The organism is Brevibacillus sp. FW301-21C12A (genome assembly GCF_058788915.1).
This window is the reverse complement of the sequence record NZ_JBYTBG010000025.1, coordinates 1-56866: the sequence shown is the minus strand read 5'-3', so window position 1 is coordinate 56866 and position 56866 is coordinate 1. Positions and strand designations below refer to the sequence as shown.

Annotated in this window: 55 protein-coding genes and 3 tRNA genes; 50 read left to right on the top strand and 8 right to left on the bottom strand. The window is 55.4% G+C overall.

The window, feature by feature from the left end; all coding sequences use genetic code 11:
• The first annotated feature begins 272 nt into the window (after window positions 1-272).
• The 6 genes from AC3WQH_RS15960 (at window position 273) to AC3WQH_RS15935 (ending at window position 6817) form a co-directional block, all read left to right on the top strand.
• On the top strand, window positions 273-728 hold the full coding sequence (locus AC3WQH_RS15960) for a hypothetical protein (protein ID WP_290426010.1): 456 nt from the start codon (window positions 273-275) through the stop codon (window positions 726-728).
• Between the two features lie 162 nt (window positions 729-890).
• Window positions 891-1958: a sulfate ABC transporter substrate-binding protein gene (locus AC3WQH_RS15955; protein WP_005833526.1), complete on the top strand. Its 1068-nt coding sequence runs from the start codon at window positions 891-893 to the stop codon at window positions 1956-1958.
• Between the two features lie 40 nt (window positions 1959-1998).
• Window positions 1999-2835: a sulfate ABC transporter permease subunit CysT gene (gene cysT, locus AC3WQH_RS15950; protein ID WP_122953443.1), complete on the top strand. Its 837-nt coding sequence runs from the start codon at window positions 1999-2001 to the stop codon at window positions 2833-2835.
• Window positions 2836-2847: 12 nt separating this feature from the next.
• Entirely contained in the window at window positions 2848-3714 is an 867-nt protein-coding gene (cysW, locus tag AC3WQH_RS15945; protein ID WP_290426009.1) for a sulfate ABC transporter permease subunit CysW, read from the top strand.
• Complete coding sequence (locus AC3WQH_RS15940; protein WP_026557116.1) at window positions 3711-4826, top strand: sulfate/molybdate ABC transporter ATP-binding protein; 1116 nt, start codon at window positions 3711-3713, stop codon at window positions 4824-4826. Before cysW ends, AC3WQH_RS15940 begins: the two co-directional genes overlap by 4 nt.
• A gap of 377 nt (window positions 4827-5203) precedes the next feature.
• Window positions 5204-6817, top strand: a complete 1614-nt coding sequence (locus AC3WQH_RS15935; RefSeq protein ID WP_005833515.1) for an ABC-F family ATP-binding cassette domain-containing protein — start codon at window positions 5204-5206, stop codon at window positions 6815-6817.
• A gap of 102 nt (window positions 6818-6919) precedes the next feature.
• On the opposite strand, the gene AC3WQH_RS15930 is transcribed toward AC3WQH_RS15935, so the two are convergent.
• Both AC3WQH_RS15930 and AC3WQH_RS15925 read right to left on the bottom strand, forming a co-directional pair.
• Window positions 6920-7111 carry a hypothetical protein gene (locus AC3WQH_RS15930; RefSeq protein ID WP_005833513.1) on the bottom strand — a complete coding sequence of 64 codons (192 nt, stop codon included), beginning with the start codon at window positions 7109-7111 and terminating at the stop codon, window positions 6920-6922.
• A complete protein-coding gene (locus AC3WQH_RS15925) occupies window positions 7104-8783 on the bottom strand; it encodes a PucR family transcriptional regulator (protein ID WP_492332146.1) in 1680 nt (559 codons plus the stop codon). The genes AC3WQH_RS15930 and AC3WQH_RS15925 overlap by 8 nt, the downstream gene beginning before the upstream one ends.
• Before the next feature lie 165 nt (window positions 8784-8948).
• On the opposite strand from AC3WQH_RS15925, the gene AC3WQH_RS15920 reads away from it, so the two are divergent.
• From AC3WQH_RS15920 to AC3WQH_RS15840, 17 genes are all read left to right on the top strand, one after another.
• Entirely contained in the window at window positions 8949-9152 is a 204-nt protein-coding gene (locus AC3WQH_RS15920; RefSeq protein WP_005833510.1) for a DUF3311 domain-containing protein, read from the top strand.
• Window positions 9149-10642 (top strand): sodium:solute symporter family protein, encoded by a 1494-nt coding sequence (locus AC3WQH_RS15915; RefSeq protein ID WP_005833509.1) that lies wholly within the window; start codon window positions 9149-9151, stop codon window positions 10640-10642. The genes AC3WQH_RS15920 and AC3WQH_RS15915 overlap by 4 nt, the downstream gene beginning before the upstream one ends.
• Before the next feature lie 39 nt (window positions 10643-10681).
• The gene (locus AC3WQH_RS15910) at window positions 10682-12304 is read left to right on the top strand and encodes an amidohydrolase (RefSeq protein ID WP_005833508.1); all 1623 of its coding nucleotides are present in this window, start codon (window positions 10682-10684) and stop codon (window positions 12302-12304) included.
• On the top strand, window positions 12301-13569 hold the full coding sequence (locus AC3WQH_RS15905) for a M20 family metallo-hydrolase (protein ID WP_005833507.1): 1269 nt from the start codon (window positions 12301-12303) through the stop codon (window positions 13567-13569). Before AC3WQH_RS15910 ends, AC3WQH_RS15905 begins: the two co-directional genes overlap by 4 nt.
• A 278-nt stretch (window positions 13570-13847) precedes the next feature.
• The gene (locus AC3WQH_RS15900; protein ID WP_005833506.1) at window positions 13848-14705 is read left to right on the top strand and encodes a carbon-nitrogen hydrolase family protein; all 858 of its coding nucleotides are present in this window, start codon (window positions 13848-13850) and stop codon (window positions 14703-14705) included.
• A gap of 27 nt (window positions 14706-14732) precedes the next feature.
• Window positions 14733-15401, top strand: coding sequence for a GNAT family N-acetyltransferase (locus AC3WQH_RS15895; protein ID WP_005833505.1), 669 nt, complete (start codon window positions 14733-14735; stop codon window positions 15399-15401).
• 48 nt (window positions 15402-15449) lie between these two features.
• Complete coding sequence (locus AC3WQH_RS15890; RefSeq protein ID WP_492332145.1) at window positions 15450-16121, top strand: GNAT family N-acetyltransferase; 672 nt, start codon at window positions 15450-15452, stop codon at window positions 16119-16121.
• A 103-nt stretch (window positions 16122-16224) separates the two neighbouring features.
• Window positions 16225-16470: a hypothetical protein gene (locus tag AC3WQH_RS15885; RefSeq protein ID WP_007779625.1), complete on the top strand. Its 246-nt coding sequence runs from the start codon at window positions 16225-16227 to the stop codon at window positions 16468-16470.
• The gene (locus AC3WQH_RS15880; protein WP_005833500.1) at window positions 16467-17768 is read left to right on the top strand and encodes a sigma-54 interaction domain-containing protein; all 1302 of its coding nucleotides are present in this window, start codon (window positions 16467-16469) and stop codon (window positions 17766-17768) included. Before AC3WQH_RS15885 ends, AC3WQH_RS15880 begins: the two co-directional genes overlap by 4 nt.
• Window positions 17769-17919: 151 nt before the next feature.
• Window positions 17920-18789, top strand: coding sequence for an energy-coupling factor transporter ATPase (locus AC3WQH_RS15875; protein ID WP_221842792.1), 870 nt, complete (start codon window positions 17920-17922; stop codon window positions 18787-18789).
• A complete protein-coding gene (locus AC3WQH_RS15870) occupies window positions 18786-19646 on the top strand; it encodes an energy-coupling factor transporter ATPase (RefSeq protein ID WP_007779611.1) in 861 nt (286 codons plus the stop codon). The genes AC3WQH_RS15875 and AC3WQH_RS15870 overlap by 4 nt, the downstream gene beginning before the upstream one ends.
• Before the next feature lie 12 nt (window positions 19647-19658).
• Entirely contained in the window at window positions 19659-20495 is an 837-nt protein-coding gene (locus tag AC3WQH_RS15865; RefSeq protein ID WP_005833498.1) for an energy-coupling factor transporter transmembrane component T family protein, read from the top strand.
• A gap of 61 nt (window positions 20496-20556) precedes the next feature.
• On the top strand, window positions 20557-21114 hold the full coding sequence (locus tag AC3WQH_RS15860; protein ID WP_005833497.1) for an ECF transporter S component: 558 nt from the start codon (window positions 20557-20559) through the stop codon (window positions 21112-21114).
• A 3-nt stretch (window positions 21115-21117) separates the two neighbouring features.
• Complete coding sequence (locus AC3WQH_RS15855; RefSeq protein ID WP_005833495.1) at window positions 21118-22077, top strand: P1 family peptidase; 960 nt, start codon at window positions 21118-21120, stop codon at window positions 22075-22077.
• Window positions 22078-22129: 52 nt separating this feature from the next.
• A complete protein-coding gene (locus AC3WQH_RS15850; protein WP_005833494.1) occupies window positions 22130-23347 on the top strand; it encodes a M20 family metallopeptidase in 1218 nt (405 codons plus the stop codon).
• A gap of 273 nt (window positions 23348-23620) precedes the next feature.
• Window positions 23621-25402: a M3 family oligoendopeptidase gene (locus AC3WQH_RS15845; RefSeq protein WP_007779599.1), complete on the top strand. Its 1782-nt coding sequence runs from the start codon at window positions 23621-23623 to the stop codon at window positions 25400-25402.
• Window positions 25403-25510: 108 nt separating this feature from the next.
• On the top strand, window positions 25511-25753 hold the full coding sequence (locus AC3WQH_RS15840; protein ID WP_005833491.1) for a hypothetical protein: 243 nt from the start codon (window positions 25511-25513) through the stop codon (window positions 25751-25753).
• Between the two features lie 65 nt (window positions 25754-25818).
• Here AC3WQH_RS15840 and AC3WQH_RS15835 read toward each other — a convergent pair whose 3' ends face one another.
• Window positions 25819-26727 (bottom strand): C40 family peptidase, encoded by a 909-nt coding sequence (locus tag AC3WQH_RS15835; RefSeq protein ID WP_283859192.1) that lies wholly within the window; start codon window positions 26725-26727, stop codon window positions 25819-25821.
• A gap of 187 nt (window positions 26728-26914) precedes the next feature.
• On the opposite strand from AC3WQH_RS15835, the gene AC3WQH_RS15830 reads away from it, so the two are divergent.
• The 7 genes from AC3WQH_RS15830 (at window position 26915) to ppsA (ending at window position 31846) form a co-directional block, all read left to right on the top strand.
• A tRNA-Asp gene (locus tag AC3WQH_RS15830) sits at window positions 26915-26991 on the top strand.
• A gap of 33 nt (window positions 26992-27024) precedes the next feature.
• Window positions 27025-27100: transfer RNA gene (locus AC3WQH_RS15825), tRNA-Thr, on the top strand.
• 11 nt (window positions 27101-27111) lie between these two features.
• Window positions 27112-27198: transfer RNA gene (locus AC3WQH_RS15820), tRNA-Leu, on the top strand.
• Window positions 27199-27369: 171 nt separating this feature from the next.
• On the top strand, window positions 27370-27651 hold the full coding sequence (locus tag AC3WQH_RS15815; protein ID WP_492332144.1) for a helix-turn-helix domain-containing protein: 282 nt from the start codon (window positions 27370-27372) through the stop codon (window positions 27649-27651).
• On the top strand, window positions 27612-28403 hold the full coding sequence (locus AC3WQH_RS15810) for an ABC transporter substrate-binding protein (protein ID WP_492332143.1): 792 nt from the start codon (window positions 27612-27614) through the stop codon (window positions 28401-28403). Before AC3WQH_RS15815 ends, AC3WQH_RS15810 begins: the two co-directional genes overlap by 40 nt.
• A 25-nt stretch (window positions 28404-28428) precedes the next feature.
• Window positions 28429-28848, top strand: coding sequence for an ABC transporter substrate-binding protein (locus AC3WQH_RS15805; RefSeq protein ID WP_026557121.1), 420 nt, complete (start codon window positions 28429-28431; stop codon window positions 28846-28848).
• A gap of 385 nt (window positions 28849-29233) precedes the next feature.
• Window positions 29234-31846, top strand: a complete 2613-nt coding sequence (gene ppsA / locus AC3WQH_RS15800; RefSeq protein WP_026557122.1) for a phosphoenolpyruvate synthase — start codon at window positions 29234-29236, stop codon at window positions 31844-31846.
• Between the two features lie 75 nt (window positions 31847-31921).
• Here the strand turns inward: ppsA and AC3WQH_RS15795 are convergent, their stop codons facing one another.
• A complete protein-coding gene (locus AC3WQH_RS15795) occupies window positions 31922-32320 on the bottom strand; it encodes a hypothetical protein (RefSeq protein ID WP_141333628.1) in 399 nt (132 codons plus the stop codon).
• An 84-nt stretch (window positions 32321-32404) separates the two neighbouring features.
• On the opposite strand from AC3WQH_RS15795, the gene AC3WQH_RS15790 reads away from it, so the two are divergent.
• From AC3WQH_RS15790 to AC3WQH_RS15755, 8 genes are all read left to right on the top strand, one after another.
• The gene (locus tag AC3WQH_RS15790) at window positions 32405-33022 is read left to right on the top strand and encodes a VanW family protein (RefSeq protein ID WP_327953199.1); all 618 of its coding nucleotides are present in this window, start codon (window positions 32405-32407) and stop codon (window positions 33020-33022) included.
• Window positions 33023-33171: 149 nt separating this feature from the next.
• Window positions 33172-33705, top strand: coding sequence for a hypothetical protein (locus tag AC3WQH_RS15785; protein ID WP_310669951.1), 534 nt, complete (start codon window positions 33172-33174; stop codon window positions 33703-33705).
• Between the two features lie 72 nt (window positions 33706-33777).
• A complete protein-coding gene (locus AC3WQH_RS15780) occupies window positions 33778-34404 on the top strand; it encodes a fumarylacetoacetate hydrolase family protein (protein WP_005833478.1) in 627 nt (208 codons plus the stop codon).
• Window positions 34405-34687: 283 nt separating this feature from the next.
• Window positions 34688-35593, top strand: coding sequence for a C40 family peptidase (locus AC3WQH_RS15775; protein WP_492332142.1), 906 nt, complete (start codon window positions 34688-34690; stop codon window positions 35591-35593).
• A 242-nt stretch (window positions 35594-35835) separates the two neighbouring features.
• Window positions 35836-37416 (top strand): acetate--CoA ligase, encoded by a 1581-nt coding sequence (locus AC3WQH_RS15770; protein WP_283859198.1) that lies wholly within the window; start codon window positions 35836-35838, stop codon window positions 37414-37416.
• 110 nt (window positions 37417-37526) lie between these two features.
• Entirely contained in the window at window positions 37527-38372 is an 846-nt protein-coding gene (locus AC3WQH_RS15765; RefSeq protein ID WP_492332141.1) for a transglycosylase domain-containing protein, read from the top strand.
• Between the two features lie 385 nt (window positions 38373-38757).
• Window positions 38758-39000, top strand: a complete 243-nt coding sequence (locus AC3WQH_RS15760) for a YuzF family protein (protein WP_005833474.1) — start codon at window positions 38758-38760, stop codon at window positions 38998-39000.
• A gap of 68 nt (window positions 39001-39068) precedes the next feature.
• Window positions 39069-39962, top strand: coding sequence for a manganese catalase family protein (locus AC3WQH_RS15755; protein ID WP_005833473.1), 894 nt, complete (start codon window positions 39069-39071; stop codon window positions 39960-39962).
• 95 nt (window positions 39963-40057) lie between these two features.
• Here the strand turns inward: AC3WQH_RS15755 and xerS are convergent, their stop codons facing one another.
• Entirely contained in the window at window positions 40058-41170 is a 1113-nt protein-coding gene (gene xerS, locus AC3WQH_RS15750) for a tyrosine recombinase XerS (protein WP_025847607.1), read from the bottom strand.
• Between the two features lie 175 nt (window positions 41171-41345).
• Between xerS and AC3WQH_RS15745 the strand changes: the two genes are divergently transcribed.
• The 5 genes from AC3WQH_RS15745 (at window position 41346) to AC3WQH_RS15725 (ending at window position 46877) form a co-directional block, all read left to right on the top strand.
• Window positions 41346-41723, top strand: coding sequence for a (2Fe-2S) ferredoxin domain-containing protein (locus AC3WQH_RS15745; protein ID WP_122953434.1), 378 nt, complete (start codon window positions 41346-41348; stop codon window positions 41721-41723).
• A 1187-nt stretch (window positions 41724-42910) separates the two neighbouring features.
• Window positions 42911-44122: a glycine C-acetyltransferase gene (locus AC3WQH_RS15740; RefSeq protein ID WP_007783508.1), complete on the top strand. Its 1212-nt coding sequence runs from the start codon at window positions 42911-42913 to the stop codon at window positions 44120-44122.
• Window positions 44119-45081: an L-threonine 3-dehydrogenase gene (locus AC3WQH_RS15735; protein WP_309478726.1), complete on the top strand. Its 963-nt coding sequence runs from the start codon at window positions 44119-44121 to the stop codon at window positions 45079-45081. The genes AC3WQH_RS15740 and AC3WQH_RS15735 overlap by 4 nt, the downstream gene beginning before the upstream one ends.
• 474 nt (window positions 45082-45555) lie before the next feature.
• Complete coding sequence (locus AC3WQH_RS15730) at window positions 45556-46365, top strand: TrmB family transcriptional regulator (RefSeq protein WP_007783515.1); 810 nt, start codon at window positions 45556-45558, stop codon at window positions 46363-46365.
• A 38-nt stretch (window positions 46366-46403) separates the two neighbouring features.
• A complete protein-coding gene (locus AC3WQH_RS15725) occupies window positions 46404-46877 on the top strand; it encodes a GNAT family N-acetyltransferase (RefSeq protein WP_005836525.1) in 474 nt (157 codons plus the stop codon).
• Window positions 46878-47059: 182 nt separating this feature from the next.
• Here AC3WQH_RS15725 and AC3WQH_RS15720 read toward each other — a convergent pair whose 3' ends face one another.
• Window positions 47060-48664 carry an S-layer homology domain-containing protein gene (locus AC3WQH_RS15720; RefSeq protein WP_007783518.1) on the bottom strand — a complete coding sequence of 535 codons (1605 nt, stop codon included), beginning with the start codon at window positions 48662-48664 and terminating at the stop codon, window positions 47060-47062.
• Between the two features lie 343 nt (window positions 48665-49007).
• Between AC3WQH_RS15720 and AC3WQH_RS15715 the strand changes: the two genes are divergently transcribed.
• The gene (locus tag AC3WQH_RS15715; RefSeq protein WP_340673844.1) at window positions 49008-49985 is read left to right on the top strand and encodes a YpdA family putative bacillithiol disulfide reductase; all 978 of its coding nucleotides are present in this window, start codon (window positions 49008-49010) and stop codon (window positions 49983-49985) included.
• Between the two features lie 13 nt (window positions 49986-49998).
• Here the strand turns inward: AC3WQH_RS15715 and AC3WQH_RS15710 are convergent, their stop codons facing one another.
• On the bottom strand, window positions 49999-50337 hold the full coding sequence (locus AC3WQH_RS15710; protein ID WP_005836518.1) for a histidine triad nucleotide-binding protein: 339 nt from the start codon (window positions 50335-50337) through the stop codon (window positions 49999-50001).
• A 109-nt stretch (window positions 50338-50446) separates the two neighbouring features.
• Between AC3WQH_RS15710 and AC3WQH_RS15705 the strand changes: the two genes are divergently transcribed.
• Window positions 50447-50809, top strand: a complete 363-nt coding sequence (locus tag AC3WQH_RS15705; RefSeq protein WP_309478737.1) for a DUF3139 domain-containing protein — start codon at window positions 50447-50449, stop codon at window positions 50807-50809.
• 489 nt (window positions 50810-51298) lie between these two features.
• On the opposite strand, the gene AC3WQH_RS15700 is transcribed toward AC3WQH_RS15705, so the two are convergent.
• Window positions 51299-52585 (bottom strand): acyl-CoA thioesterase/bile acid-CoA:amino acid N-acyltransferase family protein, encoded by a 1287-nt coding sequence (locus AC3WQH_RS15700; protein ID WP_007783523.1) that lies wholly within the window; start codon window positions 52583-52585, stop codon window positions 51299-51301.
• A gap of 156 nt (window positions 52586-52741) precedes the next feature.
• Here AC3WQH_RS15700 and AC3WQH_RS15695 point away from each other — a divergent pair, with 156 nt between their 5' ends.
• The 5 genes from AC3WQH_RS15695 (at window position 52742) to AC3WQH_RS15675 (ending at window position 56709) form a co-directional block, all read left to right on the top strand.
• Entirely contained in the window at window positions 52742-53182 is a 441-nt protein-coding gene (locus AC3WQH_RS15695; protein WP_005836512.1) for an Rrf2 family transcriptional regulator, read from the top strand.
• A 331-nt stretch (window positions 53183-53513) separates the two neighbouring features.
• Entirely contained in the window at window positions 53514-53903 is a 390-nt protein-coding gene (locus AC3WQH_RS15690) for a response regulator (RefSeq protein ID WP_005836508.1), read from the top strand.
• 306 nt (window positions 53904-54209) lie between these two features.
• Complete coding sequence (locus AC3WQH_RS15685) at window positions 54210-55571, top strand: ethanolamine ammonia-lyase subunit EutB (RefSeq protein ID WP_007783529.1); 1362 nt, start codon at window positions 54210-54212, stop codon at window positions 55569-55571.
• A gap of 21 nt (window positions 55572-55592) precedes the next feature.
• The gene (gene eutC, locus AC3WQH_RS15680; RefSeq protein WP_025847621.1) at window positions 55593-56426 is read left to right on the top strand and encodes an ethanolamine ammonia-lyase subunit EutC; all 834 of its coding nucleotides are present in this window, start codon (window positions 55593-55595) and stop codon (window positions 56424-56426) included.
• Window positions 56427-56502: 76 nt separating this feature from the next.
• Window positions 56503-56709, top strand: a complete 207-nt coding sequence (locus AC3WQH_RS15675; RefSeq protein WP_005835356.1) for a hypothetical protein — start codon at window positions 56503-56505, stop codon at window positions 56707-56709.
• The last annotated feature ends 157 nt before the right edge of the window (window positions 56710-56866 follow it).

The window sequence follows — 56866 nt, the reverse complement described above, 5'->3', positions numbered from 1 at the left end:
TTTCAAGCCAGACAAGAATGGGTCGACTCCTTATACGGTTTTGAAAAAAATGAACGTGGGGGTTTGTTTATGAATAAATATTCGTGGACATTGCTCGGCGTCGTCATCGTGGCCGGAATTTCGTTGGCTACGTGGCGAATGCCATGAACCAAGGCGACAAGGAAGCGCTGGCTGCCTACAAAAAGATGGAACAGGCCCGTAACAAAGACAGCAAATTTTTCAGCAAATGAAAAAGCAACGTAAGCTTGTCCGGCTTTTCCATTCCGGGAGCTGTGCTGCCGGAAGCGGAGGAAATACGCTCCTATGACGGCCGTTCTATGCAGGATTGGCTATCTCCTACGGATGAGAAGCTCTCGTTCATCATGGAAGGTGGGGAGGCCAAAGGAATCGTCATCGCGACCGATACAGAGCCGATCCTGGCTGGCGGCGAGAAAAGTGGCCCGGAACTGTTTGCGCTTTACGAAAAAATCAAGGAAACGGGCCGCTACTTTTTTAGAGCTCCCGGCGCACACACCGCTCGAAGCGCAAGAGGTCGTGCAACAGATTCAAGCGGCAGCAGACGACAGAACCGGGGAGTAAAGTTTATGAATAAATCAAATCCGCATTCATGGGGGACAGCGCCGGTTGCTGTCTTTTTTGTTTTGGACCAAAAATGCTCTGGGAAGCGGCGCGATACGTTTGCGCAAGGGAAAAACTCAATGGAGCGGTCGCCGCAACTGATGCGATAAAGATCATCTGCACGGCTGCCCGCGCTCACCTCGCCCGCCCATGGGGCATAAAGTGGATGGGAATATGATTGACAGCGATAAAAAGGCGGGTATAATCGTAAATAACTAAGTATTCCGAGTAAAATAGTATAGATTAAAAAACAGGGAGTGAAGGTTACCAGTATGAACACCACAAAGGGCAAGATCCATTCCAGCCTGCAACGCATCGGCATCGTCGCTTTGGCTATCGCTTTGGGCGGATGCTCCGCTGCGTCGACAGGAACGGGAACAAGCGGGACAGAGGCCGGGGGCAGCGCCCAGACTGTAGAGCTGCTCAATGTCTCCTACGACCCGACGAGAGAATTTTACCAGGAGGTTAACGAGGAATTTGCCCAGGAGTGGAAGGCAAAAACCGGACAATCGGTCACGATCAAGCAGTCTCACGGTGGGTCCGGCAAGCAGTCCCGCTCCGTCATCGACGGTCTGGAGGCGGATGTCGTCACATTGGCGCTCGCCTACGACATCGACGCCATTGCCGAGCGCGAGCTGATCCCGGCCGACTGGCAAAAGAAGCTTCCGGACAACAGCTCGCCGTACACCTCGACCATCGTTTTTCTGGTGCGCAAAGGTAATCCCAAGCAGATCAAGGATTGGGACGATCTGGTCAAACCGGGCATCTCGGTCATCACGCCGAATCCGAAAACGTCCGGGGGAGCCAGATGGAACTACCTCGCTGCCTGGGGCTATGCGCTCAAGAAAAACGGGGGCGACGAGGCGAAAGCCCAGGAGTTCGTGGCAGCGCTGTTCAAAAATGTCCCGGTGCTCGATTCGGGCGCGCGCGGATCGACGACTACTTTTGTCGAGCGCGGCATTGGCGACGTGCTGATCGCCTGGGAAAACGAAGCGTATCTCGCGGTGAACGAGCTGGGCAAAGACAAATTCGAGATCGTCAATCCGTCTATCAGCATTTTGGCGGAGCCGCCTGTCACCGTCGTCGACAAGTACGCGGAAAAGCACAAGACTAAGGAAGTCGCCGAAGCGTACCTGCAATTCCTCTACACGAAAAAAGGCCAGGAAATCGCGGCGAAGCACTACTATCGTCCGCGCTCCGAAGAGGTGCTCAAGGCACATACACCTGCGTTTCCTGAAATCGAAATGTTCACAATAGACGAACTGTTCGGCGGTTGGACGAAGGCGCAGCAAATCCATTTCTCCGACCAGGGCGTCTTCGATCAGCTTTACAAACCGTAATCGCCCATAAACATATCTTGCCATCAGAGGAGTTAGCTCCATGAGAAAACTATTTTCGCGCAGGGGGTTTTTGCCGGGCTTCGGGATTACGATGGGCTACACCATTGTTTACTTGAGCCTCTTGGTGCTGATCCCCCTGTCCGTCCTGTTTTTAAAAGCTTCCACCTTGAGCTGGGAGCAGTTCGTAGGCACGATTCTCGATACGCGCGTGCTCGCCTCGATACGCGTCAGCATTCTCACTTCCTTTTTTGCCGCCTGTGTCAATGCGGTATTCGGCGTGCTGGTCGCTTGGGTGTTGACCCGCTACCAGTTTGCCGGAAAACGTATTATTGACGGCATTGTCGATCTTCCGTTTGCCTTGCCGACAGCGGTAGGCGGGATTGCGCTCACCTCGATCTACGCCGAAAACGGGTGGATCGGGCAGTATTTGGCGGAGTGGGGGATCAAAGTGGCGTACACGCCGATCGGCATTTGGGTGGCGTTGACGTTTATCGGTCTTCCGTTTGTCGTGCGGACGGTGCAGCCTGTTTTGCAGGACTGGGATTTGCAGATGGAGGAAGCAGCCGCGACGCTGGGGGCGACACGCTTTCGCACGTTTACCCGCGTCATCTTGCCCCATTTGCTCCCGGCGATCATCACCGGCTTTGCCCTCGCTTTTGCCCGAGCGCTCGGCGAGTACGGTTCTGTCGTCTTTATTTCCGGCAATATGCCGCTCAAGACAGAAATTGTGCCGCTGCTCATCATGACAAAGCTGGAGCAGTTCGACTACGCGGGCGCGACGGCGATCGCGACGGTCATGCTCGTCGCCTCGTTTGTCATGTTGCTGATAATTAACTACATGCAATGGAGGATTAACAAATTCGATGCGGCACGATAGAGGGTGTGACCAATGAAGCATGTAACAGAGCCAGCCTACGTGCGCTGGAGCTTGATCGCAGTTGCTTTTCTGTTTCTCGGCCTGTTTCTCATCCTGCCGCTGATTGCCGTGTTCACCGAGGCGTTCAAGCAAGGGGCAGACGTGTTTTTCGCCGCCATTTCGGACCCGGAAACGCTGTCGGCGGTCAAACTGACGCTATTGGTCGCCGCGATCAGCGTGCCGTTGAACGTCACGTTTGGCATCGCTGCCGCGTGGGCGATCGCGAAGTTTTCGTTTCGCGGCAAAAATGTGCTGCTGACCCTGATTGACTTGCCGTTTGCGGTGTCGCCTGTCATCTCCGGGCTGATTTTCGTTCTTCTGTTCGGCAGCCAGGGAATTGCAGCGCCGTGGCTGGCTGCGCTTGACCTGAAAATCATCTTCGCCGTGCCGGGCATCGTGCTGGCGACGACTTTTGTGACGTTTCCGTTTGTCGCCCGCGAGCTGATTCCCGTGATGGAGGCGCAGGGCAAGGACGAAGAGGAAGCGGCCGTGTCGCTCGGGGCGAGCGGCTGGAAAACGTTTTGGCGCGTCACGATGCCGAATGTGAAGTGGGGCATTTTGTACGGCGTCATTCTCTGCAATGCCCGGGCGATGGGCGAATTTGGCGCTGTCTCGGTCGTTTCCGGCCATATTCGCGGCATGACCAACACGCTGCCTTTGCACGTGGAGATTTTGTACAACGAATACCAGTTCGCTGCGGCTTTCGCGGTCGCGACGCTTCTCGCTGTGTTGGCACTGGTTACGCTCGTTTTGAAAAGCGTGATTGAGTGGAAAACGGAGCGACAGTCCGAGGGGGAAGAGGAACATCACTTTGACGTGTCAGGAGAGAGGGCAGGATGAGCATTGAGGTTGTCAACATTACGAAGACATACAAAAACTTTACCGCGCTGCAAAATGTCAATTTGCACATACCCGAGGGCGAGCTGGTTGCGCTCTTGGGCCCGTCCGGCTCCGGCAAGACGACCTTGCTCCGGCTGATCGCCGGACTGGAGCAGTCGCAGCAGGGGCGCATCCTGTTCAACGGCGAGGACAATACGGACCGGGACGTGCGCGAGCGCCAGGTGGGCTTTGTGTTCCAGCATTACGCCCTGTTTCGGCACATGAACATTTTCGACAACCTCGCTTTCGGTCTTACTGTCCGTCCCCGCAAAACAAGGCCGAGCAAAAGAGAGATTCACGAAAAAGTGCATTCCCTGCTCCGGCTGGTTCAATTGGAGGGGCTTGCCCATCGCTATCCTTCGCAGTTGTCCGGGGGACAGCGGCAGCGTGTCGCGCTGGCCAGAGCGCTTGCGGTGGAGCCGAAATTTTTGCTGCTGGATGAGCCGTTTGGCGCATTGGACACGAAAGTCAGGCAGGAGCTGCGGCGCTGGCTGCGCCATTTGCACGGAAAGCTCGGCTTGACGATTTTGTTTGTGACGCACGACCAGGAAGAGGCGATGGAGCTGGCAGACCGCGTCGTCGTCATGAACGAAGGCAGAGTGGAGCAGGTAGGCTCCCCCGAAGAAATTTACCACAAGCCCGCCAATCCGTTTGTCTACAGCTTCCTCGGCCGCGTCAATCTGTTCCACGGGCGGATTCAAAACGGGCGGATCAAGCTGGGGGAAGCGGAGTTCGAGGCGGAGCACGATGTCGGCGAGGGGCCAGCCGTCGGCTACATGCGTCCGCATGACGTGGAAGTGTCGCTGCATCCGCCAAAATCGTCCGCAGCGACAGCCGTTCAGGCGCAAACCGAGCGGATTACCTTGCTCGGGCCGATCGTCCGTCTGGAATTGAAGCGGCTGGATACGAAGGAAGTGTTTGAAGCGGAAATGAGCCGGCAGCGGTTTTTGGAACTGAACGTCGTCGAAGGCGGAACCGTGTACGTGACGCTGCACAACGTGTCCATTTTTGTGGACAACGCGCCAGCGATCAAGCCAACGCGGGCGTACGTCCCGCAGCAAGTGAGCATTTGAGCGGTAGTTGCGCGACAAAACGAATGCGAAACCGGCTTGCCCAAACAGGCAGGCCGGTTTTCGCTGGGAAGGGCACGGTTATTCGCCGCGTTGCTTGGAGCGCGTCTCTTCTTTGCCCACTGTTGTCGAAGAACGCGTCTGGGAAGGATTTTCTTTTTTGCCCATCTCGTTTTTGACTCCGTTGTGCTTGGACATCGTCACGACCTCTTTCTTCGTTAGGATGGACGTACAGTGGTAGCTTTCCCGCTTCCGCCGCAATCCATGTGGGGGAGTCCGTTTTGGCCGCGCTTCGCGGCATCTGCTTTTCTTTTGCAATATGAGGCTATCTCTGGTAAGATAAGTGTTTGAACGATTCAAAAAAGGCAGGTATTGCGACGATGATAAGCACTCAGAACGTGACGCTGCGCTACGGCAAACGCGCACTGTTTGAAGATGTATCCATTAAGTTTACCCCTGGTAACTGTTACGGCCTCATCGGTGCGAACGGTGCGGGGAAATCTACGTTTCTCAAGATCCTCTCCGGAGAGATCGAACCGACGAGCGGACACGTTTCGGTGACACCAGGCGAGCGTATCGCTGTGTTGAAGCAGAACCACTTCGAGTTTGACGAGTACGATGTACTGAAAACAGTCATTATGGGTCACAAGCGCCTGTACGAGATTATGGAAGAAAAAACGGCGCTCTACATGAAAGAAGACTTCTCCGAAGAGGACGGCAACCGCGCCTCTCAACTGGAAGGCGAGTTTGAAGAGCTGAACGGCTGGATGGCGGAAGCGGATGCGGCGAGCCTTTTGATCGGTCTGGGCATCCCGACCGACCTGCACGACAAGCTGATGAAAGACCTGTCCGGTACGGAAAAAGTACGGGTACTGCTCGCGCAAGCGCTGTTTGGCAACCCGCACATCCTGCTTTTGGATGAGCCGACAAACCACTTGGATATCGAGTCGATTCGCTGGCTGGAAAACTTCCTGGCCGATTATGAAAACACCGTCATCGTCGTTTCCCATGACCGTCACTTCCTGAACAAAGTGTGTACGCACATTGCGGATATCGACTTCGGCAAAATTCAAATGTACGTAGGGAACTACGACTTCTGGTACGAATCCAGCCAGCTCGCGCTGAAGATGGTTCGTGAGCAGAACAAGAAAAAAGAAGAAAAGATGAAGGAGCTCCAGGAGTTCATCGCGCGCTTCTCCGCGAATGCTTCCAAGTCGAAGCAAGCGACCTCGCGCAAAAAGCTGTTGGAGAAAATTACGCTGGAAGACATCCGTCCGTCCAGCCGCAAATATCCGTTCATCAACTTCAAGCCGGAGCGCGAGGCGGGCAAAAACTTGCTGGCGATCGAAGGCTTGAGCAAGACCGTAGAGGGCGAAAAGCTGTTTGAAAACCTCCATCTGGTCATCAACAAAGGCGACAAGGTAGCGTTTGTCGGACCAAACGAGCTGGCGAAAACGACCTTCTTCCAAATTTTGATGGGCGAAGTACAGCCGGACAGCGGCTCTTTTGAATGGGGCGTCACCACTTCCCGCGCGTACTTCCCGAAAGACAACGCAGAGTACTTCGACACCGATTTGAGCCTCGTGGATTGGCTGCGTCAATACTCCAAGGAGCAGGACGAGACGTTTATTCGCGGATTCCTCGGCCGCATGCTGTTCTCCGGCGACGAAGCGCTGAAAAAAGCGAACGTGCTGTCCGGGGGCGAAAAAGTTCGCTGCATGCTGTCCAAAATGATGCTGGCTGGCGCCAACGTGCTGATTATGGACGAACCGACGAACCACTTGGATCTGGAATCGATCACAGCGTTGAACAACGGCTTGATCGACTTTGAAGGAACACTGCTGTTCGTCTCCCACGACCATCAGTTCGTGCAAACCATCGCCAACCGGATCATCGAGTTCACTCCTAAGGGCGTTATCGACAAGATGATGACCTACGACGAGTACCTCGACAGCGAAGAGATCAAGCGCCTGCGCGAAGAGCACTACGCGTAAAAGCGACGGTTTCTTACGTTCACAGGAAAACGCAAAACCCGTGTCCTATGCACCATTCGTTGTGCCGGACACGGGTTTTTTGGCGTGCGAAAAAGCAGACTGTTACGGGGCGGGCGGCTCGTCCTCCAACAACTCCACTTTGCTCAAAAACGACTCTTTGCTCGAAAAGATAACGCGTTCCTTGCGCGGAGCCGTAAAAAAGACGACGATGTACTGGTCGTCGATGTATTCGACGATTCCGCGTTTTTTCGGGCGTTCTCTCGTTTTCACAGGCTTGTTCAACCACTCATCCATGCAAATTCCCCCTACGTCTCTCTTTTGCCATTATACCAGCTTCCGCTTGCGGATACCCGATCGATTGCACTGTCATGGCGATGCGCAGCAGCAGTTGGTCATGGCCGTTTTCCGGGTTCAGCCCGGACAGCTCGCGGATGAGCGCCAGCCGGTACTTGATCGTATTTTTGTGGACGAACAACTGCGCGGCTGCTTCGGCATGATTGCCGTCCGCCTGCAAAAAGACTTGGAGCGTCTGCAAGAGCTGGCCGTTTTTCTCCCGGTCGTACTCCCTGATCCGGCCCAAGTATTCTCTAGCCAAAGAGGATGCTTCCGTGCCGGGCTGCTCCGCAAACAGGATGCGCTCCAGCCCGAGGTCGTGGAAGTCGACGACGACGGTGTTGGCCGCGGCGGATGCGGAACTGCCGCGAAGCGCCGTCCGAAAGCTGATTTGCGCCTCGCGGTAGCTCTGGACGATGCCTGCTCGTCCAGAATGAAAGCGGCCCAGCCCGACGAACACAGGCTGCTGCCAGGCAAACGAGCGCACGGCTTCGAGCACTTGCCGCATGCTGCCTACAGCCTCTGCGGTTTCTGCTGCGGTCGGTACGAGCAAAACGACGCGATTGTGCTGATCGAGCCCGAAGAGGATCGCCAGGTCGAGAGAAGACAGGAGAGGGCGGAGAGCTTCCAGCAAACTGTGATTTTCGGTCCAGTTTTCGATGCCTGTGCGCTCGTGCGGGGACACTCCCATGACGACGACGGTATAGTGGTCCGCGAGCTTCCAGCCGACCTCATCCGCTTTTCGCGTAAGCACGTCTTGCGCATGAATCTCGCCGCCGAGAAGAAGCTGCAAAAAATCGTTGCGGAAGCGCTGATACGTCTCGGCGACAGAGCGCATGCGCTCCATTTCCAGCGACAGCAAGGCCGCGCTTTGCTCGATGGCGACCTTTTCCCACGCGTGCAGCTCCCGGTCCATTTGCCCCACAACAATCGCGCCCTGCACCTTCTGCTCGTGCAGCAGCCAGCGGATGGGATAGCCATTGGCGCTTTTGGCGAGCGGGTGTATGCCCAGATGGCGGGAGGCGGTTTGTCCAAACTTTTGGCCGATCTCCGAGTCGGCGGGGAATGCTTCGGGCGGCGACTCCCACTTCCATTTGCAGCCAGGCACTTGAATGGAGACGGGGGCTTGCAACAGGTCGTGCAGCAGTTCAGCCAGCTTGGAAACCGGATCTCCGGCGGTCAGGTGGCGATGAAACCGCTCGTAAATGGCGTGTGTGCGGTTGAGTTCGATGCGCTGTTTGTCGTTGATGTATTGCACGACGGGCACGATGACATCTGACCATGCTTTTTCCATCGGAAAAGACAGGATCGGCATTTGCCTGTTTTGCGCGTAGGCGAGGACGGCAGGGGGCAGGCTCTCGATGTAGCGGCCGAGCTTGATCGCAAGTCCCGGCGTTCCCGTCTCGACCAGTTCGTCGATCAGTCGGGTCAGCCCTTCCTCGCACGAATCTTTTTGCGTCAAAAACGGGAAGCCTGTCGTCAGCACAAATTCGCCGGGCCGCAGCCAGCGGTGCCCGTCGGGAGAGTCAAACGAAGTAACCCCGAGCAGCTCTCTGTCGAGAAACTCTTCCCCCGCCAGCACGGCGTTTTTTGCAAAGCCCCCAACCTGTATCAGTTCACGGACTGTTATCACGCTACTTCCCCCCCGGTGTTCCATTTATTATCAGCACAAACAAAAGCTTGCTCTGTTTTCTGGTCATTTGCACAAAGGAGAAAATTGAATTTTTCGATAATAATAGAGTACATGTCCAAAGCGCGCGCAGGCAATGGGACAAATCGAGTAAACAGGGGGATTTGCATGAAAGCAAGAGATTGGCTTGGGGTCGTGCCGTTTGTCGGCATGCTTGGCGGGATACCTTTTGTCAACCGGGTGGAGCCGTATGTGCTTGGGATGCCATTTGTCCTGTTCTGGATTGTGTTGTGGGTGGTGCTGATCTCTGTCGTCATGGCGATTTTGAACAAAATCGATCCGGCGACAAAAGAGGAGGAGAGCTCATCATGAACAGCGCCCTCTTGATTATTTTTGCCTTTCTGCTGCTGGCGTTCTACTCCGGGATTCGCGCGCGCCAAGGAAAAGACATGAACATGGAGCAATGGACGGTTGGCGGCAGAGGCTTTGGCTCTATCTTTATTTTCCTGTTGGTGGCGGGGGAAATTTATACGACCTTTACGTTCCTTGGCGGAAGCGGCTGGGCCTACTCCAAAGGAGCGCCTTCCTACTACGTCCTGTCCTACATCTCGCTTGCCTACGTCATTTCCTACTGGCTACTGCCTCCGATCTGGCGCTATGCCAAAGAACACAGACTCGTCTCCCAATCCGATTTTTTTGTGAGCAAATACAACAGCCCGATCCTGGGCATTCTCGTGGCCGCCGTTGGCGTCGTCGCGATCATCCCGTACCTCGTGCTGCAATTTAAAGGGCTTGGCATTATCGTCTCGGAAGCTTCTTACGGGACGATCTCGCCAGCAGCCGCTGTTTGGCTCGGCGTGATCGCGGTCACTATCTACGTGATGCTGTCCGGCATTCACGGCTCGGCCTGGACGGCAGCGATCAAGGACATCATGATCTTTTTCGTCGTCGTCTTTCTCGGGATTTACTTGCCGTACCACTACTACGGCGGCATTCAGCCGATGTTCGAAGCGGTGCAGGCGGCGAATCCGGGCTTTCTGACCTTTCCGGAAGAAGGGCTCAGCATTTCCTGGTACATTTCCACCGTACTCATTACGGTTTTCGGCTTTTATATGTGGCCGCATACGTTCGGCTCGGTCTTTTCGGCCAAGAATGAAAATGTTTTCCGCAAAAATACGATCATGCTGCCGCTCTACACCTTGATGCTCTTGTTTGTGTTTTTCGTCGGCTTTACCGCGATCCTGCAAGTTCCCGGCTTGCAAGGGGCAGACGGGGATTTGTCTTTGCTACGGCTGTCGCTTACAACGTTTGACCCGTGGATCGTCGGCATCATCGGGGCGGCGGGGCTGCTGACGGCGCTCGTGCCCGGCTCCATGCTGCTGATGACAGGGGCGACGCTTTTGGCGAAAAACGTGTACAAGGTGATGGCGCCTGCCACGACGGATGCCCAGATCGCGAAGACGGCAAAACTGCTCGTGCCAGTTATCTCTCTGGTTTCTCTCTACTTTACGCTCGGCGGCGGCGACACGCTCGTAACCTTGCTGTTGATGGGCTACAGCCTGGTGACCCAGTTGTTCCCGGCGCTGTTGTTCAGCTTGCCGAAGCAGCCCTGGGTGAACAAATACGGGGCGTTCGCCGGCATTCTCGCAGGGGTGGCGACGGTGGCTTATGTCACGGTGGCGAACGTGACGCTGGCGACAATGTTCCCGCATTGGCCGTCCGCGATTAAAGATTTGAACATCGGGGTAGTGGCGCTGCTCGTCAACATCGTCGTCATGTTTGCCGTGACAGCGGTAACGAGAAGCATGGCTGTCGGTGAGCATCAGGCGGCGAAAGCAGAAGGGACGCCTACGCTGGAATAGCGCGCAAGGCAACGTGAAAAAACGAATGGGGGAAGCAACATGGCAGATACCGTTTTTCTCAATGGACATGTGGTGACCGTGGATGCGCAGGACCGGATCGCAGAAGCGGTCGCGATCAAAGGCAACCGGATTGTCGCTGTCGGCACAACCGAACAGATCAAAAAGCTGATCGAGCCAGAGACAAACATCATCGACCTGGAAGGCAAAAGCCTTTTGCCCGGCTTTATCGACGCGCACTTGCACATCACGATCTACGGCACGAACAAGCTCGGCGTGGACTGCAAGGCGCGCGGCATCCGCTCGATCGAGGAACTGCTCGCGGCGCTCAGGGAGCGGGCGGAAACAACGCCGGAGGGCGAATGGGTGAGAGCGTGCGGGTTCGACGAAAACTTGATGATCGAGCAGCGCTATCCGACCCGTGCCGAACTGGATGCGGTGTCGGGCAAGCATCCGATCTTCGTCATGCGGACGTGCGCCCACCACAGTGTCGCAAACAGCCGGGCATTGGAGCGCGCCGGCTACGACAAACAGACGCCGGACCCGCAGGGCGGCCGGATCGACCGCGACGGGCAGGGCGAATTGACAGGCTTTTTGGTCGAGACGGCCCACATGAAAATGTTTGAGCTGGCCGCTTTTTCCGAAGCGGAGTACAAAGAGGGGCTGCGCCTCGCCTCCGAAGATTTTGTGGCGGCTGGCATCACCAGCGTTCACGACGCAGGCGGGTACGGGCCGGACAACTATCGGGCGATGCAAAAGGCGGTGCAGGCAGGCGACGTCAAGGTGCGCATTTACGCGATCATTTGCGCCCTGAATCAGTCGGAGGACTTCGTGCGGCGGATGATCGACGCGGGAATGGTCACGGGAACGGGCGACGAGCGCTTTCGCATCGGCCCGGCGAAGGTGTTTACCGATGGAGCGAGCATTGCGCCGACGATGGCGATGCGCGAGCCGTTTGACAGCCGTCCCGGCGATTGCGGAATTCTCTACTATGAACAGGACGAGTTGAATACGATTTTGGGAGAGGCACATGCCAAAGGCTTTCAGATTACCGCGCATGCCCAGGGGGATCGCGCAATCGACATGCTCTTGACCTGCTTTGAAACCGCGCTGGCCGCGCATCCGCGTAAGAACCACCGCCACCGGATCGAGCATGCGGGCGTCTCGTCGCCGGACTTGCTTGCGCGAATGGCCCGACTGGGCGTTGTGCCGATCCCGAACCCGGCGTTCATTTACGATCACGGCGATTCGTACGTCAAAAACATCGGGGAACGGGTCGGGCACATGTTTCCCGCGCGCGGGCAGGCTGATCTTGGCATCATCGCGGCAGGGGCATCGGACTGCCCGGTGACCGATTTCAACCCGCTGATCGGCATTCACGCCGCGGTCAACCGACGGAGCAAAACAGGCCAGCCAGTCGGGACCAACCAGCGCGTCACCGTCATGGAAGCGATCCGCATGTTCACCTGGAACGGCGCGTACGCCAGCTTCGAGGAGGGGATCAAGGGCAGCATTGAGCCGGGCAAGCTGGCCGATCTCGTGGTGCTGAACGGCAACATTTTGTCCCACCCGCACGAGCGCATCAAAGAACTGAAGGTCGAACAGACGATGATTGACGGCAAGATCGTTTACCAAAGTCAGGATGAGGAGGTTTTGAAGGCATGAACGTAAAAGCGAGAGTGCTTACGATCAACGAAGAGCGGCTGCGAAAGCGGATCGAAGCTTTGGCCCAGATCGGGAAAATCGGCGAGACGGGTGTATGTCGGCTGGCCCTGTCCCCGGAGGATCGCGCTGGCGTGGAGCTGGTGCGCTCCTGGATGGAGGAAGCGGGGCTGTCTGCCCGGCTGGACCACTTCGGCAACCTGATCGGGCGACTGGCTGGCCAAAACCCGGCTGCGCCCGTCCTGATGATCGGCTCGCACATTGATTCCCAGCCGTACGGCGGCAGGTATGACGGCGTAATCGGCGTATTGGGCGGTCTGGAGGTCGCCCAGACGCTGCGCGAGCAAGGCATCGTCCCCAAGCAGCCGATTGAGGTAGTGGCGTTTTGCGACGAGGAAGGCTGCCGTTTTCAAAAAGGCTTGTTCGGCTCAAAAGGAATCCTCGGGCAGCTCGACCCGCAAGACCTGGAGCGCACCGACAAAAGCGGCGTGACGCGCAGGGAGGCGCTCGCAGCGTTCGGCTGCGACCCCGAGCGCCTGGCCGAATCGGTCTATCCCGCAGGCAGCATCGGCGCGTATCTGGAGCTGCACATCGAGCAAGGGCCAGTTCTCGACGATGCCAACGAGCCGATCGGCATCGTGTCGGCGATCTCGGGCCCGCTGTGGTGGACGGTCGAGCTGACGGGCTTTGCCGGACATGCCGGATCGGTGCCGATGCCGATGCGCAAAGACGCGCTGGTCGGAGCGGCCAAAGTCATTCTCGCGGTAAACGAGCTGGCCCGGCTAGACCCGGAGGCGCCGACGGTAGGCACGGTAGGCCACCTGGAGGTGTTCCCGGATTCCCGCAACATCATCCCTGAGCGGGTGCGCTTTTCCGTCGATTTGCGCGACATTGATCTCGTGCGGCGGGACGAGCGGGAAAAAGCGCTGCGCGAGGCGATTGCCCGTGCGGCGGCAGAGGGCGGCTTGCAGTACACGATTACGGAGGACACGAACAGCGACCCGCGCTATTGCGCGGACTGGATCAAGGCGATCATGCACGAGGAGAGCCGTGCGCTGGGCATTTCCGCCCGCGAACTGATGAGCGGCCCGTTCCACGATGCGCTGGCTCTTTCGTACGTGTGCGACTACGGCATGATTTTTGTCCGCTGCAAGGACGGGATCAGCCATAATCCGCAGGAATTTTCCACCTATGAAGACATCGCGCTCGGGACGGAGCTGCTGTACAAGACGGCCTTGCGCATGAGCGGCACGAACAGCGGCATGTAAAAAGCTTCTGCCGGTACTCGCGCGCAACTCCCGGCGGGACGGTGTTTCGCTGCATGAAGGCGGTCAGTCGCCCGGTCACGAAGTACATTGCTGCACCCCCGTTTTTTTGGCGAGAGCATTTCCGCGTTTGTTGACCGAAAAAGAGTCGCCTGTCCGAAGGGGCAGGTGACTCTTCTGTTGCCTTTGGCCAAGTTTGCTGTGCGGCATATTGCAAGAGAGACTTTCTCGATCATTTTTGATATATTTTAGGCATATGGAAAAAAGGAAGGAAGAATGCCATGAAAATGCGCGTCTCAGCAGTGCAGTACCATCTGCATACGATACATAGCTTTGAAGATTTTGCAAATCAGGTTGAGCACTACGTCCGAAACGCCCAGGAGTACGACGCCGAGTTTTTGCTGTTTCCTGAATTGTTTACTACCCAACTCATGTCCATCGGCGACGAACACGGAAATGCTTTGCCGATCACGGCACTGCCGTCGTTCACCGAGCGGTATGTGCAGTTGTTTTCTTCCCTCGCGGCCAAGTACGACATGCACCTCATCGGCGGCACGCACATTATCGAGGAAAACGGCAAGCTGTACAACACCGCCTTTTTGTTCTACCCCGACGGACGGGTAGGCCAGCAAAAGAAAATCCACATCACGCCATGGGAAGTCAAAGGCTGGAACATGGGCGCGGGCGACTCGCTGCAAATTTTCGAAACCGACAAAGGCAAGGTCGCGCTGATTATTTGCTACGATATCGAGTTCCCCGAATGGGTGCGCATCGCCAAGGCGCGCGGAGCGGACGTCATTTTCTGTCCGTCCTGCACCGACGACCGCCACGCTTTCCACCGCGTGCGCTACACGAGCCATGCGCGCACGATCGAAAACCAGGTGTACGTCGTTCTGACAGGGACGGTAGGCTCGCTGCCGACCGTCGACTTTATGCGTGCCAACTTCGGGCAGGCCGCGATTTTGACGCCGAACGATGTGCCGTTCCCGCCTCGCGGAGTGCTCGCCGAGGGCGAAATCAACCAGGACATGCTCGTGACCGCCGATCTCGACCTGTCGCTTTTGTACGAGGTGCGGGAAAAAGGCTCGGTCACCACCTGGCGCGACCGTCGCACAGACCTGTATCCCGATTGGAGCTAGCATACCGCGAACGGACGGAGGATGGATATGTACCGCAAAGAGCTGTATGTGTTTGAAGGGGACAAGCCGCGCAAGGCCGTCATCCGCAACTACAACCGCTCCGACTTTTTCGAGCTGATCCAGATTCAGGCGGAAAGCTTCCCGCCGCCGTTTCCATCCGAACTGTGGTGGAACCAGGAGCAGCTCACCAACCACATTACGCTGTTTCCCGAGGGCGCGATTTGCGTGGAGGTGGACGGCGTGCTGGCAGGCTCGATGACCGGGCTGCTCGTGCCGTTCGATCCAGCGCACCCGGAGCACCAGTGGGCGGATGTGACCGACAACGGCTACATCCGCAACCACGATCCGGACGGGGACACGCTGTACATCGTCGACATTTGTATCCGGCCGAGTCACCGCAAGCTCGGACTCGGACAGCTCATGATGCAGGCGATGTACGAGCTGGTCGTGCAAAAAGGCTTGAAGCGGCTCTTGGGCGGCGGCAGAATGCCTGGCTACGGCCGCTACGCTGGCGAGTGGACGCCAGAGCAATACGTCGAGCGCGTGGTCGCCGGAGAGGTCAAAGACCCGGTCATCACGTTTCTCATGCGCTGTGGCCGTGTGCCCGTGCAAATTGTGCCGAACTATTTGGAGGACGAAGAGTCCCGCAACTACGCCGTGCTGATGGAGTGGAAAAACCCGTTTCTGGCACGCTAGGCGACAGACGATACACCGATTTTCTCACGCTCAGGAGGATGGATCCCGATGGAATTTGTACGCATTCAACATATTGACAACCCGCTGTTTGCGAAAATGCACCGTTTGATGCAGGAAGTTTTCCCGCCAGAAGAGGTTTTGGACTACGACCTGTGGAAAGAGCCGCTCGAAGACCCGGGCATTCGCGTGTTTGTCGCGGTGCATGAAGGAGAAGTAGTCGGAGCCACCGAATACCGTTACTATCCCGACCTGAACGTCGCGATGACCGACTTTACGATTATCGGGCGGGAAGGGCTTGGCGTAGGCCGTTTTCTGGCGAGAGAGCGGCAAAAAGACCTGCTCGCGCTTGCAAAGGAAAGCGGCAAGGAGCTGTACGGCATGTTTGCCGAAATTTACGATCCGTACCGCGTGGAGGAGCACAGCTTTGGCGGCATCAAGCCGATGGACCCGTTCGTGCGCCGCGAAGTTCTCTCCCACCTGGGCTACAAGCGCACGAATATCGCCTATGTGCACCCATCCTGGCAAAACGATGGCGAGGCCGTATCGGGACTGGACCTTGGCTTCATGCCGACGAATGAAGAGCAGACGAGCCTGGAGGCAGAGCTGATCGTCACTTTCCTCAAACGCTATTACGCCGTGCTGCCGCAAAAGCCGCAAGCGTGGCTGGACATGGTGGCAGAGCTTGAGAGCAAGGAAAGCGTAGAGCTTCTCCCGATCTAAACGAATCAGACAGCACGAACCGACACTCCTGTGGAGCTACTCATCCTGGCTTCACGGGAGTTTTTCTTCTCCCATCCGATAAGGCCAGACAGGAGTGACAAGAGTGAACGTGCAAAATCTCGCATCGATTCTTCTTTACATGGCCGTCCTGTTCCATCTGCTCGGCATGAGCGGCTGGGTCCAGGCGAAGCTGTCCCAGCCGATTCAGCTCGCGACGCTCGGACTCATGCTTGCGGCTTTGTTTGCGCTGCGCAAAAAGAAGCGCAAGACGAGACGCCGGGCGAGAAAGCCGCCAGCCGAAGTGGCTGTCATGCTGGACCGGGCGGAGGAAGGGGAGGCAGGAAAATGATCGGCGACATTCACATTCAGGCGATCCTCGACGCCTCGCATGACGGCATTATCGCGGTCGACCACGACTATACGATCATCTGGGTCAACCAGAATGCGACGGAAATACTCGGCTTGCCGCCAAACGTCGTCGGGGAGAAAATTACCCGCTACATCCCCAACTCGGACATGCTGCGCATTTTGGCAACCGGAAAAAAAGAAATCGGCGACATCGCCACCGTCCTGAATCGGCAAATCATCATCAACCGCCTGCCGATTGTGGTGGAAGGAGAGGTCGTCGGGGCCGTCTCGACGTTCAAGGAAATTACGGACATTCAAAAGATGGAGCTGCGCATCCGCAAGCAAAGCATGGAAAGCGGGCTGGAAGCCAAGTTTCGGCTGGAGGATATCGTCGGCCAGTCCAAAGCGATGCGCGAGGCGAAGGAATGGGCAGAAACTTTTGCCAGAACGGATGCCACCGTGCTGATCCAGGGCGAGACCGGGACGGGCAAGGAGCTGTTTGCGCAGGGCATTCATTTGAGCAGCCAGCGGGCGACAGGTCCGTTTATCGCGGTCAATTGCGCCGCGCTCCCCGGAAACCTGCTGGAAAGCGAGCTGTTCGGATACGAGGAAGGGGCGTTTACAGGCGCGCGAAAAGGCGGGAAGCCCGGCCTGTTCGAGCTGGCGCACGGCGGAACGCTGTTTCTCGACGAGATCGGGGAAATGTCGATCACGATTCAGGCGCTGCTGCTGCGCGTCCTCCAGGAGAAAAAGGTGCGCCGGATCAGCGGCGAGCGGATCGTCCCGGTCGATGTGCGGATTATCGCGGCGACCAACCGCAATCTGGAACAACTGATGGCGGAAAAGCTGTTTCGCTCGGACCTGTACTACCGGCTGAACGTGTTGACGCTGGAGCTGCCGCCGTTGCGCGAGCGCACGGAAGACATCCCGCTGTTGATGGAGGCGATCATGGAGGAAATCGCGCAGCGCGGCGACAGGCGACTACAGGGAGTGGACGAGTCTGTGTACCGGTTTCTTGCGCAATACGACTGGCCGGGCAATGTCCGCGAACTGCGCAATGTGGTCGAACGCATGGTGCTGCTGTGCAAAAGCGACCGTCTCGGACTGGAGGACACGTTGTTTTTGGCGAAAAAGCTCGCCCAGCGCAACGCCTTCCGGCAGCAGGAGCAAGACGAAGCAGAGGTAATCAGGAAGGTTTTGGAAATGACAAAAGGAAACAAGGGCGAGGCAGCGAAGTTGTTGGGGATGGATCGCACGACTCTGTGGAGAAAAATGAAGAAATATGGCGAAGTAGACTGATGTTGCAACAGCAACGAAAATGATGCGGATTGCAACAGAAGATTCATCTTTGAAGTCTGAAATTTACAGAAAATTAAAAACATAATGACTTGGCACGGGAGTTGCTTGCATATGGCTATAAGACGCACACCCGTGGAAAGGGAGGGAACACATGTCTACACAACCGATCATCCGTGTCGAAAACGTTTCGTTTGCCTATCAGGTGAGCCAGGATCAGCAGATTCCGGTGCTGCAAAACGTCTCCCTTGAAGTGTATCCCGGCGAGTATGTCGCCATTATCGGGCACAATGGGTCCGGCAAATCGACGTTGTCCAAACACCTCAACGGCATTTTGACGCCAAAGGAAGGCAACGTCTTCGTCAACGGCATCAATACGAAGGAAAAAGAGCGGATTCACGAAGTGCGAAGCCGCGTGGGAATGGTCTTTCAGCATCCGGATAACCAGATTGTCGCCACCATCGTCGAGGACGACGTGGCCTTTGGGCTGGAAAACATCGGGACGAGTGTGGAGGAAATGCGGGAACGGGTCGATTTTGCGCTGGAGGCAGTCGGAATGAGCGCCTATCGCCATCGGCCGCCGCACCATCTGTCGGGCGGGCAAAAGCAGCGGATCGCGATTGCCGGCATTCTCGCCATGAAGCCGCAATGCCTCGTTCTCGATGAAGCGACGAGCATGCTGGACAGCTACGGCAGGCAGGACATTCTCGCCGTCGTCCGCAAGCTGCACCGCGAAGGAATGACGATCGTGACCGTCACGCACCACATGTCAGAGGTGACGGAGGCGGATCGGGTCATCGTGATGGAGGGCGGCAAAATCGTGCTGGAAGGTACGCCGCGGGAAGTGTTCGCGCATCAGGACAGGCTGCGCGAGCTTCACCTCGACGTGCCGGACGCAAGCCGAATAGCCGCGCTCGTCCATGCCGAGCTGCCCGCTTTTTCCCCGGACCTGATCCACAATGCAGAAGTGGTGGCAGAGGTCGACCGTTTGTACGTCAGACAGGCGGAGGCGAGCGGCTCATGACGCAACCGATTGTCGATGTGCAAAAGCTGTCGCATGTGTACATGCAAGGAACGCCGCTCGCGCACGCGGCGTTGCAGGAAGTCAGCCTGCAGGCGAACGCGGGCGAATGCCTGGCGATTATCGGGCATACGGGTTCGGGCAAGTCGACCTTGATCCAGCATTTCAACGGGCTGATCCGCCCGCAGTCAGGGACGGTCATCGTGAACGGCATAGACGTATCCCAGCCGAAAATAGACATCCGGGCGCTGCGCAGGCAAGTAGGGCTGGTGTTCCAAAACCCCGAGGACCAGTTGTTCGAAAAGCTGGTCGGAGACGATGTCGCCTACGGCCCGTTCAAGATGGGACTGCCGCTGGAAGAGGTGAAAAACCGGGTGAAATGGGCGATGGACCTCGTCGGCCTGGACTTTCAGGAGATGAAGGATCGTCCCACCTACGCCCTGAGCGGCGGGCAAAAGCGCAAGGTCGCGCTCGCTGGCGTCCTGTCGCTGCAGCCGAAGGTGCTGGTGCTCGACGAGCCGACAGCCGGACTGGACCCGCGCTCCCGGCTGGAGCTGCTGGAGCGGATCAAACGGCTGAATCGCGAAGAAGGGCTTACCGTCATCTTCGTCTCGCACAACATGGAGGAAGTCGCGCAGCTCGCTGACCGCGTGTACGTCATGGCTAACGGGCAAGCCGTTTGCGAAGGGACTCCGCGGCACATTTTCGGCAATCAGGAGCTGTTGCGCGAACACCATATCGGCACGCCGGAATCGGTCGATATATTGTACCGCTTGCGCGAACGCGGCTACCCGATTGATCCGAAAGCCTACTTGCCGGAAGAGACTGCGTATGAAATCTTGAAGCTGATCCAGCGCTAGGGAGGGGAGCACATGTCAGCGGAATTTGAATTGACGCGCAATATTACCATCGGACAGTATTTGCCGACTGCTTCTGTCGTGCATCGGCTGGACCCGCGGTTCAAGCTCGGCGCTTTTGCCATCATGATCGTCGCGATCGCCATCTGCAATACATATGTGGGCAACCTGTTTGCGCTGGCGATCTGCCTGTGGCTGTTCCACGTATCGAAAATCCCGCTGCACTACGGCATCTCCGGGATCAAGCCGGCCGTTCCGTTCATCATTATTTTGGCGATCATGCAGCTTTTGTTTTACGGCGAGATCGCAAACGGCGGCACGATCTACTTCCAGTACGGCTTCATCACCATATCGAGCGAGAGCATCCGGCTCGTCATCGTCTCCGCCATGCGCTTTGTCGAGGTGATTTTTCTCTCCAGCGTGCTGACGCTCTCCACCTCGACGACGGAACTGACGCACGGGATGGAGCGGCTGCTCGGTCCGTTGGAAAAAGTCAAGTTTCCGGTCCATGCGTTTGCGCTCATCATCACCATCGCCATTCGCTTCGTCCCGACGTTTGCGATGGAGATGGAAAAAATGATGAAGGCACAGGCGTCCCGCGGCGCCGACTTCGGCACAGGCGAGTGGTGGCGGATCGTGCAGCGGACGAAAGACATGTTTCCGATCATCATCCCGTTGTTCAACGTGGCGCTGTCCAGAGCCGAAGACCTGATTTTGGCGATGGAAGCGAGATGCTATACGCCAGGTGCGGCCCGGACGCGCTATACCCAGTACAAGGCGAAAGGCGGCGATTATGCCGCACTGCTGGCAAGCGTGGTCATTTCCGCAATCATGTTGGGAATACCGTGGTAGTAGGCGGGAGTTCTCCCTTCTGGGGATTCCATATATCGCTTGGCAAAAAGGAGGAGTAGGCATGGAAAAAGGATTGACCGTACGCAAGATCGTCATTGCAGGGGTGCTCGGAGCGATCGCGATTTTGCTCGGGGTCACGCGGCTCGGCTACATCCCCGTTCCGACGGCGGCTGGCAACGCCACCATCATGCACATCCCGGCCATCATCGGCGGCATCATGGAGGGCTGGGGCGTCGGTATGATTATTGGTCTCATTTTTGGAGTATCTTCCTTCCTGAACGCCACTGTGCCGCTGTTCAAAGATCCGCTGGTCGCGATCCTGCCGCGCCTGTTTATCGGGGTGACGGCGTACTTGACCTACGTCGGCCTGCGAAACGTCAACCAGTACCTGGCGATTGGCGCAGCCGGCTTTATCGGGGCGCTGACCAACACGATTCTCGTTCTCGGGATGGCGGTCATTCGCGGGTACATGCCGTTTGGCGTCGCGGCGACGGTTGCCGTGACAAACGGCCTGCCGGAAGCGGTCGTCTCGGTCATCGTGACGTTGGCGGTAGTCGCGGCGTGGAAAAAGCTGGGAAGCTCCGGGAGACAAAAATCGAAAATTTCAGGAGACTTGTAAGCCATGACAGGAACCATTGTCGATGTGCCCGGCATTCGCGTCGGGCATGCGCAAAATGAAGCAGCGCTGACGGGTTGCAGTGTCGTGTTGCTGGAAAAGCCGTCTGTGTGCGGCGTGGATGTCCGGGGTTCTGCCCCGGGCACCCGTGAGACGGATTTGCTGGACCCGCTCAATCTGGTCAGCGTCGTCCACGCCATCTGCCTGTCCGGTGGCAGTGCCTACGGCCTGGACGCGGCCTCAGGCGTGATGCAGTATTTGGAGGAAAAGGGCATCGGGCTGGACGTAGGCTACGGCGTCGTCCCGATTGTCCCGGCCGCCGTCCTGTTCGATTTGGCAGTCGGCGATTACCGGGTGCGGCCGGACCGGCAGATGGGCTATCAGGCGGCGCTGGCAGCAAGCTCGGAGACTGTCGCCCAAGGGAATGTCGGCGCGGGTACGGGCGCTTCCGTCGGCAAGCTGAACGGGTTTGCCCATGCGATGAAAAGCGGCCTCGGCAGCGCGTCGCTGACTTTGCCGAGCGGACTGGTCATCGGCGCACTGGTCGCGGTCAATGCGGTCGGTCATGTCGTGGAGCCGAAGACAGGGGTCATTCTCGCCGGGCCGCGCGATGAGCGGGGGGAGATTCGAGACAGCATGGACATGATGCTCCAGCATGCTTTTTCGCCGATTCCTCCGGGCACGAACACGACGATTGCCGTCGTCGCCAGCAATGCGAAGCTGACCAAGGCCCAGGCGCAAAAGGTTGCGCAAATGGCGCACGACGGGCTTGCCCGCACCATTCGCCCGATTCATACGATGTACGATGGCGACACGATTTTTGCCGTCGCCACCGATGAAGTAGGGGCGGCGGTCGATCTCGTCGGGGCGCTGTCGGCGGATGTGCTTGCCGAGGCCGTGATTCAGGCTGTCAAGGCGGCAAAGGAAGCGGGCGGCCTTCCGGCGTGGAGCAGTTACGACAGTTGACGCTTCGGCAGCTTTCTTTTCCACACATAGGAACGGATGGGAGGACGGGCAGATGAGTCAAGTAATATCCTTTGTTGACGAGCAAGAGGTTGTGCGTTTGACGCAGGAGCTGGTGCGGATTCCGAGTGTGTTTCGTCCGGAGCAGGCGGGGGCGAACGAGGAGCGGGTCGCCTTGTTTGTGGCCGACTATTTGCGCAAGATGGGGCTGCAAGTTTTTTATGAGGAAGTCGTGCCCGGCAGGCCCAACGTCATCGCTTTTTACGACTCCGGGAGACCGGGGAAAACGCTGCTGTTCGAAGCGCATACCGATGTCGTGACCGAAGGCGACCGGGATGCCTGGAGCTACGATCCGTTCGGAGCAGCCATTTCCGGCGGCCGCATCTACGGACGTGGCTCTTGCGACACAAAAGGAAACCTCGCTGCCGCCATTTGCGCGGTCAAGGCCATCCAGCGCTCCAAGGAGGCGTTCGCCGGAAAAATTTTGCTGTGCATCCCGTGCGACGAGGAAGGCATGATGATCGGGATCAAAGACTTTATCCGCAAAGGCTGGGCGCAAGGGGTTGACGCCGCGATCATCTGCGAGCCGGAGGAAAACCAGCTTTGCGTCACGCAAAAAGGAGCGATGCGGGCGATCTTGCGCACGTACGGCAAAATGGCGCACGGAGCGATGCCGCTGACCGGAATCAATCCGAACACGCGGATGGCCCGGGCGATCGTCGCCCTCGAGGAGCTGGAGCGGAGGGAAATGGCGCGGCTTGGCGAACACCCGATGCTTGGCTGGCCGAGCATCACGCCGACGATTGTGCAGGCGCCTGTCAAGGGCGATGCCCAGATCAACGTCGTGCCGGACCAGTGCATGACGACGCTCGATATTCGAACCGTCCCGGGTCAGGACCACGAGCAGTTGCACGGCGAAATGCAGGCGATCCTCGAAGCGCTGGCCCGCGAGGACGACAAGTTCAGGGCGACGCTGGAAGTGATCGAGGAGCGGCCGTGGACGTTGACCGGAATGGAGGAGGAAGTCGTGACTTCGGTAGCCAGCGCGTATCGGGAAATTACGAAAAGAGAGCCTGTCTACAACGGCGTGCCCGGCGCGACAGACGGCACCTTTTTGCACAAGGCCGGCATTCCGATCTTGACGACGGGGGCGGGCGATCGCCACATTCCCCATCATGCCGACGAGTACGTGGACATTGACCAGTTGGTCGAATCGACGCAACTGTTTGCCTTGTCTGCCCTGACGTTTTTGACGCAGCCTGTCCGGGCGTGACGGAAAAGACGGACTTTGCCCAAGCGCGCGGCAAAGTCTTTTTTCGCGTGCAGGCACTTAAAGAAGCACGGGAGCAAGCCTGTCTGCCTCGGCTCTTGGCTTGGCAAAACTTGCAGTCACGGCGCAAAGACTGTAACTTTTCCCCTGCAAGTCGCGTCTTACCATTTTGTGAGAGCATTGTTTTTATAAAAACTTGCTTAATCTATCCAAATTTTTTTACAATAGAGTCTGTTACATAGAATACATAGGCAAGATGAGAGGGAGGCCGGACCCATGAATATGCGCTGGAACTTGGACGTTTTGTACACGTCGTTCGACTCGCCAAAGTGCAAGCAAGACTGGGAAAAACTATGCCGGGAGATGGACGAGGTAAAAAGCTGGGCAGCCTCAAGCCTGCAAACGACCGATGACGCCGTCCAGAAAATGGAGGCGTACATTACCCGGATGACTTCGATTTTGCAGACCCAATACCGCCTGTACGCGTTTGGCGAGCTGACGGCAAGCGTGGACGCGAAAAACGAAAAAGCGCTGCAATTCATCGAAAAAGTGCAGGAGCAGTCCGTCGAGCTGGTAGAGCCGGGCGTGCTGTTCCAAAAATGGCTCGGCCAACTGGACAATTTGAGCGAGCTGATTAGCCAGTCCGAGCTGCTGGAAACGCATCGCTTCATGCTGACCGAATTGTCCGAGAAGAGCAAGTACATGCTCAGCGAAAAAGAAGAAATCATTTTGGCGAAAATGAAAAACACAGGCTCCAACGCCTGGACGAAGCTGCAGGAAATGCTGACCTCGACGCTCTTGGTAGACATCACCATCGACGGAGAGGCCAAACAGCTTCCGCTGCCTGTCGTGCGCAACATGGCGCATGAAAAAGACGCCGAGCTGCGCAAGGCGGCTTACGAGGCAGAGCTTGCCGCTTACAAAAAGATCGAGGAATCGTCAGCGGCGAGCTTGAACGGGATCAAGGGAGAAGTCATCACCGTAGCCAAGCTTCGCGGCTATGAGTCGCCGCTGGAAAAAACATTGCTCGACTCGCGCATGGACAAGGCGACGTTGGACGCGATGCTTGCCGCGATGAAGGAAAGCTTGCCGGCCTTTACGAAGTACTTCCGGGCAAAAGCAAAGCTGCTCGGACACGAAAACGGCTTGCCGTTCTACGACCTGTTTGCTCCGGTGGGCGAAGCCGACATGCGCTTTACGTATCAGGAAGCGCGCGACTTTATTGTCAAGCACTTTGGTAGCTTTAGCGAAAAGCTGGCGAATTATGCCGCCCGCGCTTTTGACAACCAGTGGATTGACGCCGAGACTCGCGAAGGCAAGCGCGGCGGAGCGTTTTGCTACAACCTGCACATGGTCGGGGAGAGCCGGATCATGGCGAACTACACAGGCAGCTACAACGACGTCAGCACGTTGGCACACGAGCTGGGACACGGCTACCATGGCGAATGTCTCGTGCAGGAAGCGTTCTACAACAGCGATTACCCGATGCCGATCGCGGAAACCGCGTCGATTTTGTGTGAGACGATCATTGCCAAGGCCGCTTTGGCCCAGGCGACCCCAGAGGAAGCCTTTTCCATTCTGGAAAACGACATCTCCGGCGCAAGCCAGGTCATTGTCGATATTTACAGCCGCTACCTGTTTGAAACGGCCGTCTTTGCCCGCCGCGCAGAAGGCTCCCTGTCTGTCAACGAGCTGAAGGAACTGATGCTGCAAGCGCAAAAGGACGCCTACGGAGAGGGGCTTGACCATGCTGTGCTGCACCCGTACATGTGGGTGTGCAAGCCGCATTACTACAGTGCCGATTTCAACTTCTACAACTTCCCGTACGCCTTTGGCTTGCTGTTCGCAAAAGGCTTGTACGCCGAGTACGTGAAGCGCGGCGAAGCGTTTGTCCAGCAGTATGACGAGCTTTTGTCTGTCACAGGCAAAATGAGCATTGCCGATGTGGCCGCGATCATGGACGTCGACGTGCGCTCGGTTGACTTCTGGCGCAACTCGCTTGCGCTGATTGCCAAAGATATTGATACGTTTGTGGAGCTGGCCGCTGCGCGTGCGTAAAGCCCACAGCCCACAGGAAAAAACGTCCGATCGTCATGTCGGGCGTTTTTTTGCGCATAGCAACGAACCGACCGGGAGAAAGTAAGAAAAAACAAATGAGGTGATTACGTGGTAAACGGATTGCAGTTACTCGACCTACTACGGGAAACAGAGAACAAAATGCTGCATCTACATAGAGCCATAGACAGAGTCAGCAGCGAACCTGATTTCAAAGAGTCGGTCAGCGTTCTCACCGTAGTTGTGCGCGATTACCAGCTTCAGCTCGACAAGATGAAGCAGGCTTTGGGCAAAATCGAAATTGGGGCCAACCAGACACCTCCCCAGGCCGGACACAACACGGAAATTCATTGATCCGAACTCACAGGAAAACAGCCCACAACCTGGTGACAGGTGTGGGCCGTTTTTTCGGGGGATTGCTACTGGAATTCGGCGTAGCGCTTGACGCCGTAGAACGGATACAGCTTGTGCATGTACTCCACCTTGCCGTAGCGAACGTCTTCGCCGTTTGCATGGACGATGGTGCCATTACCCAAGTAGATCGCTACGTGGGACACGCGTCCTTTTCCGAGCGAATCGTAAAACAGCAGGTCGCCCGGCTGCGCTTGCTCGAGCGGAATGGATACGCCCCCGCGGAATTGATCCTCGGATGTACGCGGAAGTGTAACCCCGAGGCGGCTAAATACGTATGAAGTAAAGCCGCTGCAATCAAATCCGTCCGGTGTGGTTCCTCCGAGCACATACGGAGTTTTGAGCAGTGGTTCAAAGATCGATTCGAGACGGTGCAGGCTTGCGGAATCGACATCGCCTGCGAACGCAACGTCAGGGGTGAGCTTTGGACTCAAGTAAGCGGAGAAGACGTAGGCTTCATCATCTTCGAACTCGATTTTGGTCCACTCGCTGCCAGTCTCGACGACTTCAACCACGTCACCGAACTTCAGCTTGCCTAAAATTCTCGCATCCGTCGACGCTTTTTTGCGCACATTCAGCACGTCTACCGTCACGCGCGCTTTTTCGCCAGCCGTCAGTTCTTCCGGCTCGTTGTTGGCGGAGTCAATCGAGGCGGCTACGACATCGAGAGGGACGTCGGCTGCACCGCCTGTCGACAGGCTGCCTTCAGGCAAGGACAAAGTCTGGCCAATCGACAGTTGATCGCTTTTCAGTTGGTTCACTTGCATGAGCTGGCTGACCGTAGTCTGGTGCTCACGGGCAATTTTGCTCAACGTGTCCCCTGCTGATACTACATACACTCCAGAGGCGGCGTGAGCAGCAGTAGGCAGCAGAGTGAAGAGGGCGAGGGAGGTGAGTAGCTTCGAAGTAAGTTTCATATCATCGTCTCCACCAATCTACTATTTTCTGCATATCTAGATAAAATTCTAGCGGATTTTCAATGGTAAATCTATGAAAAAATGATGTAGAAAAAAAGATTTCAAAAACTATTGCAAAGTTGGTAGAAGACATGCTATATTACAGAAGTGCCCACGAGAGTGAGCAAAAGTTGGAAATAAACCACATGGAGCTGTGGTGAAGTTGGAGTTCACGCCGGTCTGTCACACCGGAGGTCGCGGGTTCGAGTCCCGTCAGCTCCGCCATTCTTCGATACACGAATGGCGAATATTATCTATGCCGGTGTAGCTCAATTGGTAGAGCACCTGACTTGTAATCAGGGGGTTGTGGGTTCGATTCCTATCGCCGGCACCACGTTTTCATTTGCGGTCGTGGCGGAATTGGCAGACGCGCTAGATTCAGGTTCTAGTGGTGGCAACACCGTGGAGGTTCAAGTCCTCTCGACCGCACCATACCAGTAAACGACAGGCTTTTGGGCTGCTTTTCCGGCAGAACAAAAGCCTTTTTGCTATTCATGATCTGGATTAGGCTGACACTGCTGGCAGCGGCAGGCTTGTCCCGCTTCCAGCTACACGCAAGCGAGCGGCTGCGACTCCGGCCGCCCCGCCGCCTGGGAGACGGGCGTGAGCTTCGTCGAATACCTGGGCCGGGTCCGAATCCGCAAAGGCCAGGAGCTGCTCCAGTTGTCGGACAAAGATTTGCATCTGATTGCGCAGGAAACCGGGTTTGCCAACGATTATTATTTCAGCCGAAAGTTTAAGCAGATTGTGGGCGTTCCGCTGACGGTGTACAGAAAGCAGCCGAAACGAATCGCCGTCCTGATGCCGCACGCCACAGCATGCCTGCTGGCCTGGGGATCGTCCCGGTGTTTGCCGTCGTCGGCTTGTGGATGGAGCCGTGGCTGACTGCTCATTACCGGGAGCGGCTCGACTGCTCAGGTTTCAGGCAAGGGGAGTGGTACAGCGACAAAACCGTCCAGTGGCTCGCGGCGAATCCGCCCGACCTCATCATGGTGTATCGGGAAGAGTACACCGAGAGCTTGTGGGAGATCGCCCCGGTGTTCACGATTCCCGAGGAATGCAGCGATTGGCGGGAGGAACTGCTCGTGCTCGCGGCAGCCGTGGGGCGTCGCGAACAGGCAGAACGCTGGCTCCTGCTGTTTGACGAAAGAGCTTTGGCGGTAAAAAACAAGCTGGCCGTCCAGCGTGCCCGAGGCGAGACGTTTTTGATCGTGAAAATCGTCTCGGGCAAATGCTACGTTTACAGCAACATGACGAGCATGGGCGGGTGTCTGATATACGATGTGCTGGGCTTGCAGCCGCCGACTGCCGTGCAGCGGAACATGATCGAAAAAGGGCTGCTGAACATACACGTCCCGCTGGACGATCTGCCCGATTACTCCGCCGATCACATTTTTTTGTTCCTCTATCATTCGCATTGGCCCCCCGCCGAGTGCGAGGTATTGGAGTCGAGCGTGTGGCGCGGTCTGCCGGCAGTAAAAAACGGCCGCGTGTACGAGCCGGACCCGAATGTTTTTTACGGGTACGATCCTTTGGCGATGGAGAAGCAATTGGACTGGCTGGAGGAAAATGGTCCAGTCACATTTCGGCTGAATTTTCGTCATTTGTCTGCATGGACAAACTTTCTGCCCTCTTGATACGCTTGATTCGATAATAATTCTCATGAATGCGACCGCGACACTTGTTCATCCGAACGGAAAAGAGCTTGCCGTGCTCGGCGACAACTTCGGGCGGGGCGGGGAAGCGATCTACCATGCGATCGGCTTCAAGGCCAATGAGCGGGTGCAGCGTGAAGTGATCGACAGCGGCGCACAGTACCAGGCGATTTCGCTTGAGCTGCTCCAAGAATACGCCGACGCAGACATCGTGTTTCTCTGCTCATGGGACCAAACGACCGAGGAAGAGCTGAAGGCGGTTGTCGATAGCGGAGTGTGGAGGCAGCTTCCGGCTGTCCGGGAGAATCGCGTCATCGTCCTCGATTACAAAACCTTTTTCTACTTTGACCCGATATCCGTCCTCGGCCAGATCGAGGCGTTGGCCGACGTGATCGAGCGGCACAACGGGGCGAAACAGAAGCAGTGAGGTCCGAGGTTTCTGGCACGATGGGGGGGCGGGCCAGTCCTAGAAATTTCTTTGACATGTCTAGTCTTTATGATACAATAGCAAAGGCGATTGAGATTTGAACAGTCGTGATTGTTCCAACATTCGCATTCTCTAACAGATTGCCTGGACGCGTTCCAGGTTTTTTTATATGCTTTTCAGCTTGGAGCGGCATGAATGAAAAGAACCTGGCAAAACTGCCCAGGTTCTTTTTGATTGCGCCTAAAAAGACACGATGATATAATCAGAGCACACGAGTGTACTCAATTTTATGGTTAGTGGTATCTCATTTTACACTTTAATTGTATCACCCGCACAAACACCTGTCAAATGCTTTTTCACAATGGAATGGTTAGGGGAGATCGGAATGAGTGCTTTGGTCCTCGGTTTTCAGGAAATGGAAAAAACAGCGCGGTTGCTCGTTGGCGGCAAAGGGATCAATCTGGGGGAGCTATCGAAAATCCCCGGCATACAAGTCCCGGAAGGATTTTGTGTGACCACAGCGGGCTATCAAAAAGCCATCGAACAAAACGAGACGTATCATGCTTTGCTGGATCGACTGGCGAGGCTGAGCGCAGAAGACCGGGAGCCAATTGGTGAAATCAGCAGGCAGCTTCGGCAAATTATCAGGGAAGCCGAAATTCCCGCCGATGTGGTCGAAGCCGTGACGCACTATCTCTCCCGCTTTGGAGCGGAACACGCTTATGCCGTGCGCTCGAGTGCGACTGCGGAAGATTTGCCGCACGCTTCTTTTGCTGGTCAACAGGACACCTATTTGAACATCATCGGCATAGAAGCCATTTTGCAGCATATGAGCCAATGCTGGGCGTCGCTGTTTACGGATCGCGCGGTCATTTACCGGATGCAAAACGGATTTGACCACCGCCATGTTTCTTTATCCGTCATCGTACAAAGGATGGTTTTCCCTCACGCTTCCGGGATTTTGTTTACCGCCGACCCGATTACAGCCAACCGGAAGCTGCTGTCTATCGACGCCAGTTTTGGACTTGGCGAAGCACTCGTCTCTGGCCTCGTATCCGCCGATTGTTATCGAGTAAAGGACGGGGACATCGTCGACAAAAGGATCGCAACCAAAACGTTGGCGATTTACGGACGAAAAGAAGGCGGGACGCAGACGGAGCAGATCGAGCCTGAGCGGCAAAAGGCGCAAACTCTTACCGACCCGCAAATTTTGCAACTGGCACGCATCGGCAGACAGATCGAAGCTTATTTGGGCTGCCCGCAAGATATCGAATGGTGTTTGGCTGACGATACGTTTTACATTGTCCAGAGCCGTCCGATTACGACTTTGTACCCCATCCCGGAAGCGAACGATCAAGACAATCACGTCTACGTATCGGTGGGCCACCAGCAAATGATGACCGACCCGATGAAGCCTTTGGGCATGTCTGTTTTTCTGTTGACGACGAATGCCCCCATGCACAAAGCCGGTGGCAGGCTGTTTGTCGATGTGACAAAGATGCTCGCTACACCTGACAGCAGGCAAATGCTGATAAATACATTGGGACAATCCGACCCGCTCATAAAAGACGCGCTGCTGACGATCATCGAGCGAGATTTTATCCGATTGTCACCAACAGATGACAAAGAACAGTCCCCCGGCAACAGCAATCCAGATAGGCTGCCCGCCAGTTTGGAAACACCGATCGAAGACGATCCGGCCATCGTCGCTGAGTTGATTGCGCGCAATCAAAACGCGCTCGAACAGGTAAAGCAAACCATCCAAACGAAATCCGGGCCTGATTTGTTTTCCTTTATTCTCGAAGACATCCAGCAGTTAAAGCAGGTGTTATTTGTCCCGAAAAACTTGGGCGTGATTATGGCTGCGCTGAATGCTTCGGCATGGATCAACGAAAAAATGAACGAGTGGCTGGGTGAAAAAAACGTAGCAGACACGCTTTCCCAATCGGTGCCAAACAACATTACGTCGGAAATGGGGCTGGCGCTCCTTGATGTTGCTGATGCGATTCGCCCTTATCCAAAGGTCATTGACTATTTGCAGCACGCACAAGCAGATCACTTTTGGGAGGAACTGCTCAAACTGGATGGCGGACAGGAAGCGCATGACGCGATCCAGGCGTATCTCGAAAAATACGGAATGCGCTGTGCCGGAGAAATTGATCTGACGAGAACGCGTTGGAGTGAAAACCCGCTCACGCTCGTCCCCATGATTTTGGGCAACATCAAAAACTTTGAGCCGAACGCTGGCAAGCGGAAATTTGAGCAAGGGCGACAGGAAGCGCTTAAAAAAGAACAAGAGATCATCGAGCGAGTAAAGCAATTGCCGGACGGGGAACAAAAAGCAAAAGAAACGAAACAAATGATCGACCGCATCCGAAACTTCATCGGTTATCGCGAATATCCCAAATACAGCATCGTGAATCGCTACTTCGTCTATAAGCAAGCTTTGCTGAAAGAAGCCGAACAACTCGTACAAGCGGGTGTTCTTCGCGAAAAAGAAGACGTGTACTATCTCACTTTGGAAGAGTTTCACGAAGTGGTGCGCACGAACAAGCTGGACCAGCAGGTCATCAGCCAACGAAAAGAAGACTACCAATTTTTCGAAAAGCTGACACCGCCGCGTGTCATCACGTCTGATGGTGAAATCATTGCGGGCAAGTACAAGCGGGAAAGCTTGCCCGCCAATGCGCTTGCAGGTCTTGCTGTTTCTGCCGGAGTGATCGAGGGGCGGGCGCGTGTCATTTTACACATGGAAGAGGCGAACCTGGAAGAAGGGGATATACTGGTCACCTCCTTTACTGACCCGGGCTGGACACCTTTGTTTGTATCGGTCAAAGGTCTGGTCACCGAAGTGGGCGGACTGATGACCCACGGGGCAGTAATCGCGCGTGAATACGGCTTGCCGGCCGTTGTCGGCGTGGAAAACGCCACCCGTCTCATAAAAGACGGGCAACGCATTCGCGTGCACGGAACAGAGGGGTATGTGGAGATTTTGTGATGGCTGAAGCCGTCAAGCTCGCGAGCGAGTCGAGTAGATGAGCGGTTGCCTTTGGTTGCAAGGCAGGACGAGCGATCAAAGAAAGTTTTTCGACCAAGGAAGGTTGAAGAACTTTCTTTTTTTCGCTACAATCAGAATGATGATAATGAATTTCATTTTCAAAAATAAAAGCTTCATGCCTGAAACACCGCAGGCTGTTCCTGACCTGGCGTGAAGCATAGCGCCATTTTGTCCAGAAGAAAACGAGAAAAACCGGGCGGGGCGCTCGGCGTGATCGGCGAGAACGATGCAGAATGGCGACTTAGAGACAGACCGCAGCAGCAAGGACGGTCTGCCTTTTTGCGCCAGAAAAAGCGCAGGCGGATGTCCACCGTCCGGCTGCTCACCTGTTCCTTGAAAACTGTCCAAGATTTGCGGGTTGCTCGCCGCGTCAAGCGTGGGATACAGTAGAGTGGCGAGCATTGTGATCGACACGTTGCAGGCTTGCAGCATTCGCAAGCTTTTTTGCGCGAGCCGAAAAAAGAGACAGCACGAATGAAAGCGAGGGAGTAGAGGAGCATGAACAAATTCCGGTTCATAGGCATCAGTGTGATGACAACAGCCTTCCTGTTTTCAGCGTGTACGGCAGTCCTTCCCGCACCTGCATCTGCCCTGGGCACAGCAGAGCTTTCCCCTGCAGAGCAGCGCGAAGCTTTTTTGGACAAAATGGACATCAAAGACAAAGAAGTCCTCGGCTTTTACCATACGACGATGGAAGGCAGCTCTGACGCGCGCAAGCACAATATCAAGAAGGCGCTGAAAAAGATCAACCAGGAAAAAATCAAGCCGCAAGCTGTTTTTTCTTTTAATGAAGAAGTAGGCAATTCCAACATAGAGGAAGACGGCTGGGAAAAGGCAGGGACGATCTTGAACGGGCAGCTTGTCGACGACTTCGGCGGCGGGATTTGCCAAGTATCCAGCACGCTGTACAATGCGACAGCGGAAGCCGGGATGACGATCGTGGAGCGGCACAATCACAGCAAGTCGGTGGGCTACGTGCCGGCAGGCCAGGACGCAACGGTAGCTTACGGCGTCCTCGATTTTCAGTTCCAGAACCCGTACGACTTTCCTGTCAAAATAAAAGCGAAAGCGTACAACGAAAACGATGTAGTCATCGCCATCGTCCGCGCATCATGACAACAACGCAAAAGCAGGGGGACATCAAATTGGGATGTACCTCCTGTTTTTTTTGTCTGCTATAAATGTAAAATAATGGATGTACCGAAACATTATTTGGTTTTGAGGCAGGCATTCCTGACCATACTGTGTGAAAAGGAGGTGCCGTGATGTACGTACAGGTGACAGGTGACCCGCATAATCAGCGCGTGGTCGTCATGGGCGAGCCTTTGGGCTCTTGCCAGGAGGATGGCTACTATCTTTTGCCTGGTCGGCTTGTCGCAGCGCTAAAGCCGGAAGATTTGCCTGTCGGGATGGCATTCAGACTCCAGGGCGCCCTTCCTTCGGGGTATGGATTTTATCGGGAGGACTCGGTTGTCTTTCGCAGGAGAAACGATTCCTCCGCACTTTGGATCGAGGTAACTTCCACCTATGTCATCTCGGAATGGGATGGCTTGTTTTCGCTGGACGCGACCGTTCAGGCGCGCCGAGCGGTCATTGAGCAGCACCCGCAGCTCGCGTTTGTCCTCTGCGAAAAAAATGAGCAGGTCGTGCGCCTTCGTTACGGGTTCATGTGGAGCTCGGAGGAGGAGACGGATTTGGAGAGCGCGCTGGAAGCGATTTGCGATACAGTGTTTGAAGTGGAGGCGCGCGGCAACGCCAGGCTCTGGCCGGGCTATGACAACTGCTTTGACGAGTATTGACCGGCTGTTTTTCGTCCTCTTTCCCATGATATAGTAAATGGGAGCGACAAGCTTTCAGAAGGAGAGGACAAAATGGAACAGATCCGCAATATTTACTGTGTGGGCCGCAATTACCGGCTGCATGCGGCCGAACTGGGGAACGACGTACCGAAAAAACCGATGATTTTTGCCAAGCCGACACACGCTCTGGCTGTGACGAACGGACAGGAGATCGAGCTGCCTGGGACGCGCGGAGAGCTTCATTATGAAGCGGAGCTGGTCGTGCATCTGGCACGGCCGTATGAACCGGGCTGCACGCTTGCCGAGCTGGTCGACAAGATCGCCCTTGGCATTGATTTTACTTTGCGCGATGTGCAGAGCGAGCTGAAGAGTGCAGGCCATCCGTGGCTGCTTGCCAAAGGCTTCCCTCATTCCGCGATCTTGACGCCGTTTCACCCGTTTCCAGGGCTTGCGGCGATGCAGCAGACAGACTTTTCCCTGCTCAAAAACGGCGAGCAGGTGCAGCGGGGAAATATTCGCGATGTGATTTTTGATCTGGAGACGATCATTGCTTACGTCGCGGAGCATTTTGGCTTGGGTCAGGGCGATGTGATTTACACGGGGACTCCTGCGGGTGTCGGACCGGTCGCCGATGGCGATGTGCTGACCCTCAAATGGGGCGACGAAGAGTGGGGCCAGTTTACGGCCAAACTGAAATAAAAACGGGCAGTTATGCCGGGTGAAAAGACCCATCTTCTGACAGGATCAGGCAGAAGATGGGTTTTTGTTTGAAAAAGCGCCATTGAAACCGATTCTCAACTGCGTCTGGTTCTATGGAACTAAAAGGCAGGAATGGCCTGTTGTGCGCCTTGTTTTCTGATTAGTCCGATGCTACTAATTCCATGATTGGTAAATTTTACGGTCTTATCCTCCCGTTTCCTCCTGGGGTAATCTGTCCATGTGCCCACGACGGGTGCCACAACATGACAAGGAGGAAAAGAAAGTGACGAAACGAGATTGGGTAATGAAGTCAACAGTAGCAGTCATGCTGAGTACGTCCCTGTTAATGGGTGGTCAAGTTGGACAGGCGGCCGCTAAGACGCAAGATTCGAAACAGTCTGATGTTGTACAGATCGCGACATCTTTGATTGGGAAAGATTATGAATATAAAGCAAAAGGTTCAAAACAGTTCGGGTCTGCAGAGCTGGCTACGTACACGTACAAGCAAATCGGCATTTCCATTGGCAGCACGATTTCGAGCTTGTCCAAAGCAGGCAAAAAAGTCTCCCAAAACAGCGTAGAGCCGGGAGACCTGGTGTTCTTCTCGTCCAATGGAAAAGGAAGCCCCACATTTATGGGCATATACATAGGCAATGACCAATTTGTCTACTCCTCTCAAAGCGAGGATGCCGTCGTCCTGAAAAGCTATTCGGAATACAGCAATAAGTTCGTCGGCGCACGCCGCATTTTGGATGAGACAAGCTCTTCCGACAATTCCGGCAGCAAGCCGGAGCAACCGGCAAGCAATCTGGCCGACAAGGTCATCAAGATCGGCGAGAAATACATGGGCACGAAGTACAAATACGGCTCGAGCAGCAGCACGACCAAGACGTTTGACTGCTCGTCCTTTACCCAGCGCGTCTTCAAGGAAGTGGGAATCACGTTGCCGCGCGACTCCCGCCAGCAATCGACCGTAGGGACGACTGTGTCCAAGAAGAACTTGCAAAAAGGCGACCTGGTCTTCATGAAGGCTTCTGTCAACAGCTCTTCTGACCGGATTACGCACGTGGCGATCTACGCCGGAGACGGCAAAATTTTGCACACGTACGGCAGCCCGGGCGTGACCTACTCCAAGTTCGACGGAACGAACTGGGAGAAGCGCGTGGTCAAAATCAAACGCGTCCTGTAGCCGCTAAAGGCTCCCCTAACTGCATACGGTAAACACCGTTCAGTCGGCTCTCGTGCTCGTGTGCATGAGAGCCTTTGTTATGTATGACGCAGGACGCCGCGAATTGTTACGGGTGCGGCGCTTGCCAATTTTTGCAATGCTCCACGGATAAATTTTTGTTAGAATAGACAGTAAAGAGGAAATATTGAGAAAATGTAGAACTTCTATATTCTACATACTTAAAAAGCGTGGGGGTGTTTCACTTGCAATTGAACATGCCAGCAAAATACAATTTCGCCGTACAAGTGGATGAGTGGGCCAGAAAAAATCCGGAGAGACGCGCTGTCTGGGAGCTGGACGAGCAAGGGAACGAACGAGTTTTGACCTATGAGGAGCTGCGCCGCTATTCCAACCGGATCGCGAATGCGCTTAGTTCCGTCGGGATTGGGGAAAAGGACCGGGTGCTGGTGCTCGTCTCTCGCGGGACGCTCGCCTACGGGCTGTACCTCGCTTTGCTGAAGCTGGGCGCCGTCATTTTGCCCGGCTCGGAAATGTTGCGCTACAAGGACATCGAGTACCGGGTGAACCACGCCAAGGCCAAGGCTGTCATCAGCTTCGAGGGCGTGCTGGACGAGGTCGATCAGACCCGCGGCAATTGTCCCAGTCTGACGCACTACATTACGACAGGCGAAGGGAAAGAAGGCTGGGTAGCCCTGGCGGGAATCATGGAAGGGCAGGCTGAGGAATTTACGGCAGTAGATACGGATGCGGACGAACTGGCATTTTTGTCCTATACGTCCGGGACTACGGGCGGTCCGAAAGGGGTTATGCACGTCCACGGCTGGCCGTTCGCGCATTTGGCGGTGGCGGCAAAGCAGTGGCTCGACGTGCGCGAAGGCGACCTGGTGTGGGCGACAGCAGGCCCTGGCTGGGCCAAATGGATCTGGAGTCCGTTCGTCTCGACATTGGGGATGGGAGCGACGGCGTTTGTGTACAAAGGGCGGTTCGTTGCGGAAAATTATTTGGCGATTTTGCAAAAATACCCGGTGTCCGTCCTCTGCGCGACTCCGACCGAGTACAGGCTGATGGCCAAAGTATCCGATTTGGGCGAGTACAAGCTGCAAGCGCTGCGCTCGGCATGCTCGGCAGGGGAGCCGCTCAACCGCGAAGTGATTGATACGTTCCGCCGCGAGTTCCAGTTGACGGTGCGCGACGGCTACGGACAGACGGAAAGCACGCTGTTGGTCGGGACCTTCGTCGGCATGGAGCCAAAGCCCGGCTCGATGGGCAAGCCTTCGCCGGTCGTGCGCATCGCGATTATCGACGAGGAGGGCCACGAGCTGCCTGTCGGCAAGGTCGGGGATATTGCGATCGACCGCAACCTCGTGGCGCTGTTCAAAGGGTACCTGGACGATCCTGAGCGCACTGCGCGAGCGTTCCGGGGCGACTGGTACGTCACCGGCGACCAGGGCCGCATGGACGAGGACGGCTACATCTGGTTCGAGGGCCGCTCGGATGACATCATCATTTCCGGCGGGTACACGATCGGGCCGTTCGAGGTGGAGGACGCGCTGGTCAAGCATCCGGCAGTAGCCGAATGTGCGGCGGTCGCAAGCCCCGATCCCGAGCGCGGACACGTTGTGAAAGCGTTTGTTATTTTGAAAAAGGGCCATGCCCCTTCCGACGGACTCGTCTCGGAGCTGCAAGATCACGTGAAAACGTTGACAGCCCCGTACAAATACCCGCGCAAGATCGAATTTGTCCAGGAGCTGCCGAAGACGACCTCCGGCAAAATCAGGCGCATCGAGCTGCGCCAGCAGGAAGCGAAGACGCTCCGCTCTTAAAAAAACGTGCGCCTTACGAAATTGTAAGCTTGCTGTAAGTGGATTCGATGGGAGAAAACATGCGCATTCCCTACAATGGAGTTGTCAGAGAAGGCAAGGGGGAATGCGGCATGAACCAGCTTTCCGTTCCGGTAGGAGGAAATGCGAAACCATATACAGCAACAGCAGTAACGGCCAGGGAGCGCTCGCAAAAACGGAGCGTTTCCTGGAGAAAAAGAGCGGGCATCGTGCTTGTCGCGATGCTGGTGGCGGCGATTCTGGCCCCGCTGTTGCTCACCTGGGCAGGAAACCTGTGGATTGACGAGCAGAAGCTGGCGGCTGTCCAGCATCCGGCAAAGGGCGTCTACGTCAAGCTGGATGAGATGCCCGACTACGTGTGGAAGGCGTTTGTCGCGATTGAGGACCATCGCTATATGCAACATCCCGGGGTGGACCCGTACGGTCTGGCCCGCGCGATCTGGGTAGATGTGCGGGAAGGCGCCTACGTGCAGGGCGGAAGCACGATCACGATGCAATTGGCCCGCAACCTGTTTTTGACCCATGACAAAACGATGGGCAGAAAAATCAAGGAAATGGCGATCGCCTTGCAACTGGAGCAGCGCTACAGCAAAAAAGAACTGCTGGAAATGTACCTGAACGTCATCTACTTCGGGCATGGGCACTACGGCATCGGCGAAGCGGCCGAGTTTTACTTCGGCAAGCCGGTCGCAGCGCCGGGCGTTGGCGCCTCCACCTCGCTGACCATGGGAGAAACCGCGATTCTCGCTTCTTTGCCGAAAGCGCCGGAGGCCTACTCGCCCGTAAAGCATTGGGAAAAGGCCAAAGCGCGTCAGCAGGTGGTGCTGGACCGAATGGCCGAACTGCACGTCATCGACCAGGAGACGCTCAAGCAGGCGAAGCAGGAGCAAGTCGTGGTCAAGGCACAGAGCGGGCTGAAGCCAGCTTTGAAGCAGTAACAAACGAAGAGTGTCCTCTGTCGATAGGGCAGGGGACTTTTTTCGTTTGGGTCAAAAGCGGGCTGACAGGTTGTGAAACAGACCTTGTGCCTTGCGCGCAACGCCATGCTGTCCGCTTCCGGCGCATGACGGCGTGGGGTATGCTGCCAGTCGGTTCGGATGGGGTGACGCGGTGCGTGACGCTGATGGAGCGTCACGGATTGCAAGGGGAGGCGTTGCATGCGCTGCTCGAGCGGACAAAAGTCGCACGGCGACGCAGTGCACGCTCCATCGACATCAATCGCCACGGGCCTGTGATACCATCCCGGACAGCCTGTGCACTCACCCAAGCGCCACGCGCTGCATAAGGTAAGGTGAGGAACTACAGGAAGGAGTCCAGAACGTCATGAGTGCGTATCCTTACCAACCCCAGTCGGGATCGAACACCCCTTCGATGTCGACGTTGATCGACCCGTTTCTGTATCAAACCTTGCTCGGCGTGGTACAGCGTGATGTCGTCATTCAAACGACCCAGGGAAACCTCCGTGGCAACGTCGTCAACGTCATGCCGGATCACGTGGCTTTGCGCGTGGGCGGCTCTACGTTTTTGGTGCGCATCCAGCAAATCGTCTGGGTCATGCCGGGTTAATGGCATGATACAACCCTGCCCCGACATAAAACAGTAAAGGTAGGAGTATGACGGGGGAGGGAATCGCGTTGTTTACACGGATCAATAGATTGGCTATCGAGCTTCCGGAGCCGGAATACGGAGACGCCAACGCCGCTGCGGCCGTCCAGGAGCTATTGGGCGGTCGTTTTGGCGAGATGTCGACATTGAACAACTACTTGTACCAATCGTTCAATTTTCGCGGCAAGCGCAAGCTGAAGCCGTTTTACGACCTCGTCGCAAGCATTACGGCGGAAGAGGTAGGACACGTCGAACTGGTGTCCAATGCGATCAATTTGTGCATGAAAGGCATTACCCGGCCAGGTGATCCGGATACGACACCGCTGTCCAACGGCTTGAACAAACGCAATACGTATCATTTCATTGCTTCGGCACAGACTGCGCTGCCCGGGGATTCCATGGGAAAATCGTGGACGGGTGATTACGTTTTCACCAGCGGCAACCTCGTCCTCGATCTGTTGCACAACTTTTTCCTCGAATGCGGGGCGCGGACGCACAAGATGAGGGTGTACCAGATGACCGATCACCCGACGGCGAGAGCCATGATCGGCTACTTGCTGGTCAGAGGCGGCGTGCACATCGTCGCCTACGCCAAAGCGCTGGAAATCGCCACAGGGGTAGACCTGACGAAAATGCTCCCCATCCCCGATCTCGACAATGACCAGTTTGACGCCACCCATCCGTACATTGCCATGGGGCTGAACCGCAAGCTGTTTACGTTCAGCTATCAGGATTACCAGGATATCGCCTTGATCTGGCGCGGTCCATTGCCGGACGGCGGCACAGCCGAGGTCATTCAGGGCGTTCCCGATGGCGGCCCGGTTCCAGACCTCGATGAGTTGCCGGAGGAGTTTGCGCCGGGCGTGTCGCGCGAAGATTTTATCGAGATTGCCAAACGTCTGCAACGATCAGCCGGGTTGTAGGAGCACAGGAGCATGAACGGCACAGAAAGCAAAACGACCAATCAGCTATGGCGCAGGGGCGAAAGCTGATTGGTCATGTTTGTTTGTTCGCATTGTCAGGTCGTGCGGTTGACCGCTTTTTCCAGCGCGTCTTCCAGGACGTGGGCGTACTGCATCGTCGTTTCGATTTTCGAGTGCCCAAGCTGGGCTTGCAACTGATGCGGGTCCGGGTTCAGCCGCAAAAACTGCGTGGCGAAGCTGTGGCGCAGCTTATGTACGGACAAATCGGGAATCCCGAACGCTTTCGCATATTTTTTGACCAGCTTTTGCACGGAGCGGATTTCGATGCGGTGGCCGTGTGGCTTCGTTGGCGATACGGCGAGGAAAACGGCCGTTTCTTGCGGGGCAGGATGGTATTTGTCGCGCAAGGCAAGGTAACGGCCCAAATGCTCCTTGCCCCAGTCGCTGAAAAAGGGAGCGTCCTCTTTTTTTCCTTTGCGCACCATTTTCAGTTGGTTTTTTTCCATCACGATGTCGGACAAGTCCAGACTGACGATCTCGGAGACGCGAAAGCCGCCGGAGAGGATCAGCGCGATCATGGCGGTATCGCGGTCGCGGTTTTGCAGGTGGTACTGCCGCTTCTTTTCGGTGTTGCAGTGGGCCAAATAGCCGTTGTAAACGAAGTCGACAAACTGGTAAATTTCCTCGTCGATCAAAATTTTTGCGCGGATGGCGTGAGCGCGGGCCAGCGGCGTCAGCTCAGTCGCATCCAGCTCGATTTTTGCCAGCACATTGCGCTTCAAATACGCGTCGCCGTTTTCATCTTCGGCCAGCGCAGCCAAATAATGAAACAACGACTTCAAGCTGGAAATTTTTCGGCTGATCGTCCGGTCGCTGTACTCTTTTTTCGCGCTGCGCGTCGGGTTGGTGAGCAGGGCGGAGCGCTCGTACAAGTGCGACTCCTGCAAATATAAGATGTAGCTTTCCACCGTCTCCTTTTTCAGCTCGTTCAAGTCGGAGAGGGACACGTCCTTGATGTCTGTTGCCGTGGTCAAGCCTTCGGTCATCATCCAGCGAAAGAAAAAGGCGATGTCGCGCAAATAGCCAAGCAAGGTGGAAGGCGAGCTTTTTTTCGTTTTTTTGTGGTCGATAAATTTTTCTACATACCAGGGAAACGATCCGACTGTCTGGAGCAACTGCAAGGCATCCCGCTGTTTGGTTACGGACATGTGATCCACCACCCGTCATTTTTGTAATCGTTGTGTACGAACATATATTCTAGCAAAAAGGCAACGTTCTGGGAATTGCAAATTGCGCTATTTACAGTCATGATGGGAAGCAGGTATAGTAGGAAGGTGTTTAAAACGTAATGATTACGATTTTTTTGGCTGGGAGGGATGTAGAGTGGCTACATGGGATTTGTCGCGGACGCGCCACCATATTTTGCTCTGCAATGGCGGAAGCTGTATGCGCAGCGGGGGAGAAGAGGTCACCGTTGCGATTCGGGAAGCGATTGCGGAGGCGGGCCTGGATGATTACGTACATACAAGCCGGACGCGCTGCAACGGACGATGTGAGGATGCCTGTGTCGTGATCGTCTATCCGGAAGGCATCTGGTACCAGAACGTGACGCCAGAAGATGCGGGGCTGTTGGTCGATCAGCATTTTCGCCTGGGGCAGCCGGTCGAGTCGCTGATGACCCATCGGTTTCAAGGCGACGGCTTTGTCCGCACGTCGGACTGCAAGCCAGGCATTCTCAAATCGGAAAAAGTCAAAAAGTAGTCCAGGGCCGCGCTCGTCTGATAAAGGGGGCGTGGTTTTTTTGTTCTTATCCAGTAGTCGTGCAACATAGCGGGACTTCGAGTGTAGGGGGAAAGCAAGCGTTGGGCCTTTGGGGACAGAGGTTTTTAGCGATTGCTTGGCGATTTGGTGCAGCTAAGGTGGTTTATATTTAGGCGAGAATGAGGTTTTTGTTACGGGCTGCGGGGATCAAGGCGGACTGGCAGCTTGGAATACGGTTGATCGTCGCGATAGTGGTGGGAGGAAACAGGAGAAAGCGCTACAGGTACTTGGGCCTCTAGCGGGGGAGCGGGAACTGTCCGCCTCCGGTGAAAAAGGAAAACCGCGTCAAAAGTAGAGGATTCAAAAGAAGTAGGTTCACGTTGACGCTTAAAAGCGTGTTTTCCTTTTTCCCCTCCTGCTCGGTAGGAGTCCCAAAGACCTTCGCTTGCTTTCTCCTGTTTCCTGTTTCTGTCGTTCGGGGGTGATTTTTGTGCGGAGTTCAAGAAGCAAGATGTCCAAGACAAAACGCGTCTCGAAATCATTTTTGTACGGTTGAGAGCAGGTACATTCATAGCTCTCAAAAAGGTTCGCAAAAGGGCCTATTCCCCTTAGCCCCTGACGAGGAAAGAGATGAAATCCGCGAAAGCTCTTTGGGTTCCCAACCGAGGCTCCGGGAAAAAAGCGAAACACGCTTTTAGCGTCCAACTCTGAGAGGCTACCTGAATCAACCACTTTTGGACGCGGTTTCGCTTTTTCCCCGGAGCCGGGCAGTGATACCCCCAGCAGGGAGCCCAAGAAGCTACAGCGATTTCGTCTCTTTCCTCGCCACACCAAAGCCCCGATGAAGGAGGCTTTTAAAAGCCAAAGGCCCCACAACGTCATTTTCGAATCATCATGCCACGACACCACACAGCCAAATTTTCTAAGCCGCCGGGATCATCGCCGCTGTTTTGTCTAAGATCGCAGCAAAAGGAGAACTTATGAAAGAGCGCATTAGGCATTTTTGGTGAAAGCGCCGCCATTTATGTCTTTGTCATATGGACATTTCGAGTAAATGGTGGTAACCTATCAGTAAATAAGGTTGATTTCATGCGATTTATACAAGAAAAATATGTCCGCATAGGGTGTACATTTGTTTTCGTGGAAATTACTTCCCCGATCGGACAGGTGTAAGGCCCGATGGCTGGATGCTGGAGGGATTCTCGTTGGCGAGCAAAACATTGGAGCACTTTTTACATGAAAATCTGGCTGATTTGAAAAGCAAAGGTCTGTACAACGTCATCGATCCTTTGCAAAGCGCAAACGGCCCTGTCATCACCATTGCGGGAAAAGAACTGATTAACCTGTCCTCGAACAACTACCTGGGACTGGCGACAGACCAGCGCCTGGTAGATGCCGCGATTGCCGCTGCGCAAAAATACGGAGTCGGGGCAGGAGCGGTGCGCACCATCAATGGTACGCTCGATCTGCACGTGAAGCTGGAAGAAAAACTCGCTGCCTTCAAACATACAGAAGCAGCTATCGCTTATCAGTCCGGCTTTAACTGCAACATGGCAGCCATCTCTGCCGTCATGGACAAGGACGATGCGATTTTGTCCGACGAGCTGAACCACGCTTCGATTATCGACGGCTGCCGTCTCTCGCGTGCGCAAATTATTCGCTTCAACCACTCGGACATCGACGACCTGCGCGCCAAAGCGAAGGAAGCAAAAGAGTCCGGCAAATATAAAAAACTGATGGTCATTACGGACGGCGTATTCTCGATGGACGGCGATATCGCCAAACTGCCGGAAATCGTGGAGGTTGCCGAAGAATTTGACCTCATCACCTATGTAGACGATGCCCACGGCTCGGGTGTGCTTGGCAAAGGCGCTGGAACCGTCAAACACTTTGGCTTGTCTGACAAAATCGACTTCCAGATCGGTACGCTCTCCAAAGCGATCGGGGTAGTCGGCGGCTACGTGGCAGGACGCCAGGAGCTGATCGACTGGCTCAAAGTGCGCAGCAGACCGTTCCTGTTCTCGACGGCGCTGACGCCAGCAGATGTGGCGGCTTGCATTACCGCTATTGACATTTTGACAAGCAGCACCGAACTGCACGACAAACTGTGGGATAACGGCCACTACCTGAAAAAAGGCTTGAAGGAGCTTGGCTTCAACATCGGGGACAGCGAAACACCGATCACGCCTTGCATCATCGGCGACGAACAAAAGACGCAGGAATTCAGCAAACGCCTGTACGAAGAAGGTGTGTACGCCAAGGCAATCGTCTTCCCGACCGTGCCAAAAGGAACAGGTCGCGTGCGCAACATGCCGACGGCTGCCCACACCAAGGAAATGCTGGATCGCGCCCTTGGCATCTATGAAAAAGTTGGGAAAGAAATGGGGATCCTGTCATGAAAAAGATTTTAGTAACGGGAGCATTGGGACAAATCGGCTCGGAGCTCATCATGAAGCTGCGCGAAGTGTACGGAGCCGATCAGGTTGTCGCGACCGACATCCGCAAAAAAGAAAACGATCCTGTGGTACAGTCCGGGCCATTTGAGATTTTGGATGTCACAGACGGAAACCGCATGTTCGAGCTGGCAAAAGCACACAAGGTAGATACGATCATGCACCTTGCTGCGCTGCTGTCGGCTACAGCCGAAGCGAAGCCGCTGCTCGCCTGGAACCTGAACATGGGCGGGCTGGTCAATGCGCTGGAAGCTGCGCGCGAGCTGAACTGCCAGTTTTTCACCCCAAGCTCCATCGGCGCTTTTGGGCCTTCCACGCCGAAAGACAACACGCCGCAAGACACGATTCAACGCCCGACGACGATGTACGGGGTGAACAAAGTGTCCGGCGAGCTGCTGTGCGATTACTACTATCAAAAATTCGGCGTAGACACCCGTGGCGTACGTTTTCCTGGCCTGATCTCGTACGTGGCTCCTCCAGGCGGAGGCACGACCGACTATGCGGTTGACATCTACTACAAGGCGATTCAGGAAGGCGCGTACACGTCCTACATCGGCAAAGGCACGTACATGGACATGATGTACATGCCAGACGCCTTGAACGCGATCATCACCTTGATGGAAGCCGACGCCTCCAAGCTGATTCACCGCAACGCGTTCAACGTAACGGCAATGAGCATCGAGCCTGAAGATGTAGCGGCTGCCATCCGCAAGCACATTCCGGAGTTCACCCTCTCCTACGAGGTAGACCCGGTGCGCCAGGCGATCGCGGACAGTTGGCCAAACTCGATCGACGCGACCGCCGCCATGAACGAATGGGGCTTCAAAGCAGAGTACGATCTGGACAAAATGACCGAAGACATGCTCGCCAAACTGCGGGGAAAGCTGCTGCAGCAAGTCGGCTAAACGAATAGCATCACACACGAGACGAAACCGTCGCTTTGCGCAATGTGCAAAGCGACGGTTTTTTTGTACAGATAAGGCATTGATAAGATTGTTCCAGTATAAGGGCAACGAAGGCTCGCCAAGCCATTGGCGCAGCGAATTTTTCTAATGAAACCGCCATGAAGTCGTCCCCAATAGAGCAGTAGCAGGACTGTCGCCACTGGCGAAAGCAGCTCGAACGAAAGCCAATGGTCAAGCAAGCGAGAAATAACCCATGGAACACCTCCGAAGCGAGACGATCTCGTTACGATAACATACGAAGCAAACGCAAAAAGGATCGGTTCTGTGACAGAGCAGATCGCAGGCGGGCATGATTCCAGACCGTTTGAGAAGCGGCCTCCGTGAATCTCGATTGCCGATCAGCAAAACGATATTGCATTGCAGCGCGCGTTCTTTTATAGTTGTAATATCTATTACTACTAAAAAGGAGTAGCTATGGAACCGTTACTGGACAAGTTTGAGGAAATCGGTTTTTCCAAAAATGAAGCGAAGGTGTACATGACGCTGCTGAAGGAGCCGCTTTTAAACGGGTACGAGATCAGCAAAAAAAGTGCCGTGCCGCGCTCGATGGTGTATGCGGTCATTGCCAAGCTGGTGAGCAAGCAGGCGATTGTCGAGCTGCGGACGGAGCCGCCGACTTATCGTCCCGTGCCGATCAAAGAGCTGATGACCAACCTGAAAAAGCAGCACGAACAAACGATTGACTATTTGGAGCAAGTGCTGCAAGTCATTGAAAAGCCGGTCGAGGTTCATGTCATCCAGCATATGGAGGAGCGGGCGAACATCTTGGCTGCCATGCAGAGCTTGCTGCGCTCGGCAAAAGAAGAGGTGTGGCTGTCGGCGTGGGAAGAGGAGCTGGACGAATTGCGCGAGGCTTCCGAGGAAGCGGCTGCCCAAGGAGTCAGAATGTTTTCGCTGCTGTTTGCCGACCAGGAAACGCCTTCGTTCGGGCACGCCTTCTATCACCGCCAGGACTCGTCCTCGATTGAGCGGCAGAGGATGGGCCAAAGGCTGACGATTGTCATTCAGGACGACAAAGAGGTGCTGATCGGCAGCTTTTTGGACGGGCGAGTGCCGCAGGCCATTCAGACGACCGACCCGATGCTGATTTTGCTGGCGAAGGAATACATCCGCCACGACATGGTGCTCAAGGTCGTGAGCGCCAAGCTGGGCAACGAATCGCTGGATTCCTTGTGGCAAGGCGACGATTTGCTGACGTACATCGTCCACAACATCAAAAAATAGGCACAGCGGAGCTACAGAGAGGAAAGGGTGGAGAAAGCATGGTGGAGTATCGTTTTTTGACCGAAGCAAACAAGGAAGAGCTCGAGGCAGTGAAGCAACTGTTTCGCGAATATACGGAATCGCTCGGACTCGATCTCGGCTTTCAAGATTTTGAAGCAGAGTGCAAGGCGCTGCCCGGCAAGTACGCAGCACCAGATGGCGCCCTGCTCCTCGCCTTGGTAGACGGGGAGGCGGCGGGCTGCATTGCCGTGCGCAAAAGCGACGAGCGGATTTGCGAGATGAAGCGGCTGTACGTCCGCGATCGGTATCGCGGCTTGAAAATCGGGAAAACGCTGGTCCAGATGATTATCGAAAAAGCGGAGCAGCTTTCGTACGACTACATGCGGCTCGATACGTTGGCAAGGATGACCAGCGCGCAGGCGCTGTACCGCGCTTTCGGATTTTATGAAATAGAGCCGTACATCTTCAATCCGCTCGACGGCGCCATTTTTATGGAGCGAAAATTGCGCTAGGCAGCGCATGCCACAAAAGCCGAATGCCTCCGCAGTGCTAGGGAGGGAGTTTGGCTTTTGCTTTGGCGTTCGGCATTGCCCACCACGCTACCAGTACAGCGAGATAGCAAAAACGCCTCCGCAGCGTCTTCGGACAGCGGAGGCGTTTCGTTCGATTTTGTGGCCGTTCCAGCAGCAAGCGTTCAGGACAGCTTTGCCCGCACCTGCTTGAGCTTGATCGCGTTGGCGATCGCGGTCCACATGTCGGTTGACTCGGAGCCGACGTACCAATACGCCAGTCCCGGGATTTGCCACTCCAGACTCGCCTGGACCTTGAGTCCCATGGAGCGGCTTTCTTCCAGCCAGATCGTATGGGTTACGCCTTGCTTTTGGTAGGTCGAGCGGTATTGTCCAATGCTCGCATCCCAGACCGTGCTTGCCCTGTACTGGGAGAGCAACTGGTAGGAGGCAGGAATCGTCAGGTCTGTCGATTGCAGGCTGCCTTTTGCCTGATACCAGTCGCGGGTATAGAGCGGCAGGCCGACAATCAGCTTCTGGGCCGGAACTTTGTCCAACAGGTCGACGATCACTTTTTTCAACCATGGCAGCGAGGCTACTGAGCCTGCTTTCGGGCCACCCACCCAATGTTCCTCGTAGGCCATGACTACCAAATAGTCCGCAGATTTCGCCAGTTTGGCAAAGTCGTAAGGTTCACTCCAATCGGTTTTGGTATCGGGTGGAATGTCGACGGAGACGACAGCGCCTTTGGCGTGCAGGGCAGCCGACAGCTCCTGGATGAACAGGGTGAAGTTGTTGCGGTCGGCCGGGGAAAAGCCTTCAAAGTCGACGTTGATCCCGTCCAGTTGGTACTTGTCCACGTAGGCGGACAGCTTCTGGACGATGGCCTTCCGCTTTGCCGCATCCGCAAGCGCGGCATGCGTGGCGGCGGAGTCGAAGCGGTTCCCGAACAGCGGCCATACCTGCTTGCCGTTTGCATGTGCCCAGTGGATCAGGGCCGCGTCGGACAAGTCGCTGACCGTGCCGTCTTTTTGCAGGAAGTACCAGCGCGGCGACAAGGTGTTGACACCGCTTTTCTTGACCTGCGCGATAAACTCGTCGGTCGTGGACTGGTATTGCCAGCCGAGCGAAATCAGCGGCTTGGCCGCCGTGCTTTGCGTCTTCAGCTCATCTGAAATGCGCTGCAAAATCACGGCCGTCTCTTCACGCGACAGCGCTTTTTGCGGGCGGAAGCTGCCTTGGTAGCCGACGAGCCATTTTTTCTGGATCGCTTTGGCGACAGAAGCTTTTGCCCAGCCGGAGACAGAAGCGGCATCTTGCACGGCCGGCGTCGCCTGTGCCGAAACGTTTTGCTCCAGGGCGCGCACCAAAAACGCGGCGGCTTCCTCGCGGGAGATCGTGCGCTTCGGCCCGAACGCCGTAGGACTGATCCCGTTGGCGATGCCGAGCGCAGCCGCAGCCTGTACGGACCCGTACGCCCACGAATTTTTCGGGACATCGGCATAAGCCGCGATATTGCCCGCCACAGGCTGGATGCCGAGCGTCCGCGTGAGCATCGCGACGAACTCGGCGCGCGTCACCGGCCGCGTCGGATGGAAGTACCCGTTTTCATCCCCCGCGATCACGCCTGCCTTCTGCAAGGAGCGAATTTGCTCTTTGGCGTAGCTGTTGGCAATATCCTTCAGGCTGTTCGTAGATGCCGTGGACGCGGGAACCCCGACGGCCAGCGTGAGGCAGTATGTCAGAAATGCCAGAGAAACCAACCAAATATGTATGTTTTGTTTTTTCATCATACATCCAGTATAAGGAGGCAGAACCAATCTTTCATTGGTCATTTTTTGGTAAGAGTGGGGGAATGGCTGGACGGGACACACATCAAGATCAACGAAAGAGTGTTGGATATCAGGTCGGAAAAGTACGACAAGAGAACGATGGAGTAGGTGAGGCAAGCTTTTCGAATGTGCCAAGCCATACTAGGTTGGGTGAAGCTTTTTCGATCATGGCGGTGCGGTCAAGCAGGCAAGGGGACGGAACGGGTATGCAAAGCAAACACGGAAAATGATTTGGGGGGAATTCCAATATGGTATGATAAGATTGAAACGTGAGAGAAACAAAAAGCGAGGCGGAAGAGAAATGGAAGACGTACTGATTATCGGCGGAGGTCCTTGTGGTCTGGCGGCAGCGATCTCCTGCAAAAGAGCGGGACTCGATCCGCTCATCATCGAAAAAGGATCGCTCGTACATTCGATATATCGCTATCCGACGTACATGGTGTTCCACAGCACACCGGATTTGCTGGAGATTGGCGGCATTCCTTTTGCCACCGCCAACGAAAAGCCGACGAGACAGGAAGCGCTCAATTACTATCGGCTGGTAGCTTCCCGCGAAAATCTGCGGGTTCATGTTTACGAAACGGTGACCGAAGCGAAGCGGACGGAGGATGGCTTTCAGGTTGCGACGACAGACCGCTTTGCCAAGACGCATCTGTATCAGGCGAAGAAGCTGGTCATTGCCACCGGCTACTTTGACAATCCGAACCGGTTGAACGTGCCAGGCGAAGACTTGCCGAAAGTCTCGTCCTTTTACAAGGAAGCGCACCCATACGCGGGATTGAAAGTCGCCATCGTCGGCGGAAACAACTCTGCTGTCGATGCCGCGATGGAGCTGGAACGGGCGGGGGCGCAGGTGACGGTGATTTGCCGCAGAACCGAGCTGTCCGACAAAGTGAAGGCGTGGACCCGGCCTGTCTTCGAGAGCCTGGTCAAAAAAGGGCGCATCCAGATGTTTTTCGGAGCCACTGTCGCTTCGATTGAAGAGCGCGCCATCCACGTCAACACAGCGGAAGGGCAGGTCACGCTTGCAAACGACCACGTGTTTGCCCTGATCGGCTATCGGCCTGACCGGACGTTTCTGCATTCGCTCGGGGTGCACACCGATGAGGAGACGGGCGTTCCGCAGCACGATCCGGAGACGATGGAGACGAACGTTCCCGGCCTCTACATAGCGGGAGTGATTGCGGCGGGCCACCACGCTAATGCCATTTTCATCGAAAACGGCAGATTTCATGGAGAAGGGATTGCCCGCCACATCGTCTCGCAAGGAAACGTTTAGGTTTTGTCTAGCTCTAGAACTTCCACTCCAACTGTCTGCCGCCAATGAGGTGGTAGTGCAGATGGAAAACCGTTTGCTGCCCATGCTGTCCGATGTTTGTCACGACGCGGAAGCCTGGCTCGGTTACTTCCATGATTTCGGCTACCTTTTGCAACGACAGATGCAGGTGGCCGATCAGCTCCTTGTCCTCAGGCTCGATGGCCATGACCGACTGGATATGCTTTTTCGGGATCATCAGGACATGTACGGGTGCGACAGGGTTAATGTCGTGAAAAGCCAGCACATGCTCGTCCTCGTACACTTTTTTGGAAGGAATATCCCCGTTTACGATTTTGCAAAAAATGCAGTCCATTTGCTTCTTCATCCTTTCTCAATCAATCGAAGGTATAAAGCCTACTTCGGCATGGAAGTAGGCTTTACCTGTTTGGGCGGGGGAAGTTTTTGGATGGGGGTGACTTCGGATTTTCAACAGAAACGAAAGGCGTTCGTTTTGGCTGAAACGGCAGCGCGCTGGCTGGCGGACATGCTGGGAACATGGATATATTCAATTCAAGCTATACAACTTAGAAAAGGAAATGCTGCACTATCTCGTGGCAACAAATCATTACAAGGAATCAGACACAATGGAAATAAAAGCAAAATATTCCAAAATGCCTACCTACTCGGTGGATGCCGTGTTCAAGGATGAACCAAATGTGACCTACAATTACACCTTGTATGATGGAAAAGAGTGGTTTCAACTGGGGCCAAGCGATGGAGAAATTGAGGGGAATCAAGACAAATACAAGCATATTGATACAAAAAGATTGCAAGGAACAGAGTAGGAGCCAATCCACGTCAAGAATGTCGGCGAAGTCAGGAGATTATCCTTACAGGGGGACGCTCTCCCTCCACTTGCGGGTTTTCGCAAAACGACATCTTTACGAAAAGCGCATCGGGATGACGTCCAATCGATTGGGAAAAATAATAGAAAGACGAGGAGACTGGCAGCGGAGTCGGAGGCAGTCTTTTCAAAATCATGGCCTCTTTCCTCGTGCGAATGGGGCCTTCTTTCATTCATTGGGGAAATGGTCTGGCAGGGACATCCATCCTAGCTTTTCCCACCAAGGATCACTTGCTTTCTTTCCGAAAAATTTCCTGTTTGGCTCCGAGCGCTGGCTGATAGTAAAGTAATTCTACTATAGCGAAACTCAAGAAGCTTGTTTCGAAAAGCGGCAAAGCTCACCTGCGAGATCGGCCGATCACTTTGGAGGCGAGAGAGCCTTGCCTTTCCTTTACTGGCAAGGCTCATCGGTGCAGTTCGCTCAGGCTTCTTATGAAAAACTCCGCTCCAAAAACCCCAACACCTCCTGCCACGAATGCTCGGAAGCGTGCGCATTGTTTTTCGGCGTTCCGCCGTTCAGTTGCGTCCGCGTGGTGGGGATATACGGAAAACGAATGCTGTGCCCCGTATCCGCGTAGCGCAGATGAACGACGGGGTGGGCAAACTGGTTGGCTTTCAAACGTTCGACCATCCGCTCGCAATGCTCGGCGGCGGGCCACCAGTGATCGTCGTCGGCAGACAGCAACAGAATCGGGCCGTTGATCTTTTCCACAGGAATTTCTGCGTCTTCGAGCCACTCGCAGGCACGCCAGGCCGCTTTGTGGATTTGGTCGATGCGCCGGCCGGCATCCAGCCGTTCGCGGGACTCCTGGCATTGCGCCTCGGTCCAGGTGACAAACGGGAGCGGTTCTCCGCGAAACGACCAGGAGGACTGCGGCGAAAACGTTTCCGCGTCCGTGAACGCCCGGTCTGTGCCGATGTTGACCGTGGAGCTGGGGCTGGACGCGATGACAGCGCGGATGTCCGGTTCGAGCGACGCGGTGACCAGCGCCAGCTCGGCGCCTTTGGAGCGGCCGAAAACGGCGATTTGCCCGGGATGCACCGTAGACTGCCGTTTCAGCCACTGGACGGCCCGCTGTACATATTCGATCGGGATTTGCTGGATGTCTGTCGGCAAGTCATCGCATTGAAAATAGGCGAGCGCCAGCGCCGGATAGCCGTGAGAGGCGAACAGGGCGGCAAACTGGGAGCAGGAGCCGATTCCGCCTTCGCTGCCGCCGAGCACGAGCACGGCAGGACGCGGTTCTGGGTGAGGCTTGCTGAAAAAGAGGCCGACCAAGCCGTCCTCCCTGACTTTTTGGATGGAAACGTCGCGTGAGACGAAGATGCGCTTGACGACAGCCTTGGCGACAGGCTTTTGTTTCACCTCTGCCGTCAGGTGAATCTCTGTGGAGCGTGGGGTAAACTGAAAGTCTTCGAGGGAATAGGAGCTGTAATAGCGGAGCGTCTGCACGTTCATCGACCAGAACAGTCCCATGGGGTCAATGCCTTCGTACGTGCCGAACAGAGGCGCCTGGGACACAAGATCAACAAAGCCGTTCTCGTCTGCCTGGAAAATGGCATGGGAAGAGGCCGACATCTCTCCGCCCGGCAAACCGTTCGTCATGGTGGCATGAAGCGTGATTAATTGATGCGGCATAAAACCGCTTAGTGTAATATGGACAGGTACATCGAGTAAGGCCGTTGCTGGTGAGACATCAATCTGTGGATGCATCATGCAGGCAACACTCCCCATTGAAAATATGGAATCTGATAACAACGTAAATTATAGTAGAATTCACAAATGCGCCACAGGCGGAAATGTGACGGAACGGTTAACTTGACTTCCAAACAGGGATGTAACTATAATCATTACAACGAAAGGGTGACCGACATGAAAATCAGCAGCCGTTTCTCGATTGCGGTTCATATTTTATCTCTGCTCTCCATTGATGCAAATGCTCACCATACATCGGAATGGATCGCCGGCAGCGTGAACACCAATCCGGTTATTATCCGCCGCGTGCTCGGACAACTGAAAAAAGCAGGGCTTGTACACGTCCGGGCCGGGGCGGGCGGCGCAACGCTTGCGAAAGAGCTGGAGCAAATCACATTGCTGGACGTATATCGCGCCGTCGAGGTCGTGGAGGAAGGCCAGCTTTTTCACATCCACGAGCAGCCGAACCCTGCCTGTCCGGTCGGAGCTAATATCCAGTTCGTCCTGGAGCTGATTTTGCATCGCGCGCAGCATGCGATGGAAGCGATTTTGCAGAGCGTAACGATGCACGAGCTGGTCACGGACTTGCGGGAAAAAATGACGGAGCAAGCCCGGTAAGCCATCTGCCATGGCTCGTCCAGGTGAAGGTGAGCCGAAGAAAACGCAGTGTACAGTACAGGAGCGGGACAAGGGGCAGGACACGCGAGTTCCCGTATCCAAAAGGGCAAAAGGGCGGCAGACGATGACGCAAAACACGCTTCGTCCGCCCGGCTTCTCCTGCGAGAGAAGCCGGGAACAGCGGACAGGATTCAGGCTGGAAATGGCGAAAAATAATGGATATAATAAAAGTATTCAAAAAGCTGCGAAAAAGCCGACAACGGCGTCGGTGCAAGCTTGACATTTTGGTGAGCAGTTGGCACGTCCATTCTCTTTGATGGGAGGTGGAGTATTGCGTCATCGTTATCGAATTATCATCATAGACGACGACCCCATCACGCGAATGGACCTGGTCGAGATGTTGCAGGAACAAGGCTACAACGTTGTGGCTGACGGGAAAAACGGCGAAGAAGCCGTTTCTCTGACGCAACTGTGGGACCCGCACCTCATCATCATGGATGTAAAAATGCCTGTCATGGATGGATTGACGGCTACCGGGATTATCAAAGGGCAATCGGACGCTTCCATTTTGCTGCTGACGGCGTACAGTCAAAAAGACCTGGTAGCGAAAGCGAAGACAAAAGGCGTCTGCGCCTACCTGGTCAAGCCCGTCATGGAGGAAGAGCTGCTGCCCGCAGTAGAGACGATCCTGTTGGAAAAACAAAGTTCGCTGGAAAAGTGAATCGCAACAAAAGCAATGGCGCTTGAACGAAGACGGACTGCCGTCTCCTTTTTCAAGCGTCTTTTTGACGTATAAGAGCGAGAAAAAAAGCGCAAAGGAGCGCTCGAACAACTACCGGTTCTATCCCCACCAGGCAAATTTTGGGTCACATCATCCGCATGGCCGCGATTGCTCAACGACGAGCTGGTCCCGCACGAGTTTTTTCCGGGGAGAAACGCGAAAAAGCAGGATGACCGTTTTCGCTCCCATTGTGCCGGGCGGGCAGGAAAGCAAGGAAGCCCTACCAAAGAAAGCGAGTGAAGCGAGATGAAATTGGCATGCGTCATCCGTAAAGAACATTACCAGTTCACATCCGTTCGCGATGTATTGGCGAAAGCGAGCGAAGAGAAGTCTGGCGACCAGATGAGCAAAATTGCAGCCAACTCCGCACTGGAGCGGATGGCGGCCAAAGTCGTCCTGAGCGAGATGCAGCTCAAGGACATCTACGAAAATCCGGTGATTCCGTACGAAAAAGACGAAGTCACCCGCATCATTTACGACGATTTGAATTTGTCGATCTACAACGAAATCAAAAACTGGACGGTCGGGGAGCTGCGCGAGTACATTTTGTCCTTTTCGACAGGCATGCCGGAGCTTACCCGGATCAGCCGCGGCTTGACCAGTGAAATGATTGCCGCGACCGCCAAGCTGATGTCGAGCATTGACCTGGTGATGGCTTCGCAAAAAATGAGGCACCAGGCGTACTGCAACACGCTCATCGGCGAGCCGGGCAGACTGGCGTTCCGGTGCCAGCCGAACCACCCGATTGACGATCCGGAGGGCATTCTCGCTTCGATGAAGGAAGGTCTGTCCTACGGCTCCGGCGATGCCGTCATCGGGATCAACCCGAACAACGACTCGGTTGAAAGCGTTACCAAACTGCTCAAGATGTCCCACGATTTCATGCAAAAATGGGAGATCCCGACGCAAAACTGCGTCCTCGCCCACATTACCACCCAGATGCAAGCATTGCGCGGCGGAGCGCCGATCTCCTTGATGTTCCAGAGCCTGGCTGGCTCGCAGCGGGCGAATGAAGCGTTTGGGGTCTCCAAAGATTTGCTGGACGAAGCGATGGAGTTGATGCTGCGAAAAGGCACGGCTTCGGGGCCGAACGTGATGTACTTTGAAACCGGGCAAGGCTCGGAGGTGTCGCTGGACTCGCACGAAGGCGTGGACATGCAGACGCTGGAGGCGCGTACGTACGGCTTTTGCCGCCACTGGAAGCCGTTCATGGTCAACAACGTCTCCGGGTTCATCGGGCCGGAAACGCTGTACGACGGCAGACAGATGATCCGTGCCGACCTGGAGGATTTGTTCATGGGCAAGCTGCACGGTTTGCCGATGGGAATTGCCCCTACCTACACGAACCACATGTACGCGGACCAAAACGACCAGGAAATTGCCGGGATGCTGACGACGCTTGCCGGAGCGAATTTTTACATGGGCGTGCCCGGCGGCGACGACGTCATGCTGAGCTATCAGGATACGAGCTACCACGACGATGCCAGCTACCGCGAGCTTTTGGGCCTGCGCCCGTTGCGCGAATTTGAAAAATGGCTGGAAAAAATGGGACTGATGGAAAACGGACGGCTGACAGAGCGGGCAGGCGATTTATCGGTTTTCGACTAACGAGCGGGGAGGGCACACACGATGAAACAGATCAACATGGATGACCTGATCCAGCGGGTCATGGATGAGCTTTCCAAAAAGACGGGGGAAGTGATTCACTTTCCCGAGCAAAAGGTGCGCGGCGTAGAAAATCCGCACAATCTGGAAGCATTGGAGCGGGCGATGGCGAGAACGCCGGCGCGCATCGGGATCGGCCGCGCAGGGACCAGAATGAAGACGACGAGCTATTTGCAGTTTCGCATCGACCAGGCGGCGGCACACGATGCGGTCATGAAAACGATCAGCCCGGAATGGCTGCAGCGGCTGCAACTCCCGGAGCTGCATTCGCGGGCGACGAGCATGCAGGAATATTTGATGAACCTCGACTCGGGGCGGCTGCTGTCCGACGAGTCGGTCAGATGGCTGGAGCAGCACGGCGACAAAGGCAAAGACGTGCAGATCGTCATCTCCGACGGACTGAGCACGTCTGCCTGCGAGGCGACGATTCCGGATTTGCTGCCCGCCCTGCAGCAAGGATTGGCGATGCGCAACATCAGCGTGGGCAAGCCGGTGTTCATTCACAAGGGACGGGTGTGGATTCAGGACCAGGTCGCCAAAATCGTCAATTGCAAAGTCGTCATCTCCCTGATCGGGGAAAGACCGGGGCTTGCGACGGCAGAAAGTCTCAGTGCTTACATGATTTACAAACCGGACGCCCATACGGTAGAATCAGATCGAACGGTTATTTCTAATATTCATCGGGGCGGGACTTTGCCGATTGAAGCGGGAGCCTATCTCGCAGAGCTGCTGGAGGACATTTTGAAGCACCAGGCGAGCGGAGTCAAATATATGCAACTCCGCGCCCAAAACAGTTAGATTCCTACTGGCACATCCTCCCGTCTTGCACTAGAATACATAGAAGATAACCAATTTCTATGAGGAGTTGCTACGCATGACGGAGCCAAACCAAAACGAACTGGAAACAAAAGCGGAAAAGCCAAAAATCAGCCTGCAGGAAGCGATGAAGCGCAAATTGGCGGAAAAGAAGCAGGCACAGGCCCAAGCGAACAACCCTGTGAACCAGAAGGCGAAAAACCAGTCGATGAAAAGCCAGTTGACGAAAAAGCCGAACAACCAGCGCAGACGTATGGGCGTCTAGTCTAGTTTTCAATTGGAAAGAAACGAACAAAGGAGAATTTGCAGCATGGATTTTTTGCTGCGGATTCTCCTTTTTACACGTGAGCACTTTGCATAATTCCATTTTCGAGAAAAAGACAACAGATTTATATGGCCTGTGGTTGGTTTCAATGTCGTGA

What these genes read in the sequence shown, in the direction of transcription:
- AC3WQH_RS15765 (WP_492332141.1), top strand. Translation starts at nt 37,527, where the DNA reads ATGAACCAGCTTTCCGTTCCGGTAGGAGGAAATGCGAAACCATATACA.
- AC3WQH_RS15790 (WP_327953199.1), top strand. Translation starts at nt 32,405, where the DNA reads ATGAACAAATTCCGGTTCATAGGCATCAGTGTGATGACAACAGCCTTC.
- AC3WQH_RS15675 (WP_005835356.1), top strand. Translation starts at nt 56,503, where the DNA reads ATGACGGAGCCAAACCAAAACGAACTGGAAACAAAAGCGGAAAAGCCA.
- AC3WQH_RS15860 (WP_005833497.1), top strand. Translation starts at nt 20,557, where the DNA reads ATGGAAAAAGGATTGACCGTACGCAAGATCGTCATTGCAGGGGTGCTC.
- AC3WQH_RS15915 (WP_005833509.1), top strand. Translation starts at nt 9,149, where the DNA reads ATGAACAGCGCCCTCTTGATTATTTTTGCCTTTCTGCTGCTGGCGTTC.
- AC3WQH_RS15780 (WP_005833478.1), top strand. Translation starts at nt 33,778, where the DNA reads ATGGAACAGATCCGCAATATTTACTGTGTGGGCCGCAATTACCGGCTG.
- AC3WQH_RS15890 (WP_492332145.1), top strand. Translation starts at nt 15,450, where the DNA reads ATGGAATTTGTACGCATTCAACATATTGACAACCCGCTGTTTGCGAAA.
- AC3WQH_RS15715 (WP_340673844.1), top strand. Translation starts at nt 49,008, where the DNA reads ATGGAAGACGTACTGATTATCGGCGGAGGTCCTTGTGGTCTGGCGGCA.
- eutC (WP_025847621.1), top strand. Translation starts at nt 55,593, where the DNA reads ATGAAACAGATCAACATGGATGACCTGATCCAGCGGGTCATGGATGAG.
- cysT (WP_122953443.1), top strand. Translation starts at nt 1,999, where the DNA reads ATGAGAAAACTATTTTCGCGCAGGGGGTTTTTGCCGGGCTTCGGGATT.
- AC3WQH_RS15935 (WP_005833515.1), top strand. Translation starts at nt 5,204, where the DNA reads ATGATAAGCACTCAGAACGTGACGCTGCGCTACGGCAAACGCGCACTG.
- AC3WQH_RS15955 (WP_005833526.1), top strand. Translation starts at nt 891, where the DNA reads ATGAACACCACAAAGGGCAAGATCCATTCCAGCCTGCAACGCATCGGC.
- AC3WQH_RS15870 (WP_007779611.1), top strand. Translation starts at nt 18,786, where the DNA reads ATGACGCAACCGATTGTCGATGTGCAAAAGCTGTCGCATGTGTACATG.
- AC3WQH_RS15760 (WP_005833474.1), top strand. Translation starts at nt 38,758, where the DNA reads ATGAGTGCGTATCCTTACCAACCCCAGTCGGGATCGAACACCCCTTCG.
- AC3WQH_RS15940 (WP_026557116.1), top strand. Translation starts at nt 3,711, where the DNA reads ATGAGCATTGAGGTTGTCAACATTACGAAGACATACAAAAACTTTACC.
- AC3WQH_RS15850 (WP_005833494.1), top strand. Translation starts at nt 22,130, where the DNA reads ATGAGTCAAGTAATATCCTTTGTTGACGAGCAAGAGGTTGTGCGTTTG.
- AC3WQH_RS15875 (WP_221842792.1), top strand. Translation starts at nt 17,920, where the DNA reads ATGTCTACACAACCGATCATCCGTGTCGAAAACGTTTCGTTTGCCTAT.
- AC3WQH_RS15735 (WP_309478726.1), top strand. Translation starts at nt 44,119, where the DNA reads ATGAAAAAGATTTTAGTAACGGGAGCATTGGGACAAATCGGCTCGGAG.
- AC3WQH_RS15930 (WP_005833513.1), bottom strand. Translation starts at nt 7,111, where the DNA reads ATGGATGAGTGGTTGAACAAGCCTGTGAAAACGAGAGAACGCCCGAAA.
- AC3WQH_RS15730 (WP_007783515.1), top strand. Translation starts at nt 45,556, where the DNA reads ATGGAACCGTTACTGGACAAGTTTGAGGAAATCGGTTTTTCCAAAAAT.
- AC3WQH_RS15880 (WP_005833500.1), top strand. Translation starts at nt 16,467, where the DNA reads ATGATCGGCGACATTCACATTCAGGCGATCCTCGACGCCTCGCATGAC.
- AC3WQH_RS15905 (WP_005833507.1), top strand. Translation starts at nt 12,301, where the DNA reads ATGAACGTAAAAGCGAGAGTGCTTACGATCAACGAAGAGCGGCTGCGA.
- AC3WQH_RS15835 (WP_283859192.1), bottom strand. Translation starts at nt 26,727, where the DNA reads ATGAAACTTACTTCGAAGCTACTCACCTCCCTCGCCCTCTTCACTCTG.
- AC3WQH_RS15920 (WP_005833510.1), top strand. Translation starts at nt 8,949, where the DNA reads ATGAAAGCAAGAGATTGGCTTGGGGTCGTGCCGTTTGTCGGCATGCTT.
- AC3WQH_RS15700 (WP_007783523.1), bottom strand. Translation starts at nt 52,585, where the DNA reads ATGATGCATCCACAGATTGATGTCTCACCAGCAACGGCCTTACTCGAT.
- AC3WQH_RS15785 (WP_310669951.1), top strand. Translation starts at nt 33,172, where the DNA reads ATGTACGTACAGGTGACAGGTGACCCGCATAATCAGCGCGTGGTCGTC.
- AC3WQH_RS15695 (WP_005836512.1), top strand. Translation starts at nt 52,742, where the DNA reads ATGAAAATCAGCAGCCGTTTCTCGATTGCGGTTCATATTTTATCTCTG.
- AC3WQH_RS15895 (WP_005833505.1), top strand. Translation starts at nt 14,733, where the DNA reads ATGTACCGCAAAGAGCTGTATGTGTTTGAAGGGGACAAGCCGCGCAAG.
- cysW (WP_290426009.1), top strand. Translation starts at nt 2,848, where the DNA reads ATGAAGCATGTAACAGAGCCAGCCTACGTGCGCTGGAGCTTGATCGCA.
- AC3WQH_RS15740 (WP_007783508.1), top strand. Translation starts at nt 42,911, where the DNA reads ATGCTGGAGGGATTCTCGTTGGCGAGCAAAACATTGGAGCACTTTTTA.
- AC3WQH_RS15685 (WP_007783529.1), top strand. Translation starts at nt 54,210, where the DNA reads ATGAAATTGGCATGCGTCATCCGTAAAGAACATTACCAGTTCACATCC.
- AC3WQH_RS15865 (WP_005833498.1), top strand. Translation starts at nt 19,659, where the DNA reads ATGTCAGCGGAATTTGAATTGACGCGCAATATTACCATCGGACAGTAT.
- AC3WQH_RS15805 (WP_026557121.1), top strand. Translation starts at nt 28,429, where the DNA reads ATGAATGCGACCGCGACACTTGTTCATCCGAACGGAAAAGAGCTTGCC.
- ppsA (WP_026557122.1), top strand. Translation starts at nt 29,234, where the DNA reads ATGAGTGCTTTGGTCCTCGGTTTTCAGGAAATGGAAAAAACAGCGCGG.
- AC3WQH_RS15725 (WP_005836525.1), top strand. Translation starts at nt 46,404, where the DNA reads ATGGTGGAGTATCGTTTTTTGACCGAAGCAAACAAGGAAGAGCTCGAG.
- AC3WQH_RS15910 (WP_005833508.1), top strand. Translation starts at nt 10,682, where the DNA reads ATGGCAGATACCGTTTTTCTCAATGGACATGTGGTGACCGTGGATGCG.
- AC3WQH_RS15720 (WP_007783518.1), bottom strand. Translation starts at nt 48,664, where the DNA reads ATGAAAAAACAAAACATACATATTTGGTTGGTTTCTCTGGCATTTCTG.
- AC3WQH_RS15855 (WP_005833495.1), top strand. Translation starts at nt 21,118, where the DNA reads ATGACAGGAACCATTGTCGATGTGCCCGGCATTCGCGTCGGGCATGCG.
- AC3WQH_RS15710 (WP_005836518.1), bottom strand. Translation starts at nt 50,337, where the DNA reads ATGGACTGCATTTTTTGCAAAATCGTAAACGGGGATATTCCTTCCAAA.
- AC3WQH_RS15845 (WP_007779599.1), top strand. Translation starts at nt 23,621, where the DNA reads ATGAATATGCGCTGGAACTTGGACGTTTTGTACACGTCGTTCGACTCG.
- xerS (WP_025847607.1), bottom strand. Translation starts at nt 41,170, where the DNA reads ATGTCCGTAACCAAACAGCGGGATGCCTTGCAGTTGCTCCAGACAGTC.
- AC3WQH_RS15900 (WP_005833506.1), top strand. Translation starts at nt 13,848, where the DNA reads ATGAAAATGCGCGTCTCAGCAGTGCAGTACCATCTGCATACGATACAT.